This is a genomic window from Chitinilyticum piscinae (genome assembly GCF_015223195.1).
Classification (GTDB): domain Bacteria; phylum Pseudomonadota; class Gammaproteobacteria; order Burkholderiales; family Chitinibacteraceae; genus Chitinilyticum; species Chitinilyticum piscinae.
This window is the reverse complement of the sequence record NZ_JADFUA010000003.1, coordinates 284,142-338,543: the sequence shown is the minus strand read 5'-3', so window position 1 is coordinate 338,543 and position 54,402 is coordinate 284,142. Positions and strand designations below refer to the sequence as shown.

Sequence of the window (54,402 nt, the reverse complement as noted above, 5' to 3'; positions counted from 1 at the left end):
TGCGCCGCCAGCCGGGTTTTGCCTCCTATGCGCTGTACCGGGGGCAGGGCGAATGGATGGACCAGATTTTCTGGCTTTCCGAGCCGGAGGCGCAGGAAGCCAACCGCCGCTTCAATGCCTCGACACTGGCGCCCCGCCTGCTGGCGCTGGTCGATAGCCACCACCACGGTTTCAGTGGCAGCTGTACTGATCTCAGTGAATGGCTCAAGCCGCCAGTTTGATCTGGCGCAGCATCCACGGCAGGCCTGCGGCGTAGATTGGGCAGATATCTTCCCCCTGTTTTTTACGCCATGCGCCGGCTGACCTTGTCCCTGCTATTGCTGTTCTGCCTGAGCCTGTTCAGTGCCGGCGCGGCAGCACTGCGTCTGCCGGCAGAGCCGCCCCTGCAGGCCTCACAGCTGCAGGGGCCCAAGCAGAGCGAGCATTGCAGCGGGCATGCAGAATCCGCGCCGCTGCAAAAGCCCGCAGCGCAGGCCGATTCGCACTGTGCGGCGGCCGGCGATTGTCTGCAGCAATGCCTCGCGCATTGCCTGCCCGCTGTCGCGCTGGCACCGCTTGCGCCTGCCCTGCGGGTTGCCGCCGTGGCCCCGCGCTTCCTTCCCGATTACCGGCTGGCGATGGTCTACCCCCCGGCCGCTCCGCCACCGCGTTTGCGGCTGCAGTCCTGAACTCCTGCCAGCCTGGCGCTGGCATTCCATTCATATCGGGGGAGCCCCCCGCGAGGAGACTGTCATGCCTATGACGCACTATATGGCGCTGCTTGCTGCCAACCAGCCGTGGAACCTGATTCTGTTTATGGCCATTCCGGTCATCCTGGCCGAAACCGTGGCCATTACCGAGCTGTATTTACTGTTTACCCGCAAATTCGGCGGCGGAGTCCATCGCCTTAACCGCTTGGCCAGCATCGCAGGCGGCGTGTATTTCAGCGGGATCTTCGTGTACCTGCTGCTGACCGCCGTGGTGCCGCTCACCCAGCAAGGCGGCTGGCTGGGGCCGGCCGACGTGATCGCGGTCGGCTTCTATCTGGCCGGGGTCATTCCGCTGGGCGGGCTGGCGTTGCTGGATCTGGGGTTGATTGCGCGCCAGCACGACGACGAGGCCCGCTTGCGGCTGCACGCCACGCTGGTTGCGGTGTTTCTGGTGGTGGCCCACATCGCGATGATCTTCGGCATGCTCGACCCGACGCTGCTGATGGCGAGCGGGCATGACATGGCCGGCATGCAGCACTAGCCGCGTGGAGAAGCCCCGGTTTTTCCGGGAACGTCCGGCACCGGGCAATGCCCGGTGCGAACTCCCCCGTAATTGCCGTGGGCTTGCTCGCACCATGCCTTAGCCCGGCGCCGCCGAAGCGATTGGCTGGCTGCTTCCTTCGGCCAGCCAAACCGGCAAAGCTCCTGATGGGGCAGGTAGTGTCTTTGGGGTATTTTGCTGCAGCTATTGCATCAATTCAGAAATCGGGTGATACATGGTCATGTATCTTCGCCCAAAAAGCCGCCGGACTGGTGCGCCCACAAGCGGGCATAGATTCCGCCGCGTGCCAGCAGCTCGCGGTGATTGCCTTCCTCGACGATGCGTCCCTCGTCCAGCACGATCAGCCGATCCATGGCGGCAATGGTCGATAGCCGGTGTGCAATCGCCACCACGGTCTTGCCTTCCATCAGCTGGTAGAGGCTGTGCTGGATGGCGGCCTCCACTTCCGAGTCCAGTGCGCTGGTGGCTTCGTCCAGCAGGAGGATGGGGGCATCTTTCAGCATGACCCGCGCAATCGCGATGCGCTGGCGCTGTCCGCCCGAGAGCTTGACGCCGCGTTCGCCCACGTGGGCCTCGTAGCCGCAGCGGCCGTGCGCATCGGCGAGCCCCTGGATGAAGTCGTGAACCTCGGCGCGCCGGGCTGCATGAATCATCGCGGCCTCATCCGCATCCGGGCGGCCGTAGAGGATGTTGTCGCGCACCGAGCGATGCAGCAGCGAGGTATCCTGCGTGACCATGCCGATCTGCCGGCGCAGGCTTTCCTGTGTGACTGCACGGATATCCTGTCCGTCGATGGTGATGCGTCCGCTATCCAGATCGTAAAAGCGCAGCAGCAGGTTGACGATGGTCGACTTGCCGGCGCCGGAACGGCCGACCAGGCCAAGCTTCTCGCCCGGGCGGATGTGCAGATCCAGCTGGTCAATCACCTTGCGTGGCCCGCCATAGCTGAAATCGACCTGCTCGAAGCGGATTTCACCACGGCGCACATCCAGCGGGCGGGCATCGGCGGCATCGGTGATCGCCAGTGGGCGAGCCAGCGTGTTGATGCCATCCTGCACTGTGCCGATGTTTTCGAACAAGCCGGCCATTTCCCACATCACCCAGTGCGAAATGCCGTTCAGCCGCAGCGCCATCGCCGTGGCAGCCGCCACGGCGCCGATGCCGACTTCCCCGCGGCTCCACAGCCAGAGGGTCGCACCGGTCGTGCTGGCAATCAGCAGCATGGCGGTGAGGTGGTTGACGATTTCAAAGCTGCTGACCAGCCGCATCTGGCCATGCACGGTGTGCATGAAATCCTGCATCGCACTGCGCACGTACGCCGATTCGCGCTGCGCGTGCGAGAACAGCTTCACCGTGCTGATGTTGGCGTAGGCATCGGTGACGCGGCCGGTCATCAGCGCGCGTGCATCGGCCTGTGCGCGCGATACCCTGGACAGGCGCGGCACAAAAAACACCAGTGTGAGTAGGTAAAGCAGTAACCAGCCGAGAAAAGGCAGCAGCAGGCGCAGGTCGAAGCCTGCGGCAATCGCGCTCATGGTGACGAAATAGATCACCACGAACACCAGAATGTCCATGCATACCAATACCGTGTCGCGTACGGCCAGCGCCGTCTGCATGACCTTGGCGGCCACGCGCCCGGCAAATTCATCCTGATAGAAGGCCATGCTTTGTTCAAGCAGCTGGCGGTGGAAGAGCCAGCGCAGCCGCATCGGGAAATTGCCGGCCAGCGTCTGGTGCTTGAGCAGCGTCTGCAGGGCTACCAGCAGCGGGCTGGCCAGAATGATCGCCAGCAACACGAGCAGATGCCGGCCTTCCTGCTGCCACAGCTGTCCCGGGGTGTGGCGGGCGAGCTGATCGACAATCTGCCCCAGCCAGCCGAACAGGATTGCTTCAAAGGCACCGATCAGGGCGGTCAACAGGGCCAGCAGCAGCACCAGGCCGCGTACACCGGCGGTAGCTGCCCAGAGGAAGCGCAGAAAGCCCGCCGGCAGTACCGGGCGCTGTTCGGGATAGGGATTGAGCAGGCGCTCGAACAGGGCAAACACGCGATCAGACCTCAAGCGATAAACGAGCCATCATGGCTCGTTTATCGCATGTTTTGCCGCCGCCTGCCTATCCGGGCTTGCGAAGGTAACTGTGCCTCAGGATGCAGGGCTCGCCGCACTGGCCGCACTGGCAGGGGCCGGCAGCGGTTTCAGTTGCGGGAGCTGCTTGTCCTTGCGCAGCAGCATCATCGCGTCATCGATTTCGCTGCGCAGCGCGCGAACCTGGGGCTCGCGGAAATTGCCGATGACGTCGTACAGGTAGTCGATGTTTTCCGGGAAGGCAAACGCCGCCTGGCGCATCAGGGTATGCCCCAGTGCGGCATTGCCTTGCAGCGTTTCCATGATGGCCAGGTGGGCCAGATCGGCCGGGTAGGGACGTACGGCGTTGATGCGGCGCAGTAGCTCCAGGTGTTCGGTATTGATGCGTGTACTGGGGTAGATGTAGTTGGTCAGTGCCTGTTCGGCGTAATAATCGGTCAGCGGATTGCGTGCGAGCTGATTGAGTATGCGTTGGTTCGTCTTGTTGATTTCGGCGTTATCGCTGGCATCCATCACGGGATACAGCTGGCAGTACAGTACTCCGGCGCAGAAACACAGCACGATGCCCAGTGTGGCGCAGAAGGTGAGAATGCTGCGCTGAACCGCAGCCGGCCAGCGCAATAGACGCGGTCCTTCGCTGTTGATGAAGAAGAGCGCGATCGCGAAGGGCGCGATGAAGTGGAAATACCATAGCGGGTATTCGACTGCACTATGCAGCAATGAGACGATTGCGAGCGATACCCCAAAGGCGCCCAATGGCTCGCGCCAGGTGTTGCGCAATCCGGCAAACACGGCGAGCAATCCTGCAACAATCAGCAGACAGCCGACCAATCCCAGCTCGGCCAGCAGATTCAATACCGAGTTGTGCGCGTGGGTGAACAGCACGCTTTCCTCGACCACCGCAAAGTGCGGCTGCACCTGCAGGGCCACGCTCTGCTGCGGATAGGCGCCCCAGCCCAGGCCCAGCAGCGGGTGCTCGACAAAGGCTTGCCAGGCTTTCTGCCATTCAACCAGCCGGCGTGCGCCATTGGAGTCGAGGCGGTCCAGTCCGGTCGGTACCGTGTTGGCCTGGTTCAGTCCCAGCAGCAGCTTCACGGCTTCGTTGACCAGCGGGGCGACAAACTGCATCGCGATGATCAGCAGGCCGTTGATCGCCAGCAGCGCGCCAAAGCGGCGCACCGATTCGTTGGCGCGCCAGGCCAGGAAGGCACCGATGACAAACCAGGCGCCGGCATACAGGAACGGTGAGCGCGAGCTGCTCCAGGCCATGGCCAGAGCCAGCCACACCGCCAGCACCGCAAACAGCCACTTCGGGATCTCGCGGCGGGCCGCCAGCCATGCCGCCGAAGCCATGCCCCAGCCGATGTAGTGGCCGTACATGTTCTTCTGGCCGATGTTGCCGAACACCAGCTGGAAATGCCCGGAACGCAGCATCTCGAAAACCTGGCCGGAGGCGATGATCGAATTGAATACCGCCCCGCACAGCAGGCCCCAGGCCAGCGACTGGGCCAGCACTTCGCCGCCGAATTCCTTGCGTGCCCGAGCCAGTGACCACACGCCCAGCGCGGCGATCAGCGCGTAAAGACCGGGGATGCTGCGGTCAGACCAGTAATACACCGGCAGGATGATGGCCTGCAGCGCCAGCGCCAGGATCAGCCCGCCCCAGGGCAGGGTGGCCCAGGGGATGGCGGCCGGCTCGCGGCGTTCGTCCGGCAGCAGTGCGCCGGCCAGCGCGATCAGCGTCATCAGTGTCAGAGCTACCAGCTCGGACGGAAAGACCGGGTTGGGCTGATAGCGGAACGACACGAAGAACGGCAGCCAGCCCAGCAGGAACAGCAGCAGCTGGAAGGATTGCTGCGAGCGGTTGACGCGGCTGAACAGGGCGACAAGCAGAATCAGGGCGCTGGTGATGGTTAGGTAGCCGTACTTCAGCAGGTCGTCGTACATCGACATGACCTGTTGTACGAGGTCGATCAGGGGATTAGCGCTCATCTTCAGTCAGGGCAGGAGGTTCGGTAGAGGTGGACTGGGCCGGGCGGAGCCAGCTGGCAACGAGAATGCCGGCTTCAAAGAGCAGCCAGAGCGGAATGGCCAGCAGACATTGCGACAGCACGTCCGGCGGGGTGACGACGGCCGCCACGACAAACGCGCCGACGATGACATAGGGGCGGGACTCGCGCAGTTTTTCCACGCTGACCAGCCCCATATGGGTCAGCAGTACCACGGCGACCGGTACTTCGAAGGTGAAGCCGAACGCAAGGAACATGCCGAGGATGAAATCGAGGTATTCGCTGGTGTCTGGCAGCCATTGCATCGAATCGGGAACGACCGAAGCAATAAACTTGAACACCACGCCGAACACGAAGAAATAGGCGAACGCCATTCCCAGCAGGAACAGCAGCGTCGAGCTGAGCACCAGCGGTAGCACAAAGCGCTTTTCGTGCTCGTACAGCCCCGGCGCGACAAAGGCCCAGATCTGGTAGAGCGTGTGTGGCAGGCTGAGGATGAGCGCCGCGACGGCGGCGATTTTTACCTGCACCAGAAAGGGGGCGGCAATGCCGAAGCTGACCAGCTTCTGGTTCGGCAGGACGTGGGTTAGCGGTGCCGCCAGAAAGTTGTAGAGCTGATCCTTGACGGCAAAGCACAGCACAAACGCCAACAAAAACACGACGGTGCCGCGGACTACGCGGGTGCGAAGCTCCAGCAGATGCGCCAGCAGAGTCTGGGTGGTGGCTTGATTTTCCATGGGGTATTAGCGCCGGTCGCTTTGATTCTGCTGCTTGCTGGCAGATACCTGGAGGGGATCACTGGCGAACAGATCGAGCTGGCCGTCCGAGCTGTCCGCAGCCGCTTCGATTGCCGGCTCGGGGGCGGCCGGTTTGCGCTTGCGCGGCCGTTTGGCTGCCGGGGTGTCCGGCACGGACTCGGCTTGCGCTGCGTCGGGAGGTTGACTGGCCGCAGGGGGAACAACAGTAGCCTGGTGCATGCCAAGTGGCTCGGGTTCCGGTGCCAGCGGTGCAATCCCCAGCGATTCCGGCGTCTGCAGTGCGGGCAGCCGGTCGACTGCGCTGGCCAGTGGTGTTTCCAGCTGCTGGCGGATATCGCCGGCTTCCTTGCGCAATTCGGCTTCGATCTGCGCCAGCTCGCTGTGTGCAATCTGCTGGTTCAGATCGTTCTTGACGCTGGCCACGAAACGCTGCGCGCGCCCGAGCAGCACGCCCGCAGTGCGGGCGACCTTGGGCAGGCGCTCGGGGCCGAGCACGACCAGCGCGACCGCGCCGACCAGCAGCAGTTCGCCGAAGCTGACGTCAAACACGGGCAGTCAGGCTCAACGCTTGTCCGCGTCGGGGCGGCTCTGGCTCTCGGGTTTGGCGGCGCCCTTCTCGTCTTCATCGCCGGCCATGCCGTCCTTGAAGCCCTTGACCGCCGAGCCCAGATCCTTGCCGATGTTCTTCAGCTTGCCGGTGCCGAAAACCAACACAACGACCAGCAGCACGATCAGCCAGTGCCAGATACTGAAACTACCCATGATATTTCTCCAGAAGTACTTAACTCAGGCTGCCGCTTGCGGCTGGCCCAGAACATGAACGTGCAAGTGGAAGACTTCCTGTCCGCCGGCGGCGCCCGTGTGGATACGGGTCACGAAGCCAGCATCCAGCCCGTGCTCTTTGGCCAGTTGCGGCGCCAGCAGCAGCAGCTTGCCCAGAATCGCCTGGTCTTCCACCGTGGCGGCAAACAGCGATTCGATGTGCTTTTTCGGAATCAGCAGCAGGTGCACCGGAGCCTTGGGCGCGATGTCGTGAAAGACCACTACATCGTCGTCTTCGTAGGCTTTCTTCGCCGGAATCTGGCCGGCGGCAATCTTGCAGAAAATGCAGTCGCTCATGCTGTGTCCTCAGCCCGGCTTGCGCGCGGCTTTTTCTTCGATGCCGGAAATGCCTTCGCGGCGGGCCAGTTCGGCCAGTACATCTTCGTGGCTGAGGCCTTCATGCGCCAGCAGTACCAGCGTGTGGAACCACAGGTCGGCGACTTCGCGCACCAGATGCAGCTTGTCGCCATCCTTGGCGGCCATGATGGTTTCGACGGCTTCTTCACCGACTTTTTTCAGGATGCCTTCCTGCCCCTTGGCGTACAGACGGGCGACATAGGATGTGCTGGGGTCGGCGTGGCGGCGCTCGGCCAGTACGGCCGAGAGGCGTTCGAGAATTTCGGCAGAGATCATGTTGCCCTCCGGCAAGGCGAAAATTGCGCCCATTATACGGCGCGCGGCGTCAGCGTGCAGCGGGATGGCGCCGAATTAACCCGGCGCAGGGCGCGCAGTGTAGTGCCTGAAGATGAAAGAAATGTTGCAGGTCGCGCGACTGCGCGACTTAATGCGAATGTCCGCCGTAGATGGCGTGCGGGTCTTTTAGTACCGGATCGACGATCTGCCACTCGCCGTCAACCAGTGTGCGGAAGAAGCAGCTCTCGCGGCCGGTATGGCAGGCAATGCCGCCTTCCTGGCGGATCTGGTAGATCAGGACATCACCGTCGCAGTCGAGCTGAATGGCACTGACGTGCTGGAAGTGGCCGGATTCTTCGCCCTTGTGCCACAGTTTCTGGCGGCTGCGGGTCCAGTAATGCGCGCTGCCTTTTTCGGCCGTGAGCGCCACGGCGTCGCGATTGGCATAGGCAAACATCAGCACGCGGCCGCTGGTCTCGTCCTGCGCGATGACCGGCACCAGTCCCTTGTCATCCCATTTGATTTCGTCGAGCCAGTTGCTGTTCATTAGCGCAATTCCAGAGTCTGGGCGAGCGAGTCGCCCTTCAGGTCAAAAATGAGTTCGGCTTTCTGGGCTGCGGCACTCGGAGCCAGCGGTCCGTGGAGTGCACCGCGCCGCTCCAGCGGGTAATAGCGCTGGCCGTGCTGGTCGGTAATGGAGATGGCGTCGCCCGCGAAGCTGGCCGGCGTCTTGCCGAATTGCTGCACCGAGAGGAATACGGTGAGCAGATCGCCGTGGCGGACATGATCGACATTCACCGACAGGCCGGGGCGGGCGCGAACTTTGAGATCCTCGCAGGCCCATGCACTGACGCTGGCCAGCAGTGCGCCCAGGCTTAGCCCAAGCGCGGCCAGTCGAATCACAGCCGCACCTCGATGCCGGCCGCGCGCATGGCTTCCTTGGCCTCGCGCACGGTGTATTCGCCGAAGTGGAAAATGCTGGCTGCCAGTACCGCGTCGGCATGGCCTTGCAGTACGCCATCCACCAGATGCTGCAGATTGCCCACCCCGCCCGACGCAATGACCGGAATGTTGACCGCATCGGAGATCGCACGGGTCAGTGGCAGGTTGAAGCCGATCTTGGTGCCATCGCGATCCATGCTGGTGAGCAGGATTTCACCCGCGCCGTAGTCCTGCATTTTCAGCGCCCATTCCACCGCATCCAGCCCGGTGGCCTTGCGCCCGCCGTGGGTGAAGACTTCCCAGCGGCTGTTGTCGTCATTCACCGCTTTGGCGTCGATGGCCACGACAATCGCCTGGCTACCGAACTTGGCGGCGGCGTCGCGCACTACCTCGGGATTAGTCACGGCCGTGGTGTTGATGCTGACCTTGTCGGCGCCGGCATTCAACAGGCGCCGCACGTCGCCTACCTGGCGCACGCCGCCGCCGACGGTCAGCGGGATGAAGACCTGGCTGGCAACGGCTTCGATCACATGCAGGATCAGGTCGCGATTGTCCGAGCTGGCGGTGATGTCGAGAAAGGTCAGTTCGTCAGCGCCCTGGTCGTTGTATTTCTTGGCGATTTCGACCGGGTCACCGGCATCACGCAGGCCGACAAAATTGACGCCCTTGACCACGCGGCCGGCGGTAACGTCGAGACAGGGGATGATGCGTTTGGCTAAGGGCATGGGTAACCTGCTGGGTATTGCCCTGTACGCTTTGTTTTATATTATGTACAGGGCAATGGGTGTGTATGTATTACTCGGTGTCGCTGAGCTCGTCGGCCAGTTCCTGCGCGGCCTTGAAGTCGATGGTGCCTTCATAGATCGCCCGGCCGGTAATCACGCCCTCGATGCCTTCGTCTTCGACCGCGCACAGATTGCGCACGTCGTCGAGGTTGGTCAGGCCGCCCGAGGCAATCACCGGAATGCTCAAGCTGCGCGCCAGCTCGACGGTGGCTTCGATATTGATACCGGAAAGCATGCCGTCACGGCCGATGTCGGTGTAGATCACCGATTCGACGCCGTAGCCTTCGAAGCGCTTGGCCAGATCGATCACGTCATGGTCGGTGACCTTGGCCCAGCCGTCGGTGGCGACCTTGCCGCCCTTGGCATCCAGGCCGACGATGATGTGGCCCGGGAAGGCATCGCAGGCCTCGTGCAGGAAGCCCGGCTGCTTGACGGCGGCCGTGCCGATGATCACGTAATCAATGCCGGCATCGAGGTACATCTCGATGGTTTCCAGGCTGCGGATGCCGCCACCCAGTTGTACCGGCACGCTGCCATCGATGGCCTTGAGGATGTCCTTGACCACGCCGAGATTTTTCGGCTTGCCGGCAAAGGCACCGTTGAGGTCAACCAGATGCATGCGGCGCGCGCCCTGGCCGAGCCAGTGCGAGACAAAGCTCGCCGGATCGTCGGAGAACACGGTGGCGTCATTCATTTCGCCCTGGCGCAGGCGGACTGCCTGGCCGTCCTTGAGGTCAATCGCGGGGATGATCAGCATGATGAGTGTAAAGGCTTGATGAGGTTAGTCTTGATGAAAGAGTTGTCTGTATGCGGTTGCAGCAAAGGTGGCAGCAAAAATCAGCAGGATAAAGAAAGGATGATCAGAAGATGACAAGCCTGCTCCGTAGTGTGACAGGGCCGTCAGCAGCGCAAAAAGACCGGTCGCCATAAGGCTGCGTTGCAGCGCGGGTATCAGGATGCTTTTCCAACAAACAGCCATTTTCATGGTGATAATCCTTGTTTGGGTCGCTGTGTGCATGGTTGCGCGGAAAAAGCCAAGAGCGATTCCGAGCAACCTGTCTTCATGATGGCTTGCGTTTGGCGAGCAGAATCTGCCAGATCAGCGAGAAAATCAGCATGCTCAGTGCAAACGCCGGATAGTGCGGGCGCTCGCCGTTCCAGGCAATCGCCAGCATGGCCTCGTTGAAGGCAATGAATATCGCGCTGCTGGTCAGCGCAAACAGTGCGGCTTTCTTCAGGCAGTGACCGAGCACGTTCAGGGAAATCATCGTCGCAGGCACCTAGTTGCCATTCCAGTGTACGAAATTCTGCAGCAGCTTCAGCCCGGCCGCACTGGATTTTTCCGGGTGGCACTGGATCGCGAAAATATGGTCGCGCGCCACCGCGGCGGCGAAGGTGTAGGGGTAGGCCGACTCGATGACGGCGATGTCTTCCGCCGGTGCGAAGTGGTAGCTGTGCACGAAGTAGAAGCGCTCGCCATCGGCGATGCCCGCCCACAGCGGGTGTTCGCGGCGGATCGTCATGTTGTTCCAGCCCATGTGCGGCACTTTCAGCTTCTGGCCGTTTGCATCGACCATTTTCTCTGCCGGAAAGCGCACGACGTCGCCCTTGAAAATGCCCAGGCTGTCGGTTGGGCCTTCTTCGCTGCGCTCGAACATCAGTTGTGCGCCGACGCAGATGCCGAGAAATGGCTTTTCGGCGGCGGCCCGGCGCACGCTGGCGATCAGGCCGGATTCCTGCAGATGCGCCATGCAGTCAGGCATGGCACCCTGGCCGGGGAACACCACCTTGTCCGCCGCGTCGATGATGGCCGCGTCCGCGGTCAGTACCACTTCGGCATGTTCGGCGGCAACCAGCTGCATCGATTTCACGACCGAGTGCAGGTTGCCCATGCCGTAGTCAACAATTGCAATTTTCATGTTCGTATTCTTCAGCCGACCAGTGTGCCCTTGGTGGACGGGGTGATGCCGGCCATCCGTTCGTCCGGTTCACAGGCCATGCGCAGCGCGCGGCCCAATGCCTTGAAGATGGTTTCGGCCTGATGGTGGGCATTCTTGCCGCGCAGGTTGTCGATGTGTAGCGTGACGGCGGCATGATTGATGAAGCCGTGGAAAAATTCGCTGAACAGATCGACATCGAAGCTGCCGATCATGGCGCGGGTGTATTCGACCTCGTAGGTTAGTCCCGGACGGCCGGACAGATCGACCACCACGCGCGAAAGCGCTTCGTCCAGCGGCACGTAGGCGTGGCCGTAGCGGCGGATGCCTTTCTTGTCGCCCAGTGCCTTGGCAAAGGCCTGGCCGAGCGTGATGCCGACATCTTCCACCGTATGGTGGGCATCGATATGCAGATCGCCGACCGCTTTGATCTCGATGTCGAACAGGCCGTGGCGGGCCACCTGGTCAAGCATGTGTTCAAAGAACGGCACGCCGGTATCGAAAGAGGATTTGCCGCTGCCATCCAGATTGATGGTGACGGTGATCTGGGTTTCCAGCGTGTTGCGGGTGACGGTGGCCTGGCGCATGATTTCCGGGATACAAGGTAGGGATAGCCGCAATACCGGCAGGGCCGTAATTGTCGCCCAGATGTGCCGGCAGGTGAAGCCCTTCCGGCAAGGGAAGTTACGAATGGGCTGTCGGGTGAGGCGGGCTCTGCCGATCAGCCCGCCTCATGACCTTATTCCTCGTTCGATTGGGCAATTGCTGCGGCTATGCCTACCACGGCTGCACCTACCACAATCCCGCCCAGCACCCTGCGGTCGCGATCATCGTCGTCATAGCGGTCGCGCCAGTATTCGTCACGGCGCTCCTCGCGGATTTCGCGGCGGATTTCCCGCCGAGCTTCACGTCGTTCGCGATTGACCTCCCGGTAGCCTTCGCGGATTTCCCGGCGGGCGCACGCGCGGGTCGTGCACTGGCTCAGCTCACGCCGAGCCTCGCGTTTTTCGCGGCTGACTTCCCGCGCACCTTCGCGCATTTCACGCCGGATCTCGTAGCGGCTGGCCATGGCGAGATCCGAGAGCAGCATCCCCGATGTGGCCAGCGCTATGCAGAGCAGATGCAATGGCCGGTTCATTTCAGCCCCTCCTGCTGCCCCTTGCGAAATTTGGCGATCCGCTCGTCATATCGGGTCAGCACGGTTTTGCACTCGTCGAGCTTGATTTGCATGTGGCTGCCATAACCGAACGAAGCGGCATACAGAAAGGCCCGATCCGTGCCCAGCGCGCGGACAATGCCGGCATTGACGTCCATGACTTCGCGCTCGAACTGGGTGCGCTGCGATTTGTCCACGCAGCCCAGCGCCAGTCCGCTCAGATAGCCGAAGCGCTTGAGTCCCTCGTCGAGCTGCTCCTCGGCGTCTGCAAGAGCCTGCATCACCTGCTCGGCCGGTTTGGTCTCGGCGGCGTGCAGCAGCGGGGCTGCGAGCAGCAGCAAGGCAGTGAGTTTGGGGAGCAGTCTGGGATGCATGGGGTTCTCCGTTGGGCGAAATCAGGATGGGTTCACCATCTATAGTTGCAGTTGGATGCGCGGGCAAGTTATCCCGGATCTATGACAGAGTGCCACTGGCATGGGCTGCTGAAGGTGGAAAATTACCTATCTGCAGCAAGATTGCTGCGGGGATAATGCGCGTTTCATCAAAATGAATCACACTGTCATGATCTGACAGTTCGGTGCGTATTTTGGGAGCGCAACAAGATGAGTGAAACTGATTACCCCTTTGCTGCCGGTATCCGGCGGAGCCTGATTGCCGTAGCCCTGATGGCTGGCCTGGCTGCATGTGGCGAAAAAGCCGAGCAGCAGGCGCCGCCGCCAGCTCCCGTCGTGGTCGAAAAGATTGCCCTGCGCAATGTGCCGATGCAAATCGAGCTGGTGGGTGAGACTGCGGGCTATCGCGACGTGGAAGTGCGCTCGCGCGTGAATGGCATTCTGCTCAAGCGCACCTATACCGAAGGCCAGTTTGTTCAGGCCGGCCAGGTGCTGTTCGAGATCGATCCCGAGCCGTACAAGGCGGCGCTGGATCAGGCCAAGGGCGCATTGGCACAGACCATGGCGGCGCTGGAGAAGGCCAAGGCCGATCGTGACCGCATCATTCCGCTGTTCAAGGAAAACGCCGTCAGCCGCAAGGATTACGACGACGCGATGGCTGCCTATGATTCGGCTCTGGCCAACTCGCAATCGGCACAGGCCAAGGTCAAGGAAGCGGAGCTGAATCTTGGCTACACCAAGGTGACCGCACCGATTTCCGGTGTCACCAGCAAGGTGGCGCAGTCCGAGGGCAGTCTGATCATGGCGAGCAGCGGATCGCCACTGACGACCATTTCCCAGTTCGAGCCGCTGTATGTCAATTTCTCCTACTCCGAGCAAGACCGCTTGACCTTCGAGCGCTCGGTGGCCAGCGGCAAGATGGCCGTACGGGATTCGAGCAACTGGACGGCGCATATCCGCCTTGCGGATGGCTCGACCTATGACAAGGTGGGGCGCATCAATTTCTCCGACAACCGTGTTGACCCCAAGACCGGCACCATCCAGGCTCGCGCGATTTTCGACAACAAGGACGGCAAGTTGCTGCCCGGTCAGTTCGTGCGCCTGATCCTGGATATCGGTACCCGCAAGGATGCGATCGTCGTCCCCGAGCGAGCCATTACCCAGTCGCAGGCTGACAAGCTGGTGATGGTGGTGAGCGCCAGTGGTGATGTCGAGCCGCGTACCGTGAAGCTGGGCTCGGCCGTGTCGGGTGGCGTTCTCGTCGAAGAGGGCATCAAACCCGGCGAGCAGATCATTGTCGAGGGCCTGATGAAGGCACGTCCTGGAGCCAAGGTCCAGCCGATGACCGCCAGCCAGATGCAGGCAGCGCTGGCGGCGAAGGCCGCTTCGGCTCCGGCGGCCAAGTAAAGGAGACGTCATGTTCTCGAAGTTCTTTATTGAGCGGCCGATCTTTGCCAGCGTGATTTCGATCATCATCGTGCTGGCGGGTCTGGCCGCGATGCGCTCGCTGCCCATCGAACAATATCCGGAAATCACCCCGCCTGTTGTTTCGGTGACGGCGTTCTACCCCGGCGCCACGCCGGAAGTGATTGCCCAGACCGTGGCCGCACCGCTGGAGCAGCAGATCAACGGCGTGGAAAAGATGATCTACATGCAATCGGGTTCGGCCTCCAACGGGCAGATGAACCTGAACGTGTATTTCGACATCGGCACCGACCCCGATCAGGCGACCATCAACGTCAATAACCGCGTCTCCGCCGCCATGGCCCAGTTGCCGGAAGAGGTAAAGAAGCAGGGGGTAACGGTCAAGAAAAAATCGACCTCGATCTTGCAGGTGGTGACGCTGGATTCGCCCAAGGGCAGTTACGACACGACGTATCTGTCGAACTATGCGCTGCTGAATATTGTCGATGAGCTCAAGCGTATTCCGGGCGTTGGCGATATTTCGCTGTTCGGGGGCACCGATTACGCGATGCGTGTCTGGCTGCGGCCCGACCGCATGGCCCAGCTGGGGTTGACGACCAGTGACGTGATCTCGGCGATCCGCGAACAGAATGCCCAGTTTGCGGCCGGCAAGATCGGCGCCCAGCCAACGACTTCGCCAGTGGATTTCACCTTTACCGTGCAGACCAAGGGGCGTCTGGAAGAAGTCAGTGAATTCCAGAACATCATCGTGCGGGCCATGCCGGACGGTTCGAAAATCCGGGTGAAAGACATCGCCCGGGTCGAGATCGGCGGCAAGGATTACGATCTGACCGTGCGAGCCAATGGCAAGCCGGCTGTCGGTATCGGTACTTATCTGCAACCGGGGGCGAATGCCGTGGCGGTGGCCGAGGCGGTGAAGGCCAAGATGGAAGAGCTGAAGGCGCGCTTCCCGCAGGACATCCGCTACAGCGTGCCCTATGACACGACCGAGTTTGTGAAGATCTCGATCGAAGAAGTGGTGCACACGCTGTTCGAAGCCATCGTGCTGGTGTTCATCGTGGTTTACCTGTTCCTGCAGAATTTCCGCGCCACGCTGATTCCATGTATTGCTGTACCGGTATCGCTGGTCGGCACGTTTGCCGGGATGCTGTTGCTTGGCTTCTCAATCAACCTGCTGACGCTGTTCGGGATGGTACTGGCGATCGGTATCGTCGTGGATGATGCGATCGTGGTGCTGGAAAACGTCGAACGGATCATGAGCGAGAAGAAGTGCTCGGCACGCGAGGCCGCCATTCTGGCGATGGAAGAAGTGTCTGGCCCGGTCGTCGCGATCGTGCTGGTGCTGTGCGCGGTATTCCTGCCAGTGGCCTTCATGGGCGGTATGACCGGGGTGATGTACAAGCAGTTTGCCGTGACGATTGCCGTTTCGGTGGCCATTTCCGGTCTGGTGGCGCTGACGCTGTCGCCGGCACTGTGTGCCTTGCTGCTGAAGAATAGCCATCACCAGCCTGCCAGATTCTTTGTCTGGTTCAATAACAGCTTCGACAAGCTCACCGGCAAATACGTCGGCGGGGTGGCCTTTCTCAACCGGCGTGTGGGTGTTGCCTTCGGCCTGATTGCGGTCATCCTGTTCTGCACCTGGGGCTTGTTCAGCCGGTTGCCTGGCGCACTGGTGCCCGATGAAGACCAAGGCTACCTGATGGGGGCCGTGATGCTGCCGGATGCCTCGTCGCTGACCCGTACACAGAAGGTAGCCGACCGGTTTGACCAGATGGCCATGCGCAACGAAAACGTCGAGAGTGTGGTGACCTTCTCCGGTTTTGACATTCTTTCGGGTGCCATCATCAGCAATAGCGGCATCTCCTTCATCACGCTGAAGGACTGGAGCGAGCGCCAGGGGGCAGGCAACGACTCGTTTGCACTGGCCAAGAAACTGCAGGGCATGGGGTACATGGGCTTGACCGACGGTTTTGCCGCAACCTTCAACCCGCCCCCCATCATGGGCATGTCGACCACGGGTGGTCTGGAAGGCTATCTGCAGAACCGCGGTACCGGTGACGCCAAAGCCTTCTCGGCCGAGGTGCAGCGTTTTGTCGAGGCGGCCAAGAAGCGTCCGGAGTTCTCCAGCGTTTCGACGACCTTCCGCGCCAATGTGCCGCAAATCTACCTGGATCTTGACCGGGAGAAGGCCAAGGCGCTGGGCGTCCCGATCAATAATGTCTTCGATACCATGCAGGCCACGTTCGGCCAGGTCTACGTCAACGACTTCAACAAGTTCGGCCGCACCTACCGGGTGCAGCTGCAGTCCGAAGCCGATTACCGGGCCAAGCCGGAGGACATCCGCAACGTGTTCGTCCGTTCGCAACATGGCGACATGATCCCGCTCAACAGCCTGGTCACGGTGAAGAACTCGGCAGGTCCTGAGCTGGTCGAGCGCTTCAATGTCTTCCAGGCCGCGAAGATCATGGCTCAGCCGGCGGCAGGTTACAGCTCCGGGCAGGCCATCAAGGCGCTGGAAGAGGTGTCGACCGAAGTGCTGGGCAATGATGCCAAGCTGGAATGGATCGGTTCGGCCTATCAGGAAAAGAAATCGGCAGGCACTGCAGGGCTCGCCTTCGGTTTTGGCATCATCATGATTTTCCTGATTCTGGCGGCGCAGTACGAACGCTGGTCGCTGCCGTTTGCGGTGATCACGGCCGTGCCGTTTGCGCTGTTCGGGGCCTTGCTGGCCACCTGGGCCGTCGGGCTGACCAATAACGTGTACTTCCAGATCGGTCTGGTGACACTGATCGGTCTAGCCGCGAAAAACGCGATCCTGATTGTCGAGTTTGCGGTGATGAAGCACGAAGAAGGGATGAGCCTGCTTGATTCGGCGCTGGAAGCGGCCCGTCTGCGCTTCCGTCCGATCGTGATGACATCACTGGCCTTCATTCTGGGGTGTGTGCCGCTGGTGCTGTCCAGCGGGGCGGGCTCGGCCAGCCGTCATGCACTGGGCTGGCCGGTTATCGGCGGGATGCTGGCCGCCACGTTCATTGCGATTTTCTTCATTCCGCTGTTCTTCCGCCTGATCATGAAGGCGTCGTCCGGCAAGGAGCAGAATCATGCATAAGCCGATCATCAGTCGTGCCGGACGCACGGTATTGCCGCTGACCCTGGTGGTATTGCTGGCTGCGTGCGGCCTGAATCCGACCTATGACAAACCCGATCTTCCGCTGCCCGATGCACCGGCCGGCGAAGTGGTCGAGGTGGCGCCGAAATGGTGGGAGGCATTCCAGGATCCGGTACTGAACAATCTGGTCGACAAGGCGCTGGAGCGCAGCCCCAGCGTCGAGCTGGCCATGGCCAGGGTTGACGAGGCCCGGGCCGTGCTGGGGATTACCAGCTCGGAGCAGCTGCCGCAGGTCAATGGCAGCGCCGGTGCATCGCGTGGCCAGCGCAGCGAGTCGGTGTACGGCGCGCCGCAATCGATTGCCAACAGTTATTCGGTCGGGCTGTCGGCCAGCTGGGAGCTGGATCTGTGGGGGCGGGTGCGCAACAGTACGGCAGCCGCACGAGCCAACCTGCTCGCCAGCGAATACGCTCTCGATGGTGCGCGCCTGACGCTGGCAGCTTCGGTCGCCGAGCAGTATTTCGCACTGCAATCATCGCTGGCCGGTCTGGAGACATCGCGCAAGACCGTGGAAACCCGCAAGGCGTCGTATGAATTGCGCAAGAAGCAGTTCGAAGGAGGGATTACGTCCGAACTGGACATGCGCCAGGCAGAAACCGAAGTCGCTACGGCCCGCTCGCAGGAGCTGGATTTTGCGACCCGCGTGAACCAGCAGGAGTCGGCCTTGTCGGTGCTGGTTGGCCAGAGTCCGCGCGAGCTGTTTGCGGAGGGGATAACCCCGACCAAGCAGGAATCCAGCAAGCTGGTGGCCGCCGGGACGGTGCCCTCTGGCTTGCCATCGGACCTCTTGCTGCGCCGCCCGGATATCCAGCAGGCCGAGCAGAATCTGCGCGCCAGCCAGGCCAAGGTCTCGGCGGCGCGCGCGGCCTACTTCCCGCGCATCAGCCTGACCGGATTCCTGGGGCTTGAAAGTGGGCAGATGTCGACACTGTTCGACAGTGCCAGCGGGGCGTGGTCATTCGCCGGCAATCTGGCGATGCCGATCTTCAATAGCGGGCTTACCGCCGCGCAGGTTGATCAGGCCCGCGCGCAGGAAAAGGCGGCGGTGGCGACCTATCGTCAGGCCGTCAGCCAGGCCTTTGCCGATACTCGCGCCGCTTTGCGCAACTATCAGGCCGCAGAGCAGAAGCATGCGGTACTGGCTGCCGAACAGGACGTGCTCAAGCGGCAGCTTTATCTGGCCAATCTGCGCTACAACAACGGCTACTCCAGCTATCTGGAAGTACTCGATAGCGAGCGCAGTCTGTTCCAGGGCGAACTGAGTCTTGAGGATGCACTGCGGCAGAAGCGTGTGGCGCTGGTGACGCTGTACAAGGTACTGGGTGGTGGCTGGCAGGTGCCCGGACAGGATGGCAAGTCCTGATCGGCGCAGCCCCAAGTAAAACGGCAACCCTCGGGTTGCCGTTTTTTTGTTCTGGGTATGTTGCTGGACCTTTTATTTGGTAAGGTCGACAGGCCTATACGGGGTTACGTACCTTGCCTGGCCGCTACCAGCGGGGACTCACCCGTCGCCCACCGCGATTGACGCCAGCGCTTGCCCAGTGCCATGCCGGGTTGTTCGATCAGGCGGTAGCAGGTTGCGGCAGCGGCAATGACCAGTAGCAGCACGCCCAGCCCGAACAGGCTGTCACCGGTGGCCGAGCCCGTGGCAACAAACACCAGCAGATTGCCATTTTCCGTCACCAGGGCTAGCCAGTTTGGGCCTCCCAGCGCCGGCATGCTGCGCAGCAGCAGGTCGATGGCGTGCAGCAGCACCACATGGGTCAGGTAAATGCCGAAGGACCAGTGTCCCAGCTGCTCGAAAACCGGCCGGCGCAGTTGCCGTGATATGGCGCCATTCTCGCGGGCAAACAGCAGGATAAAGGCGGCGAAAAAGAGGCTGGCCAGCAGGCTTTTGGCCGGATAGTGCGCCGTCAGTACAACATACAAGGCCAGCAGGGCGGCCAGCTCCAGCAGGCTGGCAAACCTCAAGGGCCGTGCAGTGCGAGCGAGCCGGCGGTACAGGCAGTACGCCAGCGCACCAATCGCAAAACAGGTCACTCCACGAAATGTACCGCTTCCGCTGAAGGGCTGCCCGGTGACAACGCACAGCACGCAAACTGCGCTGATCGTGGCATACGCCACGCTCCGCCACGGGCGCGGTGTCAGCAGCAAGACGGCGGCCAGCCCCAGATACAGGTAGAACTCGACACTGATGCTCCATGCCGGGCCGTTGAACGAGAACGGGTTGCTCTCCGGCAGCCAGGCTTGCAGCAGCAGCAGGTTGGGCAGCCATTCACTGGCCGCCATGCTGCCGAGGAAGGCGGGCTTGCCCGCCAGCCACAGCAGCAGCTGTCCCAGGGTCAGCACGAGCAGCATGGCGATATGCAGCGGGAAAATCCGGCAACTGCGGCTGATCAGGTAGTCGCGCAGCTGCGCGCCATGCCAGTCGCGCTGTCCGTAACTGTGACAGAGCACGAAACCGCTGAGCACGAAAAAGAACTCGACCCACAGACCGGCCGAGCGGAAGAATTCCCACTGGGAAAAACCCTGCAGCAGGTGCAGGTGAAAGACCACGACGCACAGCGCGGCAATGCCGCGAAAACTGTCGAGAACCACAAAGCGTTGAGAAGTAGCAGCAGACATGGGGTGCAGCAGAAAGGCAGAAGCGCAGCGATTCTGCCGTCAGTGGCCGCAGGACGTTGTTGCCAAATGTTGTGCACCCCGCACCGGCCGATTGGCCGGCTAGAGCTGGCCGCTTTCCTTCAGCTTCAGATAGTTGTTCACCAGCGCCGCAGGCAGCTGCTGCGGCGTGACATCCAGAAATTCCCGGGTACGTACCCCCAGTCGACGCAAGGCCTGGCGTCGCGCCTGCTGATAGCCCTGTCCCGCAGCATGGCGCAGTGCGCCTTCGAAGGTGCTGACCGGGGCCTCGATGGCACGGTCGAGCGCCACTTCGCGCAGGCTGGCGCACAGCGTGAGATGGCGCTCGTTCAGCAGCTGCAGGCTGGGGGCCAGCGTCGATTCGTCTTCGTCACGCAGATTGGTCAGCAGCACGATGAAGGAACGCTTGCGGGCCTTTTCCAGCACCCGTTCGGTGGCTGCCAGATAATCCGGGATCGCCAGTGTCGGCTGCAGGTCGTACACGCCTTGCAGCAGGCGATCAATGGCCGCGCGGCCCTTCATTGGCGCCAGCCAGCGCTCAATACCTCCAAAGGTATATACGCCAATGCTGTCGCCCTGCTTCTGTGCGGTCCACGCCAGCAGCAGCATCGCGTCCAGCGCATGATCGAAGTGGCTGCGTTCGTCATCCTGCGCCTGCATGCGCCGGCTGCAGTCGAGCAGGAAAATGATCTGCTGGTCACGTTCTTCCTGGTATTCGCGGCTGATTGGCTTCTGGAAGCGGGCGGTGGCGTGCCAGTCGATCGTGCGCAGGCTGTCGCCCTGTCGGTATTCGCGCAGCTGGTGGAAGTCCGTCCCTTCGCCGCGCCGGCGGCGGCGCAGCACGCCGCCTTGCTGGCGGGTGTCGGTGGCGTGGATGCTGTGGTGCAGAATGCGGGCAAAGTCGGGGAAGACCCGCACTGTTTCGGCCGAGCCCGTCCATTGCCGGCGCTGCCACAGACCCCAGGGGCTGCTGATGCGCAGCTCGCAGCGGCCGAAGGCGTGATCACCGCGCTGCGGCGGCCGCAGGCCGAAGCTGAGCTCGACACTGTGTCCGGGCTGCAGCGGGGCCTGCAGGGCATGCGGCAGGCCGCGCATTTCCCAGCCTGAAGGGTAATGGTCGAAGACTTCCAGCCGCAATGGCCGGCCACTGGCCAGCGCCAGGCTCAGCCGGCAGTCATGCCAGCGTCCTTGCGACCACGCCCCGGGGTGGTGGCGGTTCACGCTGACGTCGGGAGGGCGTAGCCCCCGAATCCCATCGATCAGCATGGTCAGCAGCAGCAGTCCGGCAAGGCTGGACCAGATGGCCGCCAGCTCCGGGCGCAGTGCGGGGGCAATGCCCAGCGCCCCCAGAGCAAGAGCCAGCAGCAGCAGGCGGCGGCTCGGAATCATGCGCGCGGTGCCGGCAATTGTTCCAGCAGCCCGCGCAGCAGACGGTCGGGATCCAGGCCTTCCAGTTCGGCTTCGGGAGTCATGGCGATGCGGTGGCGCAATACCGGGTAGGCCGATTGCTTGATGTCGTCCGGCGTGACGAAGTCGCGTTCATCCAGCAGTGCCCAGGCGCGTGCCAGACGGATCAGTGCGATGGCCCCGCGCGGGCCGGCACCGATGCCGATGCCCGGCCAGTCCCGTGTGGCGCGCACGATGCGCACGGCGTAATCGACCACCTGCTCGTCAACCCGCACGGCCGCAACAATCTGCTGCAGGGTAATAACGGTGTCCGGCTTGATGATGGTATTCACGCTGCTGACATCCAGCCCGTCGCCCAGACGGTTGTTGGTCACCTGCCGTGTCAGTGCCAGTTCTTCCTCGGCGGAAGGGTAATCCATCAGTACCTTGACCAGAAAACGGTCGAGCTGCGCTTCGGGCAGCGGGTAGGTGCCTTCCTGCTCCAGCGGGTTCTGGGTGGCCAGCACCATATAAGGCGCTTCCAGCTGGTGCGATTCGCCTTCGATGGTTGCCTGGCGTTCCTGCATCACCTCGAGCAACGCCGCCTGGGTTTTGGCCGGCGCGCGGTTGATTTCATCGGCCAGCAGCAGATTGGTGAAAATCGGCCCGCGCCGCACGGTGAAATTCTGGCTCTTGATGTCGAACATCGCGTGGCCGATCAAATCGGCCGGCATCAGGTCGGGGGTGAACTGGATGCGGGCAAACTGGCCGGAGAAGGTCTTGGCCAGTGCTTTCACCAGCAGCGTTTTGCCCAGCCCCGGCATGCCTTCCAGCAGCACATGGCCGCCCGCGAGAAAGCAGGCCAGCACGCTCTGGATGGCGTTGTCCTGCCCGATGACGGCGCGGTCGATTTCCGACTTGAGGCGGCGGGCAATTTCGATGGCCTGGGTGAAATGTTCCGGGCTGACGGTCATAAACGATTCCTCAGGGATTGCAGCAGGGCAATACGGTTGGTGAACTGGGCGGGATGCTTGGGCGCGCGGCCGGTCAGGGCCTGCTCGAGTGCGACCGCCGAGATGTCATATCGCAGCGCCAGCAGGCGCACCAGCTCGGCATCGGGCAGGCGCGAGAGCTCCGGCAGGCGATTGGCAATGCGCTCGCGCAACGCGCTGCGTACGGTCGCCAGCAGGTGCTCGCGTCCGCGATCATGCTGCCAGAGCCAGCGGGCACTGGCATCGATGTGCTCGAGAATGGCCCGCCGTGCCGCGGCCATCTCAGGGAGCAACGGGCCGAAACGGCTGCCTGCACGCCAGAGCCATAGCAGGAGTGCCAGGAGGGTACCAAGCAGGGGGTAAGGCAGTTTCTGCCATAGCAACTCATACCAGGGGAGGGTATCTTGCGTGCGTACCAGCCAGACTCTGGGCTCGGCCGTATTCAGCCGGCTGATGGCCCACAGCAGCTCGGCGTGATCGGCATCCGCCAGATTCCAGTTGGTGAGCAGCTGGTCGGTTTCGCTGGCGATCACGATCCAGCCACGGCCATGGCGGTAGCCCAGCAGCAGCGCGCCGCTGTCATCCGTCCAGGCTGGCCGGATCTGGCCAGCCTGCAGCTGGGCGAGCCCGCGCCCCTCAAATTGCACGGCGTGCGATAGGCCTGGCAACTGTACTGTGCGGTAGTAATCGCTGGCCTGCTTGCCGTCACCCTCCGGTGGAAGGGATCCGGCGTGATGCTGCAGATCGAGCAGGTGCAGCAAGGGGTCATCGCTGCGGTGATCGACAACCTGCTCGTCGTCGTCATAGTCGATCTCGCCCGCCGAGGTCAGCAGTACGCCGCCGCGAGCCACCCAGTCCTGCAGGGCCTGCTGGTCGGCCTTGGTCGTATTGCGGCTGCGCCAGGGCAGCACCAGCACGTCGACCTCCTGCAGCGCCATTGCCGCAGGTGCCAGCTCGTTCACCTGCCGCGGGCGCGCGCCATTGGCCGCGAGAAAGCGTTCGGCCAGCAGCAGTGGCTGTTCGCGGGTTTCTGCCGGCAGTGCGCGGGGCTCCCAGGCCGGAACAGGGTGCATGAGCAGCAGCCACAAGCCGCCGCCACCCAGCACGATAATGGCAAACAGCAGGCCGAGGATCAGGCTGCGCGCTTTCATGACTGCCCTCCCAGTGCCGGGGGCCAGCGCAGGCAGAGGTTGCGCAACTGCTCATCCTGAGGCCAGCGGTCGGCGTAGGCGGCGGCCTGCCAGGCGCGGGTGATTTCTGCAAAAAGTACGCCGGCGGGCTGGCTAAGCAGTCCCTGCCGTTCGGCCTGCCGGGCTGATTGCAGGCAATCACCTTCGGTGAAGCCCGGGGCGATTTCCAGGCTATCGGCATGCGCCAGCCGCGATACGCTGGCGCGGTAGAGCAGTGCCAGTGCCTCCCGCCGCTGACCGCGCTGCCACAGTTGCAGCACGCTGGTCGGAATGTCGCCGGGCAGGCTTTCCGGGCGGATATCCAGGCCGGCAATCTCGCTGGCAATCTGGCGTTCGGGATCGCGCGCCGCGGGCAGTAGCCCGCCCAGTAGCCGGCGGTTGCGCCACAGCAGCCAGACAATCAGGGCGATGGCAAGGGTAATCACCAGCGGCTTGAGAATCTCGGCCACCGGTAGATCGGGGGCGCGGGTGCGAAACAGCTTGCTTAGCCAGCTTTCCTCATCCGTGTCGATTTTTTCCGGTACCTTGGTTTTCGCCTCCCATTTGGTCACGCATTCCCAGTGCGAAAACTCCTGACCGCGGCTCAGGCTATCGATGCTGGCGCGCAACTGGCGCTGCTGTGCCGAAACGGCTGAAGCGCGGCTGGCCGCCGTGTCACCGGGAACAGGCAGCTTGCTGCAATCCGCCGCCTGGCTGTCGGGCGCTGGGAGAACCAGGCAGAAGCCTGCCACCAGCAGCCCGAGCATGGACTTGGCCGCGCCGCGATCAAGCAGGCTTTGGCGGCGGCGGAGCAGGCGGCGCAGCGCGATTTCGATATCCCAGCCTTCCAGTTCGGCGCGGCGGTTCAGGTAGAGGGTGAAACAGCTTGCGGCGTAATACGGGCCGATCAGTCCGGCAGAAATCAGGTAGCCGACCAGAGGCAGGTGGTTTTCCCAGCGCCCCGGTGCGAACTCGTCCTGCAGCAGCAGGAAGGGATTCATCTCGTCGACCGAGGAAAAAAACAGCCCCAGTAGGCTGAGTAGCGCCAGTTGCAGCACGAATTCGAAATGTGCGCAGATGATGCCGAACCAGGCGGCTGAACCGTAGGCGCCCCGCGCGCCCAGCACCCGGCGGCGCTGGGTGGCCTGTGCGCCATCGGCGCCTTCCAGCACCCATACCGGCTGGTAGAGCCCGCGGCCGGTGACAATGGGCCGCCACCACGTCAGTGTACGGATCCAGCCCTTGCGCAACAGCCTCGGCCAGGCACGCAGCGCCTGGCGCACGCTGATGGTTTCGCCGAAGACCCCGCGGGACAGGATGAAAATGGTGCTGCGCTCGATCAGCGGGCGCAGCCACCACAGAATCACCCAATTCCAGCTCAGAAAACCGTGTGGTGACAGCAGTGCGACGATCAGCCCCAGCGGCAGCCACAGCGCCCACCAGCACAGGTAGACCGTGCGGGCGTGTTCGCGCAGCAGCGCCATGCCGAGATCGATGGCCTGCGCATGCGGACGGGGGCGGGCGTCGACCTGCAGTTGCTCGAGCTTCATGACTCACCCCGGCCGGCAAACAGCAGATAGCGCAACACGGCCGCCCACAGCAGACCGCCGACCATGTATTTCACCAGCGGCGGCATGTCGGCGCGCGATGACCAGAAGGCTTCGATGAAGGCCGCCAGAAAGGTCATGATGGCCGCCCCCAGCAGCATGGGCAGGATGCGCCCGGCAGCCGCGCGCAGGCTGGCACCACGGCTGAGCCGTCCGGGCTTGAGGATGGCCAGTCCCAGTCGCAGTCCGGCAGCACCGGCCAGAATCAGGCCGGTCAGCTCCAGCGCCGCATGGGTGATCACGAAGGACCAGAAGTTGTTCACCGTTTCCGGGTTCAGCGTCAGCCAGGTGGCGATCAGCCCGAAATGCACGCCGTTGAACGCCACAAACAGCAGCGAGCCCAACCCGAAAAACACGCCGCCGGCAAACACGCGAAAGCAGATCGATACATTGTTCCAGATATAAAAGCCGAACATCAGCATGTCGGAATCGGCCTTGCGCTCGCCAAAGCGCTCCAGCCCGTCGCGATACATGCTTTCGTAATGGCTGAGCTCGTAGGCTGAGGAAAAGCTGTAGGCGTAATCGCGATTGCTGTACACCGCCAGCGCCACCAGTGCGGCAGTGAACAGGAACACGCCCAGCGAGAGCAGCACGACCCGCCACTCGGCCCGTACCAGTCGCGGGAAATCGCGGCGTACCCAGCGCATCAGTACCAGCTCGCGCTTTTCCGGGGCTCCGTAGAGCAGGCGGTGCGCACCCAGCGCCAGCTCGCTCAGGCGGGCGACCAGCGAGGGTGAATAGCCGCGCTGGCGCGCCAGTGCCAGGGTGTGGCACAGCGCACGGTAGCGTTCGGGAAAATCCGCCGCTGGCGTATCGCTGCCCAGGCTGGCCTCGATGCTTTGCCAGAGCCCGGCGTAATGGGCTTCGAACAACTTCTGTTTCATGGCTGCGAATCCGGGCGAGTGGCGTGGCCATTGCCGGTCAGTCCGGCCGCGTAATCCTGCAGGCGCTGCAGCGATGCCTGTCCGGTGCAGGCCGTCAGTGGCTCGGCCAGATTGGCCAGCTCGAAGCGCCGGGCCGGAGGCAACTGACCGCTGCGCTCGACAAAATCAAGAATGGCGTGCTGTTCTTCCGGCTTGAGCGGGAATGGCAGCTCGCGGGGGGTACCTGTCGGCATCGCTTTGGTTTTCTTCTTTTGCGGGCGATACACGACCAGGGTACCGGCCAGCACATCACCAAGCCGGCGGAAGTCGCTGTTGAGCAGCATCGCCACCAGTCCCAGCCCGTACCACATCGGCAGAAAATCGGCCGCACGCAGCAGGTTGCGCAACACGCCTTCGCGCCAGCCGATCGGCAGCCCGTTGTCGCGCACCACCTGGATGCCGACAATGCGCTTGCCCGGCGTCATGCCGCTGCCATAGATCTCGAACAGCACCGGGTAGGCCCACAGCAGCAGAAACGCCACCAGCAGCATCAGCCCGGTTTCCAGCCGACCGGAAAAGCCGGGCAGGTTGATCAGGAAAACCATGAACAAACCCAGCAGTAGCCGGAAAATGAAATCCAGCAGCCACGCCAGCGCACGTTTGGGCGGCCCGGCAGGCGTCAGCGGCAGCGTAATGCCTTCCGGTGTTTGCAGATGCAGGTGACCGTCAAGCATGGCTGAGGTCCTCGCGGATGACGATGGTGTCGCACAGGCGGTCGTGCAGGGCTTGGCGTCCGGGCAGCAAGAGCAGTGCTGATTCGCCGTAATAAATCATCAACCCGCTGAACACCATGAGCAGCACTAGCGCAAAGTCGTCATACCAGTTGATTGTCAGGCGCAAGGCGCCGGAAATGAACATCAGCAGCAGGGGAAGAACGGGAATCAGCAGCAGTGGCAGCATTTCCCGGGCCAGTATGTAACGTAGAGCATCACAATGCGAACCATCGTTGCGTACCACCCGCAACGCCAGCCAGCCCTTGGCAATACTCTGGCCATTACGGAGCATGCTGTGGCACTGCAAAGCCAGCCAGCCGAGCAGAATGGCTAGATAGATCAGCGGGCCAAAATTACCTGCATCAATGCTCATGGCAAGGCCGATGAGGAAAATGACAAGGCCCATGACCTGGTTGCATATCGCCGCAGCCAGGCGGCGGGCAGGGCTAGCCAGCACGTAGTTGCGCTGCTTCGGTGTCTCGTCGAGTGCTGCCTGCGGGGCTGCGTAGGGATTATCCACTCGGCACATTTCAGGTGTGGTCAGGACGGCCATTGTAATCTGAATTCACGCTGACAGGGGTGTGCCGGTGCTGCAGGGGGATAGCCTGTGGTGTGCACCACAAGGCGTGCTCTGCACTGGATGAATGCAATGAAAAACGGCAGCCACCGGGCTGCCGTTTGCGTGGGGCGCGTTGCCGACTATTTGAGGCGGAATTCTGCCGCATTGGCGTGCGCGGTCAGCCCTTCGCCATGCGCCAGCACGCTGGCGATCTTGCCCAGCTTCTGCGCACCGGCCTCGGAGACCTTGATCAGGCTGGAGCGCTTCTGGAAGTCGTACACGCCCAGCGGGCTGGAGAAGCGCGCGCTGCGCGCGGTGGGCAGTACGTGATTCGGGCCGGCACAGTAGTCGCCGAGCGATTCGCTGGTGAACTTTCCCATGAAAATCGCGCCGGCATGACGGATCTGCGGCAGCAGCGCTTCCGGGTTTTCCACCGACAATTCCATGTGTTCCGGCGCGATGTAATTGCAGATTTCGCAGGCTTCCGCCAGATCCTTCACCACGATCAGCGCGCCACGGTTGGCCAGCGATGCGGCGATGATGTCCTTGCGTGGCTGATTTGGCAGCAGCTTGGCAATGCTGGCGGCCACGGCATCCACGTAGGCGGCGTCCGGGCACAGCAGGATGGATTGCGCGATTTCGTCGTGCTCGGCCTGGCTGAACAGGTCCATCGCCACCCAGTCCGGATTGGTTGTGCCGTCAGCCAGCACCAGGATTTCCGACGGGCCGGCGACCATGTCGATGCCGACGATGCCGAAGACCGCGCGCTTGGCGCTGGCGACGTAGGCATTGCCGGGGCCAGTGATTTTGTCGACCTGCGGTACCGTTTGCGTACCGAAGGCCAGCGCGCCAACCGCCTGTGCGCCGCCGATGGTAAACGCGCGCGACACGCCGGCCACGAAGGCTGCCGCCAGCACCAAGTCGTTCTTTTCACCCTTGGGGGTGGGGACGACCATGATGATTTCCTTCACGCCGGCCACATGCGCCGGAATGGCGTTCATCAGGACAGAAGACGGGTAGGCCGCCTTGCCGCCCGGCACATAGATGCCGACGCGATCCAGCGCGGTGACCTGCTGGCCCAGCAGCGTGCCGTCTTCGTCTTCATACGACCACGACGCCATTTTCTGGCGTTCGTGGTAGCGGCGCACGCGCTCGGCGGCGGCTTGCAGGGCTTCGGCCTGTGCGGCAGGCAGGCGCTCGAAAGCGGCCTTCAGTTCAGCCTGCGTGAGTTCCAGCTCGGCAAAGTCCTGCGCGCTCATGCCGTCGAAGCGGTTGGTGTATTCGATGACGGCCGCATCGCCGCGTGCTTTTACGTCGGCGAGGATGGCTGCGACGCGATGATCGACGTCCGGATCCTGCGACGTTTCGAAGGCCAGCAGCGCGGTGAGTTGCAGCTGGAAGTCGGCGGAAGAAGAATCAAGGCGGCGAATCATGGTGGTCGTCCTGTATCGCAAAAAAACAAAGAATTAAGCCGCAGAGGCATGGAGGCACAGGCAAGGCCAAACTGGCCAAATGGTGCTGCGCCTTTGTCATGAGGCGTTCAGTGCTGGCCGGAGCTGGCTTGCACGAGGCCTTCGCTGCGCCATAACAGCACTTTGCCGTTACGGCGGATCAGCGTGTCGGTGGACTGGGCTTTGATGTTCATGATGCTGCCGCCGACATCGAGTTCGCTGCTCAGGTTGACGGTAGCCTGTTTCTTGTCGGCCGACAGCGTCACGCTGTGAATCTCGTAGCGTGAATCGAGCTGCATCATGCCGCCCATCTTTTCGCCCAGTTGCGCGATGGTGCTGAAAAACTCTTCCTGGTCAGCGCAGGTGGATTTTTTATCGATGCTGCCGATATTGCTGCTGCCTTGAAAATCATCGGCCAGCAAGGCGCACATGGCCTTGGGGTCACGGGTGAGCATGGCTTTTTCGTAGTGAGCGTAGTACTCCCGCGCCTGTTCTTCGCTGATGCTGCGGCTGGCGACGAAATACCACCAGCCAGCGGCGGCCAGCAGCAGCGCGACGAACAGGATTTTGCCAAGCGGCAAGGGTTCACGCGTGGCCCGGAAGCCTTGCTGTATCGGGCTGACGCTGGCCGCGCTGACAGGTGCGGCTTCACGCGGTTTGTCATTCTGTGTCGCGAGCAAGCGCGGCATGTCGCAGCCGCAATCCAGGCACAGCGTGCGCTTGGGCTGCACGCGGGCGCATTTCGGGCAGGTGATTTGCTCGATTGCCGGCGCATCCGGCTGCAATGAGAGGGTCGGCGCGGCAAGCGCTTCGGCTTTGACTTCGACACCCGCCCTGGCAAAGTGCTGCAGGTAGTTGTCCACCTGCTGTTGCGGGATTTCTTTCTTGATGAGGGTCGGTGACTTGTGCAGCAGCGCCTGGGCCTGGGCAAGTTCCAGCTTCAGCAATTGCGCCAGATTGGCGACAGCTTGTTCAGGAGGTGTGCCGGGCAGGATGTTGCCAGTCAGGATCAGCTGGTAAGTGCTGCTCATCATTTTGCTCCGCTGTATTACTTGCCGATGACGCTTTCGAAGGCGTCGAGCATCGGCTGCAGGCGGTCGCGCTTCAGCTTCAGTGCGGCTTGGTTCAGCACCAGCCGGCTGGAGATGTCGCGAATGTGCTCGACGGCGACCAGTTTGTTGGCCTTGAGCGTGCCGCCGGTGGACACCAGATCGACGATGGCATCGGCCAGTCCGACCAGCGGCGCCAGCTCCATCGAGCCGTACAGCTTGATCAGGTCGACGTGCACGCCCTTGGCGGCGAAGTGGTCGCGCGCCTGCTTGACGTACTTGGTGGCGATTTTCAGGCGCGCGCCCTGCTTGACCGCGGCGTCGTAGTCGTAGCCTTCGCGTACGGCGACCATCAGACGGCACTTGGCGATATCCAGATCCAGCGGCTGATACAGGCCGTCACCGCCATGCTCCAGCAGCACATCCTTGCCCGCTACGCCCAGATCGGCCGCGCCATGCTCGACATAGGTCGGCACGTCGGTGGCGCGCACGATGATCAGGCGCACGTCGTCGCGGTTGGTGCCGATGATCAGCTTGCGGCTTTTCTCCGGATCTTCGGCTGGAGTGATGCCGGCTGCGGCCAGCAGCGGCAGGGTTTCTTCAAAAATGCGGCCTTTCGAGAGCGCGATGGTAATCATGTTGGGCTACTGGTCTGCAGGCGTGACGGACGGGTGGCGGGTATGCGGCTGCAGCTTTTGTTTCCAAAAGCATGCAGATGTATACCCTGCAGTCAGAATGCTAGCCACGGCCGCGCCGCATGCCCGTCGGTTGCGGGAATGCTAGGGATTATCCCTTATTTGAACAGCTTGAGCGTAACAGGGTATTTCGACTTCCAGCCGTTGATCGCCTTGGCCGCTTCCCACATCGAGAACATGGCCGAGCCGATGCCAACCCACCACAGCGGAAACAGGCTGTTGAAGGCGAACGAGCCGATCATCGCCAGGACGTAGAAGCAGCCCATCAGCAGCTGGAAATTGGTGGCCTGCACCGCATGCTGCTCGACAAAGTCGGAGTGCACACGGGCAAACGACAGGATCAGTACCGGGATCAGCAGCGCCAGAATCGGCAGTGGCAGCACCGGCAGCCAGAATACGCCGGCGCCATGCGCCAGAGCGGCAAAGCCTTTCTCGGCATTGTTCGGCGGGCGCGGCGTGCCGTCGCTGTCGTTGCCGGACGGTTTGGGGTTGAGCGTCAGCATGGTGGATACCCTTGTTCAGTCACAGGAGGACAGACCGCACAGCTTAGGGCAAGTGCCCGCCGGGAGTCTGAATCTGGGTCAAACCCCGGCTGCTGTGCGGTCGGGCCGAGCTTAGCCGCTGATGCGTTCGATCTGCGCGCCAACGCCGCCCAGCTTGGTTTCGATGTGCTCGTAACCGCGGTCCAGATGGTAGATCCGGTCGACGATGGTGTCGCCTTCGGCCACCAGGCCGGCAATCACCAGCGAGGCGGACGCCCGCAGGTCGGTGGCCATCACGGTGGCGCCCGAGAAGCCCTCGACGCCGGTCACGAAGGCCGAATGACCGTCGACCTTGATGGACGCACCCATGCGCGCCAGCTCCGGAACATGCATGAAGCGGTTCTCGAAGATGGTTTCGGTCATCACGCTGCTGCCTGTTGCCAGTGCGTTCAGCGTCATGAATTGTGCCTGCATGTCGGTCGGGAAGGCCGGGTATTCCAGCGTGCGGATGTCGACCGCCTTCGGGCGCTGCTTCATGTCGATGGCGATCCAGTCGTCGCCGGCTTCGATGTGCGCGCCGGCTTCCACCAGCTTGTCGAGCACCGCGCCCAGGATGTCGGCACGCGTCTTGCGCAGCACGACCTTGCCCTGTGTGGCGGCGGCGGCGACCAGGAAGGTGCCGGTTTCGATGCGGTCGGGAACGATGGCATGCTCGGCGCCGTGCAGTTCCTTGACGCCTTCGATGGTGATGGTGTCGGTGCCGTGGCCGCTGATTTTCGCGCCCATCTTGATCAGGCACTCGGCCAGGTCAACCACTTCCGGCTCGCGCGCGGCGTTTTCCAGAATGGTGGTGCCTTCGGCCAGCACGGCAGCCATCAGCAGGTTTTCGGTGCCGGTGACGGTAATCATGTCGGAGCGGAAACGGCAGCCTTTCAGCTTGCCCTTGGCCTTCACATAGCCGTGCTCGATCACGATCTCAGCGCCCATCGCCTGCAGGCCCTTGATGTGCTGGTCAACCGGCCGCGCACCAATCGCACAGCCGCCCGGCAGCGACACCTGGGCTTCGCCAAAGCGCGCCAGCGTGGGGCCGAGTACCAGAATCGAGGCGCGCATGGTTTTCACCAGCTCGTAGGGAGCCACCAGGCTGGTGATGGCGTTGGCGGTGATTTCGTATTCGTGGACGTTGTCGGTCATCACGCGCACGCCCATGCCCTGCAGCAGCTTTTGTGTGGTCTTCACGTCGGCCAGTTGCGGCACATTGGTGAGGCGCAGGGTGCCGGCGGTCAAGAGGCCCGCACACAGAATCGGCAGGGCGGCGTTTTTGGCGCCGGAAATGGTGATTTCACCGTTGAGCGGTACGCCGCCGGTAATTTTCAGTTTGTCCATGACAGTCCTCCGGGCCTGGCCCGGCAATAGCTCGTTATTTGGTGAGGTACCACGCCAGTACGGCGATCAGTACGATCAGGAACGGTAGATTGGAGAGCGCGGCCAGCTTGCCACTGCTGCGATTGGCGTCCTTGTCGCGCGCGGCGGCCTTGGCGTCCTCCAGCCGTTTTTTCTGTTCGTCGATGGCGCCCAGGTCGAAACGGCGCTCGTCGTCGTGGCGGGGCATCAGGCGACTTCAGCCGGGGTCTTGGTGGCGCGCAGGCTTAGTGCGTGCAGTTCGCCCGAATCCAGCTGGCTTTTCAGGCGGTCTTTGACCAGACGGTGACGGTCGAGCAGTTTCAGGCCTTCGAAGGCCGATGAAACGATGCTGGCGTAGAAATGGTGCCCGTCGCCTTCGACTTCGACGGCGGTACAGGGCAGGGCAGCTTCGATCAGTTGCTTGACGTGTTCGGGCGACATGGGTGCGTTTCCGGCTGCGAAACAAAACTGCTGATTTTACATGAAGAATCGCCGGCTGGCTGCAGTGCCGGGCGGTGACTGCTTGCCGGCGGTCAAATCAGTGCGACGGATTTGATCTGCACCCAGACGCGCTCGCCGACTGCCAGCTGCAGTGTGTCCAGTGACAGGCGGGTGATTCTTGCCAGCAGCGTGCTGCCGCCGCAGTCGAGCTGCACCAGCACTTGAGCCGGATGTCTGGCCGGAGTGATCGCGGTAATGGTGGCGGCCAGGCGGTTCAGGATGCTGCTGGCCGGGTCGGGGCTGCGGCTAAGGCTAACATCGCGGGCGTGAATGCGCACGCGGCGGAGCTCGTCCTTCGCCAGCCTTCCAGCCGGCAGCTGCAGCACGCCACCGGCAAAGTGGAATTGCGCGAGCTGGTAGTGTGTGTCAACGCGGGCAATACGGCCATTGAGCACGCTGCTGGCTTCCAGCTCGAATGCCGCGGGTAAATCCATGCGCGCCAGCGTGTCTGCCAGCGGGCCGCAGGCGATGACCTGCCCGGCCTCCAGCAAGACCAGCTGCTCGGCCAGCCTGCAGACCTCGTCCATGCTGTGCGTGACGTACACGACGGGCAGATCGAGCTGGCGGGTCAGGCTGTCCAGATAAGGCAGGATTTCGTCTTTGCTGCGGGCGTCCAGCGCCGAGAGCGGTTCGTCCATCAGCAGCAGTTGTGGCGAGGTCAGCAGCGCGCGGGCAATGGCTACCCGCTGGCGCTCTCCGCCGGACAGACGTGCGACGGGCCGCTCCAGCAGTGGCGCGATGCCGAGTAGTCCGATGGCTGCGTCTGGCTGGATGTGGCGCCTGGACTCGGGAATGCGCCGGTAACCAAACAGCAGATTGTCCTTGACCCCCAGGTGGGCGAACAGGCTGGCTTCCTGGAATACATAGCCAATCGCCCGCTGGTGCGGTGCCCGGAAGAGCTTGCTGTCGCTGTCCTGCCATGCCGTGCCGTTGAGCGTCAGGTGGCCGCGTGCGCTGGGCTCCAGCCCGGCGAGCATGCGCAGCATGCTGGTTTTCCCCGCACCCGATGGGCCGAACAGCGCGGAAACACCGCGGGCAGGCAGGGTGAATGCCGCATGCAGGTGCTGTTGTCCGCGGCTGAGCGTCAGGTCGGCAATCAGGCTCAAGAGCGTGCTCCGTTGCGTTTGAAGAGATTCAGCAACAGTAACACCGCGAAGCTGAACACCAGCATGCCGGCTGAAAGCCAGTGGGCTTGTGCGTACTCCAGCGCTTCGACATGGTCATAGATCTGCACGGAAATCACCCGCGTCTGCTCAGGGATGTTCCCGCCGATCATCAGGACCACGCCGAATTCGCCCACCGTGTGTGCAAAGCTCATTACTGCGGCGGTAATCAGCCCCGGGCGCGCCAGCGGCAGCACCACGTGGAGAAAGGTGTCGAGCGGCGCGGCCCGCAGGGTGGCGGCGACTTCCAGCGGGCGCTCGCCGATGCCTTGGAAGGCCTGCTGCAGGGGTTGTACGGCAAAAGGCAGTGAATAGATCACCGACGCAATGACGAGGCCGCCAAACGTGAACGGCAGCAGCCCCAGGCCGAGCGCCTGCGTGAGCTGGCCGAAAGGGCCGTTCGCACCGAAGGCGATCAGCAGATAGAAGCCGATGACGGTTGGTGGTAGCACCAGCGGCATCGTTACCAGCGCGCTGGTGATGCGCGCCGGCCACGAGTCGCTGCGCGCCAGCCACCAGCCCAGCGGAATACCGATCGCCAGCAGCAGCAGTGTCGTGACGCTGGCCAGTTCCACGGTCAGGCGGATTGCCGACCAGTCCTCATTTGTCAGCATCAGAAGCGGTAACCGTACTGCTGCATCACAGTGCGGGCGGCCGGTGTTTTCAGATAGTCCAGCAGCGCGCGCGCTGCAGAACTGCCGGCACCGGGTTTGAGCAGGATGGCATCCTGGCGGATGGGCTGGTGCAGTGCCGCCGGCACAATCCACGCCGAGCCTTCGCGCAGCTTGCCGTGTTCCATGATCTGCGACAGCGCGACGAAGCCGAATTCGGCATTGCCGGTAGCGACAAACTGATAGGCCTGCGCGATGCTCTCGCCCTGTACGAGCTTGGGCGCCAGAGTCGCATCCAGTTTCAGCGCCTGCAGCGTTTCCATTGCCGCCTGGCCGTAGGGAGCCGCTTTGGGACTGGCAATCGCCAGTTTGCGGAAATTCGCCAGCTTCAGTACTGCGCCGTCACGGTCGACTGCATTGGCTACCGGGCTCCAGAGTGCCAGCTGGCCGGTGGCGTAACTGAAGCGCGTGCCGGTGATTCCCAAGCCTTCCTGTTCCAGCTTCAGGGGCGTGGTGTCGTCAGCCGCCAGCAGCACCATGAATGGCGCGCCGGCCCTGATTTGCGCGTAGAACTTGCCCGTGGCACCGGAAGATAGTTGCAGCGTGTGACCAGTCTGCTTTTCAAAGGCTGGCGCGAGTTTCTGCATCGCCGGCATGAAATTGGCAGCAACGGCGACCGGGATGGTATTGGCGGCAGCCAGGGGGGCCAGGCCGGAAAGCAGCAGGAGAGCGGATGTGCGCATGCAGGTGTCCATAAGGCCGGAAGTCCTAACCGTAGCGCGGCGAAGTCATTCCGGCAATAGTCAGGACGGAGGGCTCGGCATGCGGTACAGTTACGCAATCGGGACGGGGTGGCCAGCAGGCCGCCCCGTTGTCATTTGCAGAGGAAAAACCATGCAGCATCTAAGCCCATTGGAGCTGGCCGAGTGGCTGGCTGATGAATCTCGCAGCAAGCCTGTCCTGCTGGACGTGCGTGAAGGCTGGGAAGTGCAGCACTGCGCACTGCCCGGCATCACCCATATCCCGATGGGCGAAATCCCCGCCCGCCAGCTCGAACTTGATCCCGATACCCCTACCGTGGTGATCTGTCATCACGGAGTGCGCAGCTATCAGGTGGCGATGTTTCTGGAGCGCAATGGTTTCGAAACGGTGATCAACCTCACCGGCGGAGTTGCTGCCTGGGCGGATGAGGTTGAGCCTGCATTTCCGCGCTACTGATCGGACGGCGCAGTCCGGGCTCCAGAGTGGGAGGAAAAGCCGGCGGATGCCGGCTTTTTGCTAACCCGTGGTCTCGCTGAAGTCCAGATTCAGGGGCGCCGAGTGAATCATCGCATCACCGGTGCTGGTGGTTTCGCTTTCCGTGGCAACGGCTTCGCTGATCGCAAAGTTGCTGGCCCATGCCGCGCCTGTCCCCGCCAGGAAGAAGCCGAAGGAAATCGAGATGGCCTCTGGCGGCACACTCAGCACAATGCGGGCAGGGCTCCAGTCCGTGGTGCCCAGGAGCGGCCGGTACATCATGTTGTCGAATTTGAGAACGCCCTGGGGGCCGTCAATCCGCATCCACATCTGTACGGATTCGGCTTCGCTGGATTTCAGCATGGCCGAAAGCGCGATTTTCTTGCCAGCCCAGCGGCCTGGAACGAAGGTTTGCATCAGGGTCGCATACCTCTCGCGGATGTCCGGCAGCGATTTGCCGTTGTGGCGAATGACCGCAGCGCGCTTGTCTTGCCATGACACCAGGGGGTCAAGCCCGGTGATGTAGCAGTCCAGGCAGGTGCCAAAGCGGTGCCATCCCGCCGGCAGCGGATCCTGGTTCGGTTCGGCAGGCTTGAAAACAGTGGCCTCGCCGATTTTTGCCGCGAGGATGTTCCAGTTCTTGCAGCCGAATTGCTGCGCGACGATTTCCAGTGCTTCGCTGTGGGAGAGGGAGTGGTCTTTCTGGGCGAGCAGGTCGCGCAGGGTTTTCGCCATGAGTTTGGCGTCAAGAAAGGTACGCATAGCCAGATCCTTTTGCATGAGTGCGAGCGTCAGGATTCAGTGCTTGCATTGCTGAAACACTCGCATGAGCAAGGGATCAGTGTCGAATCGTGCTGCGGCTGCCTTCACCTTCCCGGGAACGGGGCAAGCAGCAGGCGGCAACCGGCCTGCCGCTGATTTTTCTCCTCGCGACCTTTGCTGTCAATGGATTACGACAAAAAATCGTCACGGGAAAGTTTTGCGCTTCCGGATATCCGGTGTGAATTACAGCCAGCCCTTGCGCTTGAAGAACCAGTACGGGGCAATCCCCGAGATCACCATTAGTACCAGCGCCGCCGGGTAGCCCCAGGTTTCGGCCAGTTCAGGCATGTGGGCGAAGTTCATCCCGTAGATCGACGCAACCAGAGTCGGCGGCAGGAACACCACGCTGGCGATCGAGAAAATCTTGATGATCTTGTTCTGCGCCAGGTTGATCAGACCCATCACCGCGTCCATCAGGAAGTTGATCTTTTCGAACAGGAAGGCGCTGTGGTTGTTCAGGGATTCCAGGTCGCGCAGGATTTCGCGCAGATTGTTTTCCTGCTCGCTGCCCAGCGTGCGGCTGCGCAGCAGGAAGGACAGCGCGCGACGGGTATCCATCAGGTCGAGACGCACCTTGCCGTTGGTATCTTCGTGGCCAGCCAGTTCGGCCAGCGCTTCCCCCATCAGCTCGTCGGTCATTTCGCGGGTGCGGTCGAGCACGCGGCGGCTCACCTCATCCAGTTTGGCGTAGATTTCTTCCAGTACATCGGCATCGTATTCGACGGCCGCGTCGTAAATCGCCAGCAGGATGTCCTGCGCGGTGGTGACAAAGCCCGGTTGCACGCGCGCCCGCAGGCGGAACAGGCGGATTACCGCCAGCTCTTCCTGGCGGATGGTCAGCAGCCGTCCTTCATTCAGCAGGAAGGAGACGGTGACGTTGGAGGATTCTTCGCCGTCGTTGTGCAGGAAAAACGAGCTGATATGCAGGCCGTTGTCATCCATGTAACAGCGCGCGGATTCTTCCAGATCAAGCAGTTCCTCGTCTTCGGGCAATTCCAGGCGGAAAACGCGCTGTACCAGTTCCCGCTCTTCGTCGGTCGGATCGACCATGTCGACCCAGAGCACTTCGGGGCGCTTCAGGTCGTCCGGCGTCAGGGCGGGCACCTGCATCAGGCGGCCGGCGCTCAGTACGAAAGCATTCAGCATGTTCGGTTTCCCCCGTCAGGCCTCGCAGTGGCCCGGGCAACAGTCGTTCCGGATATCACCGGGAACAAGGTATCGGATCAAGTGCAGGAGCCGGGAGGCCCTGCCTGGCGGCCGCGGTACGCGACAGGCCAGCCGCCGTGTTGCGGCGCGGCGATTATACGCGCAGAGCTGTCATCAAGGGCTGTTACAATCGATTAATTATCGACCCCTCACGCGGTAGCGCTAAGCCATGAGCGAGATCACCCGTACTTCACCCGACAGCCTGCAGGAAACGCTGCAACAGGTGATGCGCCTGATCGAACGCCACAAGCTGATCGAAGGCATGGTGCACAAGCAGGATATGCCGCGGCACGAACTGGTCGAGCAGCTCGTACACAAGCAGCATGTGGCCGAGCTGGAGAAAAAACTCGCCAGCCTGCATCCGGCCGATATTGCCCACATTCTGGAAGCCTTGCCGCTTAATGATCGGGGTATGGTCTGGCAGCTCGTTTCCAGCAAGGACGAGGGCGAGGTACTGCTGGAGGTATCGGATGCGGTGCGCGAGTCGCTGCTGGCCGATATGGCGCCGCACGAGATTCTGGCCGCCGCCAGCGAGCTCGATGCCGACGAGCTGGCCGATCTGGTGCCCGATCTGCCGCAGGCGGTGCAGCAGGAGCTGTTTACCTCGCTGGATGCCGAAGAGCTGGCGCAGGTCGAAACCGCGCTGACCTACCGCGATGACGAGGTCGGCGCGCTGATGGATTTCGACATGGTCACCATCCGTGATGATGTCACCCTCGAGGTCGTGCTGCGTTATTTGCGCCGCTTCAGCGCATTGCCCAACCATACCGACAAGCTGTTTGTCATCGACGAACGCCGCCGTGTGAAGGGCGTATTGCCGCTGGAACAACTGCTGGTCAACGACCCCGAGCTGACGGTGGCCGCGGTGATGGCGACCGACGTGGTGCTCTTTCACGGCCACGATGATGCCGGCGAGGCCGCGCAGGCGTTCAGCCGCTACGATCTGGTTTCCGCGCCGGTGCTCGACAGCAATGGCTTGTTGATCGGGCGCTTGACGGTCGACATGATGGTCGACGTGATCCAGGAAGAATCCGAGGCCGAGGTGCTGTCGCTTGCGGGCCTGAAGGACGAGGATCTGTTTTCCAGCGTCTGGGCATCGGCAAAAAACCGCTGGCCCTGGCTGGCGCTGAACATCGCCACGGCGTTTCTTGCCAGCCGGGTCATTGGCGCTTTCGAGGCCACCATTGCCCATCTGGTGGCGCTGGCGACGCTGATGCCGATTGTTTCCGGCATCGGTGGCAATACCGGCACGCAGACCATTACGCTGATCATCCGTGGCATCGCGCTCGGGCAGATCAACGCCGGTAATGCACCCCGGCTGCTGCTGAAGGAGTCCGGCATTGCCCTGCTCAATGGGCTGGTCTGGGGCGGGGTGCTGGGACTGATCGCCTGGTTGCTGTACCGGCAAATTGACCTCGGGCTGGTGATGATGGGGGCGATGGTGCTGAACCTGCAGGTGGCTGCGCTGGTTGGTATCGGGGTACCGCTGATCATGCAGCGGCTGGGGCGAGATCCGGCCTATGGCTCGTCGGTGCTGCTCACTGCCATGACCGACAGCATGGGTTTTTTCATTTTTCTCGGGCTGGCGACGCTGTTCCTGACCTGATCTGCTGCTGCTCCCGCCAGGCTCGCGCCTGGCGCTTCGGCTCGCTGCTGATACGGGCTGTTTCATCGCCGCGACACCGCTTTGTAAGCTGGAATCCGGCGTATATGCCGGCAGATGGCGTCGTTGCTGGCGGCGGAAATCATACCGTCAAGTTAGGGATTTCTCCCGTCTGTCAGGGTTTGATCTTGGTCAATTGCCACAGTATGTAGCGTCGCGCTGTAGCTATAAACACAATATATTGTGCCTCGTACCCAAACCTAGCGAGGAGCTGCATCATGGCCGGACACCCCGAATACGTCGTCAAACGCGACGGGCGCACCGTTCCCTTTGACGCCACCAAGATTGCCAAGGCGCTGGCCCAGGCCGGCATGGCGACGGGGGAGTTCAATGAAGCCAAGGCGCACCGCCTGACCGCGCTGGTGATCGAACAGTTGCCGACCGATGCCGCGCCGACCATCGAGCAGATCCAGGATAACGTCGAAGAAATGCTGCTGGCGCTGGGGCATCTGAAAACTGCCCGTGCCTATATCACATACCGCAGCCAGCGCGCCCGCGTGCGTGCCGATGTGCGCACCGTCGTTGATGTGGAAAGCTCGATCAATGAATACCTGGAGCAGACTGACTGGCGGGTGAATGCCAATGCCAACCAGGGCTGGAGTCTCGGCGGCCTGATCCTGAATACCTCGGGCAAAGTGATCGCCAATTACTGGCTCAACCACGTTTATCCGCCGGAAATCGGTGATGCCCATCGCTCGGGCGCGGTGCACATCCACGATCTGGACATGCTGTCGGGCTATTGCGCCGGCTGGTCACTGCGCCGCCTGTTGCATGAGGGCTTCAATGGCGTTCCCGGCAAGGTCGAAGCCACGCCGCCGCGGCATTTTTCCGCCGCCATCGGCCAGATCGTCAATTTCCTCGGCACACTGCAGAACGAGTGGGCCGGCGCACAGGCCTTTTCCAGTTTCGATACCTACCTGGCACCCTTCGTGCGCGTGGACAAGCTCAGCTACAAGCAGGTCAAGCAGTACATCCAGGAGCTGATCTACAACCTGAACGTCCCCAGCCGCTGGGGCACGCAGACACCGTTCACCAACCTGACTTTCGACTGGATCTGCCCGGAAGACCTGCGCGAGCAGATCCCCTATGTCGGTGGTGAGGAAATGCCGTTCAACTATGGCGAACTGCAGACCGAGATGGACATGATCAACCGCGCCTACATCGAAGTCATGATGGAAGGCGACGCGATGGGCCGCGTGTTCACCTTCCCGATTCCGACCTACAACATCACCAAGGATTTCGCCTGGGAGCATCCGAACACCGATCTGCTGTTCGAAATGACCGCCAAGTACGGCCTGCCGTACTTCCAGAACTTCGTGAATTCCGACCTCGAGCCGCACATGGTGCGCTCGATGTGCTGCCGCCTGCAGCTGGATCTGCGCGAACTCTTGAAGCGTGGCAACGGGCTGTTCGGTTCGGCCGAGCAGACCGGCTCGCTCGGCGTGGTGACGATCAACTGCGCGCGCATCGGTTATGAATTCAAGGGCGACGAAGCCGGCATGTTTGCCCGCGTCGACGAGCTGCTGGAGATGGCGAAAAACAGCCTCGACATCAAGCGCAAGGTGATCCAGCGCCTCATCGACGGCGGGCTGTATCCCTACACCAAACGCTATCTCGGCACGCTGCGCAACCACTTCAGCACCTTTGGCGTGAACGGCATCAACGAGATGATCCGCAACTTTACCAACGATGAATTCGACATTACCGACCCGCGCGGCCATGCTTTTGCAGTCAAGCTGCTCGACCATATCCGCGCAAAAATCGCCGACTACCAGGAAGAAACCGGCAACCTCTACAACCTGGAAGCCACGCCGGCTGAAGGCACGACCTACCGCTTTGCCAAGGAAGACAAGAAGCGCTACCCCGGCATCGTCCAGGCCGGCAGCACGGATCAGCCGTATTACACCAACAGCTCGCAGCTGCCGGTGGGCTTTACCGACGACCCCTTCGAGGCGCTCACCCGTCAGGAAGAGCTGCAGCGCAAGTACACCGGCGGCACCGTGCTGCACTTGTACATGAACGAAGCGGTCTCCAGCGCGCAGGCCTGCAAGGCGCTGGTGCAGAAATCGCTGGCCGGTTTCCGCCTGCCCTACATCACCGTGACACCGACCTTCTCGATCTGCCCGAAGCACGGCTATCTGAGTGGTCACCACGAATTCTGCCCGAAGTGCGATGCGGAACTCATCGCCAGGAAGCAGGCGCAATGCTGTGATTAAGAATCCGGGTATGGCTCTGTAGTCGTTGTTTGCCAAAGATATACAGCTATATACCCTTTGTTGTTGAGCCGTTTGGGGAGGGCTCTTTCAGCCTCCCCCTCTTTTCCTCGGAGTAAAAGCCATGACCGATCTGTCCGTACAAACCAATTTCCAAATCGAGCTGAAGGATGAAGAGCGTACCCGCTGCGAAGTGTGGACCCGCGTGATGGGTTACCACCGTCCGGTGACCAGCTTCAATGTCGGGAAAAAGGGCGAATTTGCCGAGCGTACCTTCTTCCAGGAAAACCGCAGCAGCTGTTGCCAGTAAACCCAAATGGGTATCTGGTCTGGGGTTTTGATAAATAAGCCCTTTGACTGGATACCTGGAGTCAGTGATGTCGAGTGCACCCCCCAAGCTGGGCGGGCTGATCCCGTTCTCCAGTTGCGACTGGCCGGGCAAACTGGCCGCGGTCGTGTTTATTGCCGGCTGCCCGTGGCGCTGCCGCTACTGCCATAATCCGCATCTGCAGCAGCGCGAGAACGCCCCCGGTATTCCGGATTGGCCGGATTTGCTGGCCTGGCTGGAAACCCGCAAGAATCTGCTCGACGGCGTGGTGTTTTCCGGAGGCGAGGCACTGCTGGAGCCGCGCCTGCCCGAGATGATTGCTGCGGTGAAGGCGCAGGGCTTTGCCGTCGCGCTGCATACCGGCGGCGCCTATCCGGCCCGGCTGAAGGCTTGCCTGCCCATGCTCGACTGGGTCGGCTTTGATGTGAAGGCGTTGTTTGCCGATTATGCCAAAGTCACCGGCGTGCCTGGCAGCGGAGCTGCCGCGCGGCAATCGCTGTCGCTGCTGCTGGCCTCGGGCGTGGCGTTCGAGTGCCGTACGACCATCCATCCGGAGCTGCAATCCGATGCCGAGCTGCTGGCACTGTCCGCCGAGCTGGCCGAGCTGGGGGTTGCCGATTACGCGCTGCAGCACTTCCGGCAGCATGGCTGCCAGGATCCGGCGCTCTGCCGTCACCCCGTGGCGGTGAATTACCCCTTGCCAGCAACCATGCAGCAGGTGGAAAGCCGCTTCCGTACCTTCGCGCTGCGGCAGGCGTGAAGGCGGGAAGCCGCCTACCGTAGGTTAGCGCTTGAGCAACTGGCTGTTTTCCAGCTTGACCTTGTCGCCGATGTGAAAGCCATGATTCGGGCTGTCGAAGGTGATGTTCTGCTCCGTGCCATCATTCATCCGCACGGTAACCTGCCAGAGTTTCTGGCTGCCCATCCGTGCCTCCACCTCGTTGCCGGCATACGCGCCGCCCAGCGCGCCCACGACCATCGCGACGGTGCGGCCTTTTCCTTTTCCGACCTGGCTGCCAAGCGCGGCACCTGCCGCTGCGCCGCCGATCTTGCCGATCCAGCTTCCCTCTCCCGGCTTGTCCACTTCGGCAATGCGCTCGACTACGCCACAGGCATCGCAGCGCTCGACCGGTTTGGCGGTCATGGATGACTTGAGCGCCGCTTTTTTGCGGGTGCTGGCTTCTTTTTGGCACGCCGGCTGGGTGGATTTGTTCAGCTCCTTGCAGATCGACAGCATGGCCTGATAGTCCGCCTCGATCTGTTTTTTCTGGGCCGCCGTATCGCCGCTGTAGCCGGGCAGGGCGGCGTTCGGATCCCGGTGATCCCATAGCGATTGATAAGCGCTCTGCCGGCTGGCTTTGGCGTCGGCCAGGCAGCCGGGGCGTTCGCTCTTGTCGAATTCCATGCAGACGGACTGATCGACCTTGTAGCTTTCTTCGATCTTCTGTTTTTCGGCCTTGAGATCCAGTGCCGAGGCGGATGCGGAAAGCAGCAGAGCTGCAGCAAGCAGGGCAGGGGCATGTATTTTCATGATGCGGTACTCCTCTTTGAAGCGGGCCCGGGGCGCAGTACACGCCGTCGGCGGTGTTTTCCGGGCAGAGTAGTTTTCCCGGGCTGAACTGCAGATGAATCAGGCCACCGCACCGCCTGGGTTGCGTTTGCCGGTGTGATCGCTTTCACCCTAGACCAGGTTGCGCGAGCTGCAGCCTGGCGGCGCGAATTTTCTGCCGGATGCAGGCTGTCGGGTGGGCGCGACGTCTCGGTCTGCCCGGCTGGTGGGGCTGGCGTGCGGCGCGTACCATTTCCGGATAGTGCCGGCAACAGACTGGCACACCGGAGGAATCAGGGATGAAAAGCCGTTATTTTCACGCGCTGGACGGGCTGCGTGGCATTGCCATGCTGCTGGTGATCAGCTACCACATCACGTATGGCTGGCCGGGGTATCTGGCGGTCGAATTTTTCATGCTGCTGAGCGGTTTTGTGCTGGCGCATACGGTACTCGACAAGCCGCAGCGCCCCGACGGGCTTGGCTTCGTGCTGCACCGGCTGTGGCGGCTATACCCGCTGCACCTGCTGGCACTGCTGGCATTTGCCGGTGCCGCAACCCTCAATCAGGGGCGGCTGCCACAATTTGCCGATGGCACACTGTTTACCTTCGTCCAGCAACTGACGCTGACCCACAACATCGGCTTCAATCCAGGCGGACTCACGTGGAATTTCCCCGCCTGGTGTGTCAGCGTGGAATTCTGGCTGAATGTGCTGGTGTTCTTCGTGCTGCCGGCACGCCTGCGCACCGCGCAGATTCTGTTGCTGGCGCTGGCTGGCTATCTACTGCTGTTCAACACCAGCCACATGCTGGGAGTGCATCACCAGCTCTACTGGGGCTGGCTGGCCAGCGGCATGGTGCGCGGCTTTGCCAGCTTCATGCTGGGCTGGTTTGTCTACCGCGCATGCGCTCACCCGCGCACGGCTGGGGCGCTGCGGCGCTGGCAGGGTGAACTGCTGGAGTGGCTGCCACTGCTGGGCCTGCTGCCGATTTTCCTGCTGAAAATCGAAAATTCCCCACTGGATTTTGTGGCAGCGCTGTTGATGGCGGTATTGCTCGGCGGTGTCGCGCTGGCTCGCGGCAGTCTCAGTCGCCTGCTGGCCTTGCCGCCACTGCAGTATCTGGGGCGCATCTCCTATGCAAGCTACCTGCTGCATATTCCGGTGCTGGAACTGTTCTACAAGATGCAGTGGCATGCCGTCACGCTCGGCCTGCCCCTGTTCTGGCTGTTGTTTGTCGGGGCCTGTCTCGCGGCTGGCAGTCTTGCGCATCATTATGTGGAAATGCCGCTGCGGCGCAGGGTGGCGCGGCGACCGGCTCCAGAACTGGCGGCGGCTGCCGCGGTCGCCTGACGGTGGATCAGCCCGGCGGGTCGATGCTGCGTTCCAGTGCGGCAACCGCGCTGCGAATTTCCTGATTCTGCAGGGCGGTATAGCCAAGCAACCACCCTTCCTGTGTCACCGGGCCGAGAAATTGCCGCGAGAGTGATCGCAGCACCAGTCCGGCAGCTTGCCCGGCAAGAGTCCAGGGTACTTCGTGGCCGGCTGGCACCGTGACGGCGAACTGCAGGCCGGCTCCGCTGTGCTGCGGAGTGATGGCGCCGGCCAGCCGTCGCAGCAATTCCTCCAGCAACAGATCGCGCCGGCTGCTATACAGCGCGCGCATCTGGCGCAGGTGGCGTACGACCATCCTCCTGAGTAGCAGTCCGATGGCGAGCTGCTGGCACTGCCCGCCGAACTGGCCGAGCTGGGTGTTGCTGATTACGCGCTGCAGCGCTTTCGCCAGCATGGCTGCCAAGACGCCACGCTGTGCTGCAGCCACCCACACTCCACCAATTACCCGCTGCCTGCCACGCCGCAGCAGGTGGAAAGCCGCCTCCGTACCTTCGCCCTGCGGCAGTCCTGAGCCGCTGACTGGTTTGCTCTGCCGCCTCTCTTGCATACTGCGGAGCACGCCACAGCCCTTCGCTGGCCGTTTTGTCTCTGTCCGTAATTTGCAACCGGCAGGGCATGAACTATTGGCGTTTTTGTCCTTGGCTGCCACATTGATTGCCTTGGCCGACAGCCAGTGAATGACAGGGTGGAGGGATCATGAGACCAGGCTGGAATCCGGCTCGCAGAAACAAGCACATCGGCACCGCAGCCCAAGGGCACGGCGACAACAACCGGCTCGTGATTCCGCAGTCCTGGCATGATTGCAAGGTGTATTGGGAAAAGCTGGATGGCTGGAAGCTTGTAATCCGTCTCATCGCTGGCCGGGGCGTGACGTTCTTTATCGAGCCGGTCAGCCCCGGTTATTTCCATCCCTGCAGTATTGATGACATCGCACATGTATTGAGTCACTGCCCGCAGCAAGACCTGGCACTGATCGATTATGTGGTCCTGCGGCAACCGACGCGAAAAGAACGAATCCTCGCACCTGTATGGGGGCGCGCCTTGTGGTGGTTCGAACTTGGCGAACACGCCGGGCCAGCCATCATGCTTGAGGCGCAGCCTCTTGCTCCGATTCGCTGGAGCAGATCACTCACCCCCGAGTTGCGCAAGGAGCTGGCGAGGCTGGAGCAGGATGGGCACCGAATTGATAAGGACCGCAGGTCATACATCATTTGCCCTTCTGCCGAGTCTGTGCGCAATACGACACTTTACCGGACGCTGCTGCATGAGCTCGGACATCATGTGGATTTTGCAAGAACCGGCCCAGAGGACTGGGCAGGCAAGACAAAAACCGCAAAAGAAGAATTTGCGCACCGCTATGCCAGTGAACAGTTCCAGCGGCTCAAGGCAATGGGGTACGTGCCATTTGTTCAGCGACTGGATTTGGGGCAATTCAGTGAAGCGGGTTTATGTCCGGACTGGTTTTCTCCACCTCTCTTGTCAGATGGTGGTTGATGGAAGCGGCTTGAGTACGGTAGCCAGAGGGGGGGGTCGACTTCCGTCAAGACAGGCCGGCCTGGCTTCGGGTTTAATGGCGCCATCGTTCTGTTTTACGGAGTTTGCTATGCCGCTTGTTGCCCGCCTTGCTTCCCCGCCCGAATTCCGCAAACTAGCCGGGCTGTATGCTGCGGCTGGCCAGAGTGCGCCGACACTGGCCGATATGGTGCTGCTTGCCGAAGAGGATGGCGAAATCCGCGGTGCATTGCGTGTGGTGATGGCGCGCGGCCTGATGCGGCTGGATGGCGTGCTGGCGCAGGATGACATGGTGCTGGCACTGTTGCTGCAGCAGGCCGGTCGCTGGATCGGTCGCGAAGCATGCTGGGCGCTGGCTAGCGAGGCTGCTTTGCCACTGTATCTCGCTGCGGGCTTTGTACAGCAAGATACAGCGCCGGATACCCTCAGGAATGAGGCTGCAGAACGCGGTTTGCTGGCGGTGTTGCGTCCGGTGCCCGCCGATGCCGAAAGCACCGAGGAAATTGCACTTGGTGCCAGCGGGGCGGCCGGGCAGACGCTGCACTAAACGTCAGTGTATCGCCCTGTGTGCGTCTGTATCAGGGCCGCCTGCCCTGATACGGACATTCTTGCATTAAACAAATCGTGCTATTGCGCTAGAATGCCGTCCATCCGAGGAGCGCTGCAGCCTTAGGCATGTCATGCCGATGGTCAGGCTCGGAGACCATCAACGGCGCTCACCCTTTTCGTGTAAACCCTGCCGGGTTTCGATGACGGGTGGGCCGCATCGACCCGGCCACATTGGAGTTTGATCGTGGCCGAATTCAAAGATTATCACGTTGCCGACATCAGCCTTGCCGCCTGGGGCCGCAAGGAACTGAACATCGCCGAAACCGAAATGCCGGGCCTGATGGCCGTGCGCGAGCAGTTCGGTGCGCAGCAGCCGCTGAAAGGCGCACGCATTGCCGGTTCGCTGCACATGACCATCCAGACTGGCGTGCTGATCGAGGCGCTCAAAGCCCTGGGCGCTGACGTACGCTGGGTGTCGTGCAACATCTTCTCGACGCAGGATCATGCCGCTGCCGCTATCGCTGCGGCTGGTACGCCGGTGTTCGCCTACAAGGGCGAATCGCTGGAGGAGTACTGGGACTTCACCCATCGCATCTTCGACTTTGGCAACGGCGAATACGCCAACATGATCCTGGATGACGGCGGCGATGCGACGCTGCTGCTGCATCTGGGCGCGCGTGCCGAAAAGGATCTGAGCCTTGTTGCCAATCCGACCAACGAAGAAGAAACCGTCCTCTACGCCGCGATCAAGGCGCAGATTGCCAAGGACCCTACCTGGTACTCGACCCGTTTGGCTTCGATTATCGGCGTGACCGAGGAAACCACCACCGGCGTGCATCGTCTGTATCAGATGCACGAGCAGGGCAAGCTGGCCTTCCCGGCGATCAACGTCAACGACTCGGTGACCAAATCCAAGTTCGACAACCTGTACGGCTGCCGCGAATCGCTGGTTGACGGCATCAAGCGTGCCACCGACGTGATGATCGCCGGCAAGGTTGCCGTGGTTCTGGGCTACGGTGACGTGGGCAAGGGCTGCGCGCAGTCTCTTAGAGGTCTCGGCGCGACCGTCTGGGTCACTGAAATCGACCCGATCTGCGCACTGCAGGCCGCGATGGAAGGCTACCGCGTGGTACGCATGGACGACATCGCCGGCGAAGCCGACATTTTCGTCACCACCACCGGCAACGTTGGCGTGATTACCCACGACCACATGAAGGCGATGCGCCACAACGCCATCGTGTGCAATATCGGCCACTTCGATTCCGAAATCGAAGTTGCATCTCTGCGCCAGTACAACTGGGACAACATCAAGCCGCAGGTTGACCACATCGAGTTCCCGGACGGCAAGCGCATCATCCTGCTGGCCGAAGGCCGTCTGGTGAACCTCGGCTGCGCCACCGGCCACCCGTCGTTCGTGATGTCCAACTCGTTTGCCAACCAGGTGCTGGCGCAGATCGAGCTGTTCACCAAGCGCGAGCAGTATCCGGTTGGTGTGTATGTGCTGCCGAAGCACCTGGATGAAATGGTGGCTCGTCTGCATCTGCAGAAGATTGGCGCTAAGCTGACCGTACTCACTCCGGAGCAGGCTGCCTACATCGGCGTACCGGTGGAAGGCCCGTACAAGCCGGCGCACTACCGCTACTGATGACCAGCGCGAAGGGACTTTGAGCTTGTCCGCAGTCTGTAAAAACAAAACCGCCACCGATATGGTGGCGGTTTTGTTGAAAACGGCATTTAAAGAATGAACGCCGTGCTGTTTAGTGCAGTAACCCCAGTCAGTTGAATTTCAAATTCCGCTGCTGCATCTGCATCGGTATTGCCATAAAGAATGCCACCTATGAGCTTTAGTTGCCCAGCGTGGCTAAATCCGGCACTGCCGATGTAGCTGAACGCGTCATTGCTTGCGGTAGCGCTGTTGGCATCGATGGTTGAGAGGTCGAGCTTATCGCCTTCGCTACTCTTAAAGTCGCTGATGACGTCGCGGTAGACAGAGCCAAGGCCAGACTCTTGAACCGAGTTGAAATCAAAACGATCGCTTCCTGCGCCGCCAATCAGCAAATCCCTGCCTAGCCCGCCGATAAGCACGTCATTGCCGGCATTGCCACTGAGGGTGTTGCTGGCGGTGTTTCCGGTGAGGGTATTGTTCAGCGAATTGCCAGTTGCATTGGTGGCGCCGGACAGTAGCGTGAGGTTTTCCAGATAGCTGCTCGCGCCCAAGGTATAAGTGATGCTGGAGTACACGCCATCAGTGCCCGTCGCTGCGGCTTCGCCGCTGATCACGTCCTGGCTGCTGTCGACGAAATATTGATCGTTGCCAGCACCGCCATTCATGCTGTCATTGCCGCTACCACCAATGAGTGTGTCGTTGCCGTTGCCGCCAAGCAGCGAATCATTGCCCGACCAACCTTCTAGCCTGTCATTGCCATCGTTGCCCTTGATGGTGTCATTACCTGCAAAACCGGCAAGGATGTCGGAATATGCGGAGCCATTAATGGCGTCGTTGGCACTCATCGCGCTGGCAATTTCAGCCTTGATGCCATACAAAAGGCTGCCGTCTACGCGGTAACCCGTGTCATAGACGCTGTTGGCTAGGGTCATGTTCGTGATCCCGCTTAGCGTAAAGTAGTTCTTTCCGGCATCAGTCATCGAGAGTGAGTTGACGGTGCCATTAATGGCGTCGCCATAGGCATCGAATGTAAATCCACTGCCCTTGACGATCATGTTCACGCCATTCTCGCCTTGCCATGTGAACCCAGTACTGGAGGCATTGCGCAGGATGTCGCCTTCGCCGGACGGCTCCTTGACTGCATTGATATTGAACCCTTGTGATGCGATGAATGTGGCCATGGCTTACCTGTATGAATAAAAAAAAGGGGGGGCGATGCTTTTTGGGTGTTGCTGGAACGAGGGCTTACTTAGGGAGGGGCTGCTCAATGCTCGCAAATATACGCTTGATCCATCGAGGGTGCCCGGGGTTATTTCTTTTAGTGTAAGCAAATGTTGGTTGTGCGTATGAATTAGCGCTGCCTAGTATTGGGAGGCAGTTAGTTGCCCCCAATAAACTGGGCCACAATTTTCATGATGCAGGCAGGGAAATCGAAAACAACAACGCCACCGCGAGGTGGCGTTGTTGCTAGTGGATGATCATGGGGCTCAGGGGCGGAAGCCGCGATCGATCATGCACTGGTCATATTCGGGCTTCGATTTGGCTGCAGAGCAAAAGCTCTTCGCTGTCTCTCTGCTTTCTCCGCGATGGCTCTCTGGATATTTATTCCCATAGCGGCGCTCATAGCATTCTTGTCGAGCACGATCGTCTCGAATGTCATGACAGTCATAACGCTTATTGTCCATGCGCTCGTAGCATTCGCGTCGTGCCCGGTCATCGCGGATATCACGGCAGTCAAAGCGCTTGTCATCCTTGCTCTCGTAGCATTCGCGACGGACACGATCATCCTTGATGTCGCGACAGTCGTAGCGCCTGTCATCCTTGCGTTCGTAGCATTCACGACGTGCACGCTCGTCGCGGATGTCGCTGCAATTGTATTGTTTGTATTCCTTGCTCTCTTTGGACTGTTTGCCGCTATTGTGCTTATAGCAATTTTCCCGTGCCGTGCTGTTTTTCAGCTCCTGGCAATCAGCAATATTGTTCTTGGCGTGAGCCGCTCCGCCTGCGAGCAGGCACAGTGCAAGTGTCATCAAGAATCTGCGCATCTTAATCATCCTTCGATCGGTGAGGGGCGGTGTGCCAAATGGGTTAGCTGCCATAGCGTTGTTGCAGTGCGGCCTGTCTGGCCAGTGCTTCAATATAGTAGGCTCTGCTGACCGGATTGTTGCGGTTTTCATCCTGCATGCTGCGGCGCAGGGCGAAATGCTGTTGCCAGTGCTGGAATTCGCGGCGGATGTCGCCTTTCTTGTGCAAGGCCTCGGCCAGCATCCGGTGCGCTTCGACGACCAGGTGGCGCGAGCGGATATCGACAGCCAGTCCGAGGGCTTTCTGCAGGTAATATTCCGCGCTGTAGTATTCGCCACTGGTCAGCGCCGTTTCGCCCAGCCCCATCAGGTTGACGGCTCGCCCCCAGGGATTGTTGATGCCATCGCTGAGCGTGAGACTGCGACGGAAGTGGGCAATGGCTTCCTGTGGCCGTCCCTCGCGCTGGGCGATGATGCCGTGGTAGTAATCCAGCTCCGGCTCGTATTCGCAGTCGGTGAGTTTCAGTAGCTGGGCCTGGACTTCGGTCAGCCAGGCGCGCCCCAGAGTCAGCCGGTTCTGGCGGATGGCGTTGGCGGCCAGATTCAGGTACAGGCACACCAGCAGGTTGCCGTTGTTGAGCAGGGGGGCCTGGCGCAAAGCCTGTTCGAGGCTTTTTTCGGTCTGGGCTTCATCGCCGTAGGCATAGGCGATCTTGGCCAGGCCGATTTCGGCAGTGGCGATCGCCTGTGGCCATTGCTCGGCCAGCCCGCGCTCCAGTGTCTTCAGGTAGTAGACGCAGGATTGGGCGTACATGCCTTCGCCGAAGGTTGCATCACCGGCAATGAACATGCCTTCGAGCCAGACTTCGCGCAGATTGCGGCGCGTCGCCAGCGCGATCAGTTCTTCAGCGGCCGGGAGGGTGCGCTCGCTCATGGCGTGCGCGCGCAGGATGCGCGCCAGCACCAGTCTGGCCTGGGTTTCGCTATCCGGATCTTCCAGTCGCAGCGCCAGTTCCAGCGCCTGTTCGGCCAGGCGGCCGGATTCGGCATGTTCGGTCAGGATCAGTGCGGAAGCAATTTCGAGGGTCTGGCGCAGTTGGTCGTCGAGATTCACGGTGCGATCCGGCATTGAAAAAGGCCGGCGGAAGCCGGCCTTGTCTAGGATAGCGCCAATCAGGCCTGACCGGAAATGATCAGGTACTTGGCCATCAGCTCGTCCTTGTTTTCCTCGTGCGCCGGGTCATGCGGGATACAGTCCACCGGACAGACTTGCTGGCATTGTGGTTCGTCGTAATGGCCGACGCACTCCGTACAGAGGTTGGGGTCGATCACATAGATCTCCTCGCCTTGCGAAATCGCGTTGTTCGGGCACTCCGGCTCGCAGACATCACAGTTGATGCATTCGTCGGTAATCATCAGTGCCATGGATATACTTCCTCTGTATTTTTGATAAAAGATAATAAAAACAAGCGCCTAGCTTTTTGCTATTTTCCCATGTTCCGTCGCGGCTTACAACCGCAGTGTCACGAATGCTGATCCTCGCTCAGGCGGGCAAAAACCGTGTACAGAATGGAGGCAAACAGTCCCAGCATCAGGCTGCCGTTGATGGCCTCCAGTGGCCCCAGCAGGCGCAGGTCGCCATTGAGGACCATGTCGCCATAGCCCAGAGTGGCGAAGTTGACCAGGGAGAAATAATACGCGGTTTCGAAGGTGCTGAAGCCTTCGTAGCTCCAGAAAACCACTGCCCACACGGCCGCCTGCAGCAGTGAGGCAGCCAGCAGGGCCAGCATCACGACATACAGCAGGCGCATGGCTCGCAGGGACCCGGGGGCTTGCCGCTGCGCGAGTCCGGATCTGCGCATGTGCGCGGCGAACCAGGTCATGCCTGCGGACAGCAGGCCGATGTTGATGGCGTACACCAGCGCGGCCAGCAGGATGGACTTAAGCATCGGCACTACTGCCCGTGGTGCGGCGCAGCAGCGCATGCTGCACCTGTCCGGCGCGGCCTTCGCGGATGATTTCCCAGCCACACAGGTCGGGCCATTGCGGGCATTCGGCGTAGATCAGCCCGTCTACTTTCAGCAGGGCGCCGATTTTGCCCAGCAATTCGGGCAGCAGGTTGACGGCGTAGGGCGGGTCAAGAAAGATCAGGTCAAATTGCTCGCGGCAGCTGTCGACATAGCGCAGCGCATCACCGGCGATGATCTCGACATGGTCCGCCTTCAGCAGTGTTTTGTGCTCGCGCAGTGCGGCGACAGCTTCGCGGCCCATTTCGACCATGACCACCCGTGCGGCGTGGCGCGATGCTGCTTCCAGGCCCAGTGCACCGCTGCCGGCGAACAGATCCAGGCAGCTGGCGCCGGTCAGATCCTGCCCCAGCCAGTTGAAGAGCGTTTCGCGCACGCGGTCCGGCGTCGGGCGCAGCCCGCTCTGCGTGGGAAATTTGAGCGTCCGCCGTTTCCATTGGCCGCCGATGATGCGGACCTGATTTTTAAGCTGTGTCGTCATGCCTTGCGGTAAAATCGCGCCAAATCAGCAATTTTCCGTGACAGGGGCGCTTGAAACAAGCCATGTTCAGTTTTTTCCGCAAAAAGCCGGCTGAAACCCAGCCGCAAACCGACGTACCCGCCAGTCAGGCCGAAGCTCCGGCCCTCGCCACAGACCGCGTTCTCGCAGCCGACTCGGCACCCGCCGAGCCCGTTGTTGCGCCAGCCGAAGTAACGGCAGCCGTTGCCGAGCGTGCCGTGGCCCAGCCGCAGGACAAACCCAAGCTATCCTGGGCTGAGCGCCTCAAGGCCGGGCTTGCCAAGACGCGCGACAAGCTGGGCAAGAGCCTCGCCAGCGTCTTTGGTGGCGGCAAGATCGACGAAGACCTCTACGAAGAGCTGGAAACCGTGCTGCTGACCGCCGACATGGGTGTGGAGGCGACGACTTTCCTGCTGGACGATGTGCGCGAGCGGGTGTCGCTCAAGGGCCTGAAGGATGCGCAGGAACTCAAGGGGGCGCTGAAGGATTCGCTGAACGACCTGATTGGTCCGCTTGAAATACCCCTTGATGTATCTGGCCATAAGCCTTTTATTCTGATGGTTGCGGGCGTAAACGGTGCGGGCAAAACCACCAGCATCGGCAAGCTGGCCAAGTATTTCCAGAGCCAGGGCAAAAGTGTTTTGCTGGCGGCGGGTGACACTTTCCGCGCCGCCGCGCGCGAGCAGCTGGTGGTGTGGGGCGAGCGCAACGGCGTACAGGTGATCGCGCAGGAATCCGGCGATGCCGCTGCCGTGGCCTTCGATGCCGTGAATGCGGCCAAGGCGCGCGGGGTGGACGTGATCATCGTTGATACCGCCGGGCGACTGCCGACGCAATTGCACCTGATGGACGAAATCAAGAAGGTGAAACGGGTGGTGCAGAAGGCCGAGCCGAGCGGGCCGCACGAAATCCTGCTGGTGCTCGATGCCAATACCGGGCAGAACGCGGTCAGCCAGGTCAAGGCCTTCGACGATGCGCTGGGTCTGACCGGGCTGGTGCTCACCAA

At 61.7% G+C, this 54,402-nt stretch carries 61 protein-coding genes and 1 riboswitch (2 of these 62 running past the window's edge); of the genes, 16 read left to right on the top strand and 45 right to left on the bottom strand.

Annotated elements, in window-relative coordinates; translation table 11 throughout:
• From INR99_RS07520 to INR99_RS07510, 3 genes are all read left to right on the top strand, one after another.
• Nucleotides 1-221: the 3' portion of a hypothetical protein gene (locus INR99_RS07520; RefSeq protein WP_194115704.1), read on the top strand. Its footprint begins 88 nt before the window's first position; the window shows 221 of its 309 coding nt (coding positions 89-309); its start codon lies off the left edge, out of view; the stop codon is at nt 219-221.
• 69 nt (nt 222-290) lie between these two features.
• Nucleotides 291-668, top strand: a complete 378-nt coding sequence (locus INR99_RS07515) for a hypothetical protein (RefSeq protein WP_194115703.1) — start codon at nt 291-293, stop codon at nt 666-668.
• Between the two features lie 64 nt (nt 669-732).
• Complete coding sequence (locus tag INR99_RS07510; protein WP_194115702.1) at nt 733-1,230, top strand: DUF6803 family protein; 498 nt, start codon at nt 733-735, stop codon at nt 1,228-1,230.
• A gap of 239 nt (nt 1,231-1,469) precedes the next feature.
• On the opposite strand, the gene INR99_RS07505 is transcribed toward INR99_RS07510, so the two are convergent.
• The 17 genes from INR99_RS07505 to INR99_RS07425 form a co-directional block, all read right to left on the bottom strand.
• Nucleotides 1,470-3,296, bottom strand: coding sequence for an ABC transporter ATP-binding protein (locus tag INR99_RS07505; RefSeq protein WP_194115701.1), 1,827 nt, complete (start codon nt 3,294-3,296; stop codon nt 1,470-1,472).
• 96 nt (nt 3,297-3,392) lie between these two features.
• Nucleotides 3,393-5,327 (bottom strand): Wzy polymerase domain-containing protein, encoded by a 1,935-nt coding sequence (locus INR99_RS07500; protein ID WP_194115700.1) that lies wholly within the window; start codon nt 5,325-5,327, stop codon nt 3,393-3,395.
• Nucleotides 5,317-6,081 carry a twin-arginine translocase subunit TatC gene (gene tatC, locus INR99_RS07495; RefSeq protein WP_194115699.1) on the bottom strand — a complete coding sequence of 255 codons (765 nt, stop codon included), beginning with the start codon at nt 6,079-6,081 and terminating at the stop codon, nt 5,317-5,319. Before tatC ends, INR99_RS07500 begins: the two co-directional genes overlap by 11 nt.
• A 6-nt stretch (nt 6,082-6,087) precedes the next feature.
• Nucleotides 6,088-6,651 carry a Sec-independent protein translocase protein TatB gene (gene tatB, locus INR99_RS17700; RefSeq protein WP_194115698.1) on the bottom strand — a complete coding sequence of 188 codons (564 nt, stop codon included), beginning with the start codon at nt 6,649-6,651 and terminating at the stop codon, nt 6,088-6,090.
• Between the two features lie 12 nt (nt 6,652-6,663).
• Nucleotides 6,664-6,864 carry a Sec-independent protein translocase subunit TatA gene (gene tatA / locus INR99_RS07485; protein WP_194115697.1) on the bottom strand — a complete coding sequence of 67 codons (201 nt, stop codon included), beginning with the start codon at nt 6,862-6,864 and terminating at the stop codon, nt 6,664-6,666.
• Nucleotides 6,865-6,888: 24 nt separating this feature from the next.
• A complete protein-coding gene (locus INR99_RS07480; protein ID WP_194115696.1) occupies nt 6,889-7,221 on the bottom strand; it encodes a histidine triad nucleotide-binding protein in 333 nt (110 codons plus the stop codon).
• A 9-nt stretch (nt 7,222-7,230) separates the two neighbouring features.
• A complete protein-coding gene (locus INR99_RS07475; protein WP_194115695.1) occupies nt 7,231-7,557 on the bottom strand; it encodes a phosphoribosyl-ATP diphosphatase in 327 nt (108 codons plus the stop codon).
• Between the two features lie 148 nt (nt 7,558-7,705).
• Nucleotides 7,706-8,104, bottom strand: a complete 399-nt coding sequence (gene hisI / locus INR99_RS07470; RefSeq protein ID WP_194115694.1) for a phosphoribosyl-AMP cyclohydrolase — start codon at nt 8,102-8,104, stop codon at nt 7,706-7,708.
• Nucleotides 8,104-8,460, bottom strand: coding sequence for a hypothetical protein (locus INR99_RS07465; protein ID WP_194115693.1), 357 nt, complete (start codon nt 8,458-8,460; stop codon nt 8,104-8,106). Before INR99_RS07465 ends, hisI begins: the two co-directional genes overlap by 1 nt.
• Complete coding sequence (hisF, locus tag INR99_RS07460) at nt 8,457-9,224, bottom strand: imidazole glycerol phosphate synthase subunit HisF (RefSeq protein WP_194115692.1); 768 nt, start codon at nt 9,222-9,224, stop codon at nt 8,457-8,459. The genes INR99_RS07465 and hisF overlap by 4 nt, the downstream gene beginning before the upstream one ends.
• 70 nt (nt 9,225-9,294) lie before the next feature.
• Nucleotides 9,295-10,041: a 1-(5-phosphoribosyl)-5-[(5-phosphoribosylamino)methylideneamino]imidazole-4-carboxamide isomerase gene (hisA, locus tag INR99_RS07455; RefSeq protein WP_194115691.1), complete on the bottom strand. Its 747-nt coding sequence runs from the start codon at nt 10,039-10,041 to the stop codon at nt 9,295-9,297.
• 24 nt (nt 10,042-10,065) lie between these two features.
• Nucleotides 10,066-10,269 (bottom strand): hypothetical protein, encoded by a 204-nt coding sequence (locus INR99_RS07450; protein ID WP_194115690.1) that lies wholly within the window; start codon nt 10,267-10,269, stop codon nt 10,066-10,068.
• A gap of 76 nt (nt 10,270-10,345) precedes the next feature.
• The gene (locus INR99_RS07445) at nt 10,346-10,552 is read right to left on the bottom strand and encodes a hypothetical protein (RefSeq protein ID WP_194115689.1); all 207 of its coding nucleotides are present in this window, start codon (nt 10,550-10,552) and stop codon (nt 10,346-10,348) included.
• 12 nt (nt 10,553-10,564) lie between these two features.
• A complete protein-coding gene (gene hisH, locus INR99_RS07440; protein ID WP_194115688.1) occupies nt 10,565-11,203 on the bottom strand; it encodes an imidazole glycerol phosphate synthase subunit HisH in 639 nt (212 codons plus the stop codon).
• Nucleotides 11,204-11,214: 11 nt separating this feature from the next.
• Nucleotides 11,215-11,808: an imidazoleglycerol-phosphate dehydratase HisB gene (hisB, locus tag INR99_RS07435; RefSeq protein ID WP_194115687.1), complete on the bottom strand. Its 594-nt coding sequence runs from the start codon at nt 11,806-11,808 to the stop codon at nt 11,215-11,217.
• A 152-nt stretch (nt 11,809-11,960) separates the two neighbouring features.
• Nucleotides 11,961-12,359: a hypothetical protein gene (locus INR99_RS07430; protein WP_194115686.1), complete on the bottom strand. Its 399-nt coding sequence runs from the start codon at nt 12,357-12,359 to the stop codon at nt 11,961-11,963.
• Nucleotides 12,356-12,751, bottom strand: a complete 396-nt coding sequence (locus INR99_RS07425) for a hypothetical protein (RefSeq protein WP_194115685.1) — start codon at nt 12,749-12,751, stop codon at nt 12,356-12,358. The genes INR99_RS07430 and INR99_RS07425 overlap by 4 nt, the downstream gene beginning before the upstream one ends.
• A gap of 228 nt (nt 12,752-12,979) precedes the next feature.
• Here INR99_RS07425 and INR99_RS07420 point away from each other — a divergent pair, with 228 nt between their 5' ends.
• Genes INR99_RS07420 through INR99_RS07410 form a run of 3 tightly spaced genes read left to right on the top strand, consistent with a single transcriptional unit; the run spans nt 12,980 to nt 18,726 of the window.
• Nucleotides 12,980-14,176 (top strand): efflux RND transporter periplasmic adaptor subunit, encoded by a 1,197-nt coding sequence (locus tag INR99_RS07420; RefSeq protein WP_194115684.1) that lies wholly within the window; start codon nt 12,980-12,982, stop codon nt 14,174-14,176.
• Nucleotides 14,177-14,186: 10 nt separating this feature from the next.
• Nucleotides 14,187-17,303: an efflux RND transporter permease subunit gene (locus INR99_RS07415; protein ID WP_194115683.1), complete on the top strand. Its 3,117-nt coding sequence runs from the start codon at nt 14,187-14,189 to the stop codon at nt 17,301-17,303.
• Nucleotides 17,296-18,726, top strand: coding sequence for an efflux transporter outer membrane subunit (locus tag INR99_RS07410; RefSeq protein ID WP_194115682.1), 1,431 nt, complete (start codon nt 17,296-17,298; stop codon nt 18,724-18,726). Before INR99_RS07415 ends, INR99_RS07410 begins: the two co-directional genes overlap by 8 nt.
• 104 nt (nt 18,727-18,830) lie before the next feature.
• Here INR99_RS07410 and INR99_RS07405 read toward each other — a convergent pair whose 3' ends face one another.
• From INR99_RS07405 to modA, 18 genes are all read right to left on the bottom strand, one after another.
• Nucleotides 18,831-19,988, bottom strand: coding sequence for an acyltransferase family protein (locus INR99_RS07405; protein WP_194115681.1), 1,158 nt, complete (start codon nt 19,986-19,988; stop codon nt 18,831-18,833).
• 99 nt (nt 19,989-20,087) lie between these two features.
• On the bottom strand, nt 20,088-21,395 hold the full coding sequence (locus INR99_RS07400) for a DUF58 domain-containing protein (RefSeq protein WP_194115680.1): 1,308 nt from the start codon (nt 21,393-21,395) through the stop codon (nt 20,088-20,090).
• On the bottom strand, nt 21,392-22,366 hold the full coding sequence (locus INR99_RS07395) for an AAA family ATPase (protein WP_194115679.1): 975 nt from the start codon (nt 22,364-22,366) through the stop codon (nt 21,392-21,394). Before INR99_RS07395 ends, INR99_RS07400 begins: the two co-directional genes overlap by 4 nt.
• Nucleotides 22,363-23,535 (bottom strand): DUF4350 domain-containing protein, encoded by a 1,173-nt coding sequence (locus INR99_RS07390; protein ID WP_194115678.1) that lies wholly within the window; start codon nt 23,533-23,535, stop codon nt 22,363-22,365. The genes INR99_RS07395 and INR99_RS07390 overlap by 4 nt, the downstream gene beginning before the upstream one ends.
• Complete coding sequence (locus INR99_RS07385; protein ID WP_194115677.1) at nt 23,532-25,103, bottom strand: DUF4129 domain-containing protein; 1,572 nt, start codon at nt 25,101-25,103, stop codon at nt 23,532-23,534. Before INR99_RS07385 ends, INR99_RS07390 begins: the two co-directional genes overlap by 4 nt.
• Entirely contained in the window at nt 25,100-26,044 is a 945-nt protein-coding gene (locus tag INR99_RS07380) for a stage II sporulation protein M (protein ID WP_194115676.1), read from the bottom strand. Before INR99_RS07380 ends, INR99_RS07385 begins: the two co-directional genes overlap by 4 nt.
• Complete coding sequence (locus INR99_RS07375) at nt 26,041-26,757, bottom strand: RDD family protein (protein ID WP_194115675.1); 717 nt, start codon at nt 26,755-26,757, stop codon at nt 26,041-26,043. Before INR99_RS07375 ends, INR99_RS07380 begins: the two co-directional genes overlap by 4 nt.
• Nucleotides 26,750-27,349 (bottom strand): RDD family protein, encoded by a 600-nt coding sequence (locus tag INR99_RS07370; RefSeq protein ID WP_194115674.1) that lies wholly within the window; start codon nt 27,347-27,349, stop codon nt 26,750-26,752. The genes INR99_RS07375 and INR99_RS07370 overlap by 8 nt, the downstream gene beginning before the upstream one ends.
• A gap of 146 nt (nt 27,350-27,495) precedes the next feature.
• Entirely contained in the window at nt 27,496-28,788 is a 1,293-nt protein-coding gene (gene hisD, locus INR99_RS07365; protein ID WP_228098139.1) for a histidinol dehydrogenase, read from the bottom strand.
• A 107-nt stretch (nt 28,789-28,895) separates the two neighbouring features.
• Nucleotides 28,896-29,837, bottom strand: a complete 942-nt coding sequence (locus INR99_RS07360) for a nuclear transport factor 2 family protein (RefSeq protein WP_194115673.1) — start codon at nt 29,835-29,837, stop codon at nt 28,896-28,898.
• A 17-nt stretch (nt 29,838-29,854) separates the two neighbouring features.
• A complete protein-coding gene (hisG, locus tag INR99_RS07355) occupies nt 29,855-30,493 on the bottom strand; it encodes an ATP phosphoribosyltransferase (RefSeq protein WP_194115672.1) in 639 nt (212 codons plus the stop codon).
• 155 nt (nt 30,494-30,648) lie between these two features.
• Nucleotides 30,649-31,053, bottom strand: a complete 405-nt coding sequence (locus INR99_RS07350) for a DUF4870 domain-containing protein (RefSeq protein ID WP_194115671.1) — start codon at nt 31,051-31,053, stop codon at nt 30,649-30,651.
• Nucleotides 31,054-31,164: 111 nt separating this feature from the next.
• Nucleotides 31,165-32,418 carry a UDP-N-acetylglucosamine 1-carboxyvinyltransferase gene (gene murA / locus INR99_RS07345; RefSeq protein WP_194115670.1) on the bottom strand — a complete coding sequence of 418 codons (1,254 nt, stop codon included), beginning with the start codon at nt 32,416-32,418 and terminating at the stop codon, nt 31,165-31,167.
• A gap of 34 nt (nt 32,419-32,452) precedes the next feature.
• Complete coding sequence (locus INR99_RS07340; protein WP_194115669.1) at nt 32,453-32,644, bottom strand: hypothetical protein; 192 nt, start codon at nt 32,642-32,644, stop codon at nt 32,453-32,455.
• On the bottom strand, nt 32,644-32,877 hold the full coding sequence (locus INR99_RS07335; protein ID WP_194115668.1) for a BolA family protein: 234 nt from the start codon (nt 32,875-32,877) through the stop codon (nt 32,644-32,646). Before INR99_RS07335 ends, INR99_RS07340 begins: the two co-directional genes overlap by 1 nt.
• A 92-nt stretch (nt 32,878-32,969) precedes the next feature.
• On the bottom strand, nt 32,970-34,043 hold the full coding sequence (gene modC / locus INR99_RS07330; RefSeq protein ID WP_228098138.1) for a molybdenum ABC transporter ATP-binding protein: 1,074 nt from the start codon (nt 34,041-34,043) through the stop codon (nt 32,970-32,972).
• Nucleotides 34,040-34,714: a molybdate ABC transporter permease subunit gene (modB, locus tag INR99_RS07325; RefSeq protein WP_194115667.1), complete on the bottom strand. Its 675-nt coding sequence runs from the start codon at nt 34,712-34,714 to the stop codon at nt 34,040-34,042. The genes modC and modB overlap by 4 nt, the downstream gene beginning before the upstream one ends.
• Complete coding sequence (gene modA / locus INR99_RS07320) at nt 34,714-35,454, bottom strand: molybdate ABC transporter substrate-binding protein (RefSeq protein WP_228098137.1); 741 nt, start codon at nt 35,452-35,454, stop codon at nt 34,714-34,716. Before modA ends, modB begins: the two co-directional genes overlap by 1 nt.
• A gap of 151 nt (nt 35,455-35,605) precedes the next feature.
• Between modA and INR99_RS07315 the strand changes: the two genes are divergently transcribed.
• On the top strand, nt 35,606-35,929 hold the full coding sequence (locus INR99_RS07315; protein ID WP_194115665.1) for a rhodanese-like domain-containing protein: 324 nt from the start codon (nt 35,606-35,608) through the stop codon (nt 35,927-35,929).
• 60 nt (nt 35,930-35,989) lie between these two features.
• On the opposite strand, the gene INR99_RS07310 is transcribed toward INR99_RS07315, so the two are convergent.
• Both INR99_RS07310 and corA read right to left on the bottom strand, forming a co-directional pair.
• Nucleotides 35,990-36,709, bottom strand: a complete 720-nt coding sequence (locus tag INR99_RS07310) for a glyoxalase superfamily protein (protein WP_194115664.1) — start codon at nt 36,707-36,709, stop codon at nt 35,990-35,992.
• 243 nt (nt 36,710-36,952) lie between these two features.
• Nucleotides 36,953-37,915, bottom strand: a complete 963-nt coding sequence (corA, locus tag INR99_RS07305) for a magnesium/cobalt transporter CorA (protein WP_194115663.1) — start codon at nt 37,913-37,915, stop codon at nt 36,953-36,955.
• A gap of 229 nt (nt 37,916-38,144) precedes the next feature.
• On the opposite strand from corA, the gene mgtE reads away from it, so the two are divergent.
• From mgtE to INR99_RS07285, 4 genes are all read left to right on the top strand, one after another.
• Complete coding sequence (gene mgtE, locus INR99_RS07300) at nt 38,145-39,581, top strand: magnesium transporter (RefSeq protein WP_194115662.1); 1,437 nt, start codon at nt 38,145-38,147, stop codon at nt 39,579-39,581.
• Nucleotides 39,582-39,856: 275 nt separating this feature from the next.
• On the top strand, nt 39,857-41,854 hold the full coding sequence (locus tag INR99_RS07295) for a ribonucleoside triphosphate reductase (protein WP_194115661.1): 1,998 nt from the start codon (nt 39,857-39,859) through the stop codon (nt 41,852-41,854).
• Between the two features lie 121 nt (nt 41,855-41,975).
• On the top strand, nt 41,976-42,161 hold the full coding sequence (gene nrdD, locus INR99_RS07290) for an anaerobic ribonucleoside-triphosphate reductase (protein ID WP_194115660.1): 186 nt from the start codon (nt 41,976-41,978) through the stop codon (nt 42,159-42,161).
• 67 nt (nt 42,162-42,228) lie between these two features.
• Nucleotides 42,229-42,939, top strand: coding sequence for an anaerobic ribonucleoside-triphosphate reductase activating protein (locus INR99_RS07285; protein ID WP_194115659.1), 711 nt, complete (start codon nt 42,229-42,231; stop codon nt 42,937-42,939).
• A 24-nt stretch (nt 42,940-42,963) separates the two neighbouring features.
• On the opposite strand, the gene INR99_RS07280 is transcribed toward INR99_RS07285, so the two are convergent.
• Entirely contained in the window at nt 42,964-43,710 is a 747-nt protein-coding gene (locus INR99_RS07280) for an outer membrane lipoprotein (protein ID WP_194115658.1), read from the bottom strand.
• Between the two features lie 317 nt (nt 43,711-44,027).
• On the opposite strand from INR99_RS07280, the gene INR99_RS07275 reads away from it, so the two are divergent.
• Nucleotides 44,028-45,077 (top strand): acyltransferase family protein, encoded by a 1,050-nt coding sequence (locus INR99_RS07275; RefSeq protein ID WP_194115657.1) that lies wholly within the window; start codon nt 44,028-44,030, stop codon nt 45,075-45,077.
• A gap of 7 nt (nt 45,078-45,084) precedes the next feature.
• Here the strand turns inward: INR99_RS07275 and INR99_RS07270 are convergent, their stop codons facing one another.
• Entirely contained in the window at nt 45,085-45,678 is a 594-nt protein-coding gene (locus tag INR99_RS07270) for an aminotransferase-like domain-containing protein (protein ID WP_228098136.1), read from the bottom strand.
• Nucleotides 45,679-45,815: 137 nt separating this feature from the next.
• Between INR99_RS07270 and INR99_RS07265 the strand changes: the two genes are divergently transcribed.
• The 3 genes from INR99_RS07265 (at nt 45,816) to ahcY (ending at nt 48,825) form a co-directional block, all read left to right on the top strand.
• The gene (locus INR99_RS07265; RefSeq protein ID WP_194115655.1) at nt 45,816-46,613 is read left to right on the top strand and encodes an ImmA/IrrE family metallo-endopeptidase; all 798 of its coding nucleotides are present in this window, start codon (nt 45,816-45,818) and stop codon (nt 46,611-46,613) included.
• 109 nt (nt 46,614-46,722) lie between these two features.
• Entirely contained in the window at nt 46,723-47,178 is a 456-nt protein-coding gene (locus INR99_RS07260) for a hypothetical protein (protein WP_194115654.1), read from the top strand.
• A 100-nt stretch (nt 47,179-47,278) separates the two neighbouring features.
• Nucleotides 47,279-47,356, top strand: a riboswitch (S-adenosyl-L-homocysteine riboswitch).
• Between the two features lie 68 nt (nt 47,357-47,424).
• Nucleotides 47,425-48,825 (top strand): adenosylhomocysteinase, encoded by a 1,401-nt coding sequence (ahcY, locus tag INR99_RS07255; protein ID WP_308431462.1) that lies wholly within the window; start codon nt 47,425-47,427, stop codon nt 48,823-48,825.
• Between the two features lie 89 nt (nt 48,826-48,914).
• Here the strand turns inward: ahcY and INR99_RS17795 are convergent, their stop codons facing one another.
• The 6 genes from INR99_RS17795 to rsmD form a co-directional block, all read right to left on the bottom strand.
• On the bottom strand, nt 48,915-50,027 hold the full coding sequence (locus INR99_RS17795) for a calcium-binding protein (RefSeq protein WP_194115652.1): 1,113 nt from the start codon (nt 50,025-50,027) through the stop codon (nt 48,915-48,917).
• 306 nt (nt 50,028-50,333) lie between these two features.
• Nucleotides 50,334-50,876: a hypothetical protein gene (locus tag INR99_RS07245; RefSeq protein WP_194115651.1), complete on the bottom strand. Its 543-nt coding sequence runs from the start codon at nt 50,874-50,876 to the stop codon at nt 50,334-50,336.
• A 58-nt stretch (nt 50,877-50,934) separates the two neighbouring features.
• On the bottom strand, nt 50,935-51,984 hold the full coding sequence (locus INR99_RS07240; RefSeq protein ID WP_194115650.1) for a tetratricopeptide repeat protein: 1,050 nt from the start codon (nt 51,982-51,984) through the stop codon (nt 50,935-50,937).
• Between the two features lie 59 nt (nt 51,985-52,043).
• Entirely contained in the window at nt 52,044-52,295 is a 252-nt protein-coding gene (locus INR99_RS07235) for a YfhL family 4Fe-4S dicluster ferredoxin (RefSeq protein ID WP_028453561.1), read from the bottom strand.
• A 98-nt stretch (nt 52,296-52,393) separates the two neighbouring features.
• On the bottom strand, nt 52,394-52,819 hold the full coding sequence (locus tag INR99_RS07230; protein ID WP_194115649.1) for a potassium channel family protein: 426 nt from the start codon (nt 52,817-52,819) through the stop codon (nt 52,394-52,396).
• On the bottom strand, nt 52,812-53,378 hold the full coding sequence (gene rsmD, locus INR99_RS07225; RefSeq protein WP_194115648.1) for a 16S rRNA (guanine(966)-N(2))-methyltransferase RsmD: 567 nt from the start codon (nt 53,376-53,378) through the stop codon (nt 52,812-52,814). The genes INR99_RS07230 and rsmD overlap by 8 nt, the downstream gene beginning before the upstream one ends.
• Before the next feature lie 62 nt (nt 53,379-53,440).
• Here rsmD and ftsY point away from each other — a divergent pair, with 62 nt between their 5' ends.
• On the top strand, nt 53,441-54,402 hold the 5' portion of the coding sequence (gene ftsY / locus INR99_RS07220) for a signal recognition particle-docking protein FtsY (protein WP_194115647.1). The gene runs 145 nt beyond the window's last position; only the first 962 of its 1,107 coding nucleotides appear in the window; it begins with the start codon at nt 53,441-53,443; its stop codon lies beyond the right edge, outside the window.

Excerpts from the sequence above, each read along its gene's own strand:
- INR99_RS07475 (WP_194115695.1), bottom strand. The coding sequence starts at position 7,557 with ATGATCTCTGCCGAAATTCTCGAACGCCTCTCGGCCGTACTGGCCGAG.
- INR99_RS07390 (WP_194115678.1), bottom strand. The coding sequence starts at position 23,535 with ATGAAAGCGCGCAGCCTGATCCTCGGCCTGCTGTTTGCCATTATCGTG.
- INR99_RS07515 (WP_194115703.1), top strand. The coding sequence starts at position 291 with ATGCGCCGGCTGACCTTGTCCCTGCTATTGCTGTTCTGCCTGAGCCTG.
- mgtE (WP_194115662.1), top strand. The coding sequence starts at position 38,145 with ATGAGCGAGATCACCCGTACTTCACCCGACAGCCTGCAGGAAACGCTG.
- INR99_RS07265 (WP_194115655.1), top strand. The coding sequence starts at position 45,816 with ATGAGACCAGGCTGGAATCCGGCTCGCAGAAACAAGCACATCGGCACC.
- INR99_RS07285 (WP_194115659.1), top strand. The coding sequence starts at position 42,229 with ATGTCGAGTGCACCCCCCAAGCTGGGCGGGCTGATCCCGTTCTCCAGT.
- INR99_RS07480 (WP_194115696.1), bottom strand. The coding sequence starts at position 7,221 with ATGAGCGACTGCATTTTCTGCAAGATTGCCGCCGGCCAGATTCCGGCG.
- INR99_RS07425 (WP_194115685.1), bottom strand. The coding sequence starts at position 12,751 with ATGCATCCCAGACTGCTCCCCAAACTCACTGCCTTGCTGCTGCTCGCA.
- INR99_RS07280 (WP_194115658.1), bottom strand. The coding sequence starts at position 43,710 with ATGAAAATACATGCCCCTGCCCTGCTTGCTGCAGCTCTGCTGCTTTCC.
- INR99_RS07230 (WP_194115649.1), bottom strand. The coding sequence starts at position 52,819 with ATGCTTAAGTCCATCCTGCTGGCCGCGCTGGTGTACGCCATCAACATC.
- INR99_RS07400 (WP_194115680.1), bottom strand. The coding sequence starts at position 21,395 with ATGATTCCGAGCCGCCGCCTGCTGCTGCTGGCTCTTGCTCTGGGGGCG.
- hisB (WP_194115687.1), bottom strand. The coding sequence starts at position 11,808 with ATGCGCCAGGCCACCGTCACCCGCAACACGCTGGAAACCCAGATCACC.
- INR99_RS07310 (WP_194115664.1), bottom strand. The coding sequence starts at position 36,709 with ATGCGTACCTTTCTTGACGCCAAACTCATGGCGAAAACCCTGCGCGAC.
- nrdD (WP_194115660.1), top strand. The coding sequence starts at position 41,976 with ATGACCGATCTGTCCGTACAAACCAATTTCCAAATCGAGCTGAAGGAT.
- modA (WP_228098137.1), bottom strand. The coding sequence starts at position 35,454 with ATGCGCACATCCGCTCTCCTGCTGCTTTCCGGCCTGGCCCCCCTGGCT.
- hisH (WP_194115688.1), bottom strand. The coding sequence starts at position 11,203 with ATGAAAATTGCAATTGTTGACTACGGCATGGGCAACCTGCACTCGGTC.
- INR99_RS07410 (WP_194115682.1), top strand. The coding sequence starts at position 17,296 with ATGCATAAGCCGATCATCAGTCGTGCCGGACGCACGGTATTGCCGCTG.
- INR99_RS07450 (WP_194115690.1), bottom strand. The coding sequence starts at position 10,269 with ATGAAAATGGCTGTTTGTTGGAAAAGCATCCTGATACCCGCGCTGCAA.
- INR99_RS07395 (WP_194115679.1), bottom strand. The coding sequence starts at position 22,366 with ATGACCGTCAGCCCGGAACATTTCACCCAGGCCATCGAAATTGCCCGC.
- hisF (WP_194115692.1), bottom strand. The coding sequence starts at position 9,224 with ATGCCCTTAGCCAAACGCATCATCCCCTGTCTCGACGTTACCGCCGGC.
- INR99_RS07380 (WP_194115676.1), bottom strand. The coding sequence starts at position 26,044 with ATGAAACAGAAGTTGTTCGAAGCCCATTACGCCGGGCTCTGGCAAAGC.
- hisG (WP_194115672.1), bottom strand. The coding sequence starts at position 30,493 with ATGATTACCATCGCGCTCTCGAAAGGCCGCATTTTTGAAGAAACCCTG.
- INR99_RS07235 (WP_028453561.1), bottom strand. The coding sequence starts at position 52,295 with ATGGCACTGATGATTACCGACGAATGCATCAACTGTGATGTCTGCGAG.
- tatA (WP_194115697.1), bottom strand. The coding sequence starts at position 6,864 with ATGGGTAGTTTCAGTATCTGGCACTGGCTGATCGTGCTGCTGGTCGTT.
- INR99_RS07370 (WP_194115674.1), bottom strand. The coding sequence starts at position 27,349 with ATGGCCGTCCTGACCACACCTGAAATGTGCCGAGTGGATAATCCCTAC.
- INR99_RS07340 (WP_194115669.1), bottom strand. The coding sequence starts at position 32,644 with ATGCCCCGCCACGACGACGAGCGCCGTTTCGACCTGGGCGCCATCGAC.
- INR99_RS07415 (WP_194115683.1), top strand. The coding sequence starts at position 14,187 with ATGTTCTCGAAGTTCTTTATTGAGCGGCCGATCTTTGCCAGCGTGATT.
- INR99_RS07385 (WP_194115677.1), bottom strand. The coding sequence starts at position 25,103 with ATGAAGCTCGAGCAACTGCAGGTCGACGCCCGCCCCCGTCCGCATGCG.
- hisA (WP_194115691.1), bottom strand. The coding sequence starts at position 10,041 with ATGCTGATCATCCCCGCGATTGACCTCAAGGACGGCCAGGCAGTCCGC.
- INR99_RS07445 (WP_194115689.1), bottom strand. The coding sequence starts at position 10,552 with ATGATTTCCCTGAACGTGCTCGGTCACTGCCTGAAGAAAGCCGCACTG.
- INR99_RS07430 (WP_194115686.1), bottom strand. The coding sequence starts at position 12,359 with ATGAACCGGCCATTGCATCTGCTCTGCATAGCGCTGGCCACATCGGGG.
- hisD (WP_228098139.1), bottom strand. The coding sequence starts at position 28,788 with ATGATTCGCCGCCTTGATTCTTCTTCCGCCGACTTCCAGCTGCAACTC.
- INR99_RS17795 (WP_194115652.1), bottom strand. The coding sequence starts at position 50,027 with ATGGCCACATTCATCGCATCACAAGGGTTCAATATCAATGCAGTCAAG.
- rsmD (WP_194115648.1), bottom strand. The coding sequence starts at position 53,378 with ATGACGACACAGCTTAAAAATCAGGTCCGCATCATCGGCGGCCAATGG.
- INR99_RS07350 (WP_194115671.1), bottom strand. The coding sequence starts at position 31,053 with ATGCTGACGCTCAACCCCAAACCGTCCGGCAACGACAGCGACGGCACG.
- hisI (WP_194115694.1), bottom strand. The coding sequence starts at position 8,104 with ATGAACAGCAACTGGCTCGACGAAATCAAATGGGATGACAAGGGACTG.
- tatC (WP_194115699.1), bottom strand. The coding sequence starts at position 6,081 with ATGGAAAATCAAGCCACCACCCAGACTCTGCTGGCGCATCTGCTGGAG.
- INR99_RS07375 (WP_194115675.1), bottom strand. The coding sequence starts at position 26,757 with ATGCTTGACGGTCACCTGCATCTGCAAACACCGGAAGGCATTACGCTG.
- INR99_RS07260 (WP_194115654.1), top strand. The coding sequence starts at position 46,723 with ATGCCGCTTGTTGCCCGCCTTGCTTCCCCGCCCGAATTCCGCAAACTA.
- INR99_RS07315 (WP_194115665.1), top strand. The coding sequence starts at position 35,606 with ATGCAGCATCTAAGCCCATTGGAGCTGGCCGAGTGGCTGGCTGATGAA.
- INR99_RS07295 (WP_194115661.1), top strand. The coding sequence starts at position 39,857 with ATGGCCGGACACCCCGAATACGTCGTCAAACGCGACGGGCGCACCGTT.
- INR99_RS07275 (WP_194115657.1), top strand. The coding sequence starts at position 44,028 with ATGAAAAGCCGTTATTTTCACGCGCTGGACGGGCTGCGTGGCATTGCC.
- INR99_RS07500 (WP_194115700.1), bottom strand. The coding sequence starts at position 5,327 with ATGAGCGCTAATCCCCTGATCGACCTCGTACAACAGGTCATGTCGATG.
- INR99_RS07245 (WP_194115651.1), bottom strand. The coding sequence starts at position 50,876 with ATGACACTTGCACTGTGCCTGCTCGCAGGCGGAGCGGCTCACGCCAAG.
- corA (WP_194115663.1), bottom strand. The coding sequence starts at position 37,915 with ATGCTGAATGCTTTCGTACTGAGCGCCGGCCGCCTGATGCAGGTGCCC.
- murA (WP_194115670.1), bottom strand. The coding sequence starts at position 32,418 with ATGGACAAACTGAAAATTACCGGCGGCGTACCGCTCAACGGTGAAATC.
- INR99_RS07420 (WP_194115684.1), top strand. The coding sequence starts at position 12,980 with ATGAGTGAAACTGATTACCCCTTTGCTGCCGGTATCCGGCGGAGCCTG.
- INR99_RS07510 (WP_194115702.1), top strand. The coding sequence starts at position 733 with ATGCCTATGACGCACTATATGGCGCTGCTTGCTGCCAACCAGCCGTGG.
- INR99_RS07360 (WP_194115673.1), bottom strand. The coding sequence starts at position 29,837 with ATGAGCAGCACTTACCAGCTGATCCTGACTGGCAACATCCTGCCCGGC.
- INR99_RS07335 (WP_194115668.1), bottom strand. The coding sequence starts at position 32,877 with ATGTCGCCCGAACACGTCAAGCAACTGATCGAAGCTGCCCTGCCCTGT.
- INR99_RS07405 (WP_194115681.1), bottom strand. The coding sequence starts at position 19,988 with ATGTCTGCTGCTACTTCTCAACGCTTTGTGGTTCTCGACAGTTTTCGC.
- modB (WP_194115667.1), bottom strand. The coding sequence starts at position 34,714 with ATGCTGACAAATGAGGACTGGTCGGCAATCCGCCTGACCGTGGAACTG.